Source organism: Alteromonas sp. ABH2_165 (assembly GCF_056159945.1).
In genome coordinates this window covers 922,584-980,254 of the sequence record NZ_JBSWWF010000001.1, presented here as the reverse complement: position 1 = coordinate 980,254, position 57,671 = coordinate 922,584, and the positions used below count along the sequence as shown (strand labels likewise).

53 protein-coding genes (2 of these 53 cut by a window edge) are annotated in these 57,671 nt (G+C 47.9%); 31 read left to right on the top strand and 22 right to left on the bottom strand.

Annotation, left to right across the window (positions count from 1 at the left end):
• Window positions 1-1,607, bottom strand: partial view of an HWE histidine kinase domain-containing protein gene (locus ACXAFQ_RS04350; protein WP_474818333.1) — the 5' portion only. The gene continues 967 nt to the left of window position 1, outside the view; the window shows 1,607 of its 2,574 coding nt (coding positions 1-1,607); it begins with the start codon at window positions 1,605-1,607; its stop codon lies off the left edge, out of view.
• Between the two features lie 83 nt (window positions 1,608-1,690).
• On the opposite strand from ACXAFQ_RS04350, the gene ACXAFQ_RS04345 reads away from it, so the two are divergent.
• Genes ACXAFQ_RS04345 through ACXAFQ_RS04335 form a run of 3 tightly spaced genes read left to right on the top strand, consistent with a single transcriptional unit; the run spans window position 1,691 to window position 3,815 of the window.
• Window positions 1,691-2,287 carry a heme oxygenase-like domain-containing protein gene (locus ACXAFQ_RS04345; protein WP_474818332.1) on the top strand — a complete coding sequence of 199 codons (597 nt, stop codon included), beginning with the start codon at window positions 1,691-1,693 and terminating at the stop codon, window positions 2,285-2,287.
• Window positions 2,288-2,347: 60 nt separating this feature from the next.
• Entirely contained in the window at window positions 2,348-3,157 is an 810-nt protein-coding gene (gene xthA / locus ACXAFQ_RS04340) for an exodeoxyribonuclease III (RefSeq protein WP_474818331.1), read from the top strand.
• Window positions 3,158-3,170: 13 nt separating this feature from the next.
• Window positions 3,171-3,815, top strand: a complete 645-nt coding sequence (locus ACXAFQ_RS04335; protein WP_474818330.1) for an energy-coupling factor ABC transporter permease — start codon at window positions 3,171-3,173, stop codon at window positions 3,813-3,815.
• A gap of 145 nt (window positions 3,816-3,960) precedes the next feature.
• On the opposite strand, the gene ACXAFQ_RS04330 is transcribed toward ACXAFQ_RS04335, so the two are convergent.
• Together ACXAFQ_RS04330 and ACXAFQ_RS04325 are read right to left on the bottom strand one after the other, a co-directional pair.
• Window positions 3,961-4,533 carry a phosphoribosyltransferase gene (locus ACXAFQ_RS04330; RefSeq protein ID WP_474818329.1) on the bottom strand — a complete coding sequence of 191 codons (573 nt, stop codon included), beginning with the start codon at window positions 4,531-4,533 and terminating at the stop codon, window positions 3,961-3,963.
• Window positions 4,534-4,636: 103 nt separating this feature from the next.
• Window positions 4,637-5,830 carry a lipoprotein-releasing ABC transporter permease subunit gene (locus ACXAFQ_RS04325; RefSeq protein WP_474818328.1) on the bottom strand — a complete coding sequence of 398 codons (1,194 nt, stop codon included), beginning with the start codon at window positions 5,828-5,830 and terminating at the stop codon, window positions 4,637-4,639.
• Window positions 5,831-5,942: 112 nt separating this feature from the next.
• Here ACXAFQ_RS04325 and ACXAFQ_RS04320 point away from each other — a divergent pair, with 112 nt between their 5' ends.
• The 3 genes from ACXAFQ_RS04320 to ACXAFQ_RS04310 are packed head-to-tail and all read left to right on the top strand — an operon-like array spanning window position 5,943 to window position 11,590.
• Window positions 5,943-6,533 (top strand): PilZ domain-containing protein, encoded by a 591-nt coding sequence (locus tag ACXAFQ_RS04320; RefSeq protein ID WP_474818327.1) that lies wholly within the window; start codon window positions 5,943-5,945, stop codon window positions 6,531-6,533.
• A gap of 51 nt (window positions 6,534-6,584) precedes the next feature.
• The gene (gene mfd, locus ACXAFQ_RS04315; protein ID WP_474818326.1) at window positions 6,585-10,076 is read left to right on the top strand and encodes a transcription-repair coupling factor; all 3,492 of its coding nucleotides are present in this window, start codon (window positions 6,585-6,587) and stop codon (window positions 10,074-10,076) included.
• On the top strand, window positions 10,076-11,590 hold the full coding sequence (locus ACXAFQ_RS04310) for a CsiV family protein (protein WP_474818324.1): 1,515 nt from the start codon (window positions 10,076-10,078) through the stop codon (window positions 11,588-11,590). Before mfd ends, ACXAFQ_RS04310 begins: the two co-directional genes overlap by 1 nt.
• A gap of 18 nt (window positions 11,591-11,608) precedes the next feature.
• Here ACXAFQ_RS04310 and ACXAFQ_RS04305 read toward each other — a convergent pair whose 3' ends face one another.
• Window positions 11,609-12,979 (bottom strand): SLC13 family permease, encoded by a 1,371-nt coding sequence (locus ACXAFQ_RS04305; RefSeq protein ID WP_474818323.1) that lies wholly within the window; start codon window positions 12,977-12,979, stop codon window positions 11,609-11,611.
• Window positions 12,980-13,136: 157 nt separating this feature from the next.
• Here ACXAFQ_RS04305 and ybaK point away from each other — a divergent pair, with 157 nt between their 5' ends.
• Window positions 13,137-13,622 carry a Cys-tRNA(Pro) deacylase gene (gene ybaK / locus ACXAFQ_RS04300; protein ID WP_474818422.1) on the top strand — a complete coding sequence of 162 codons (486 nt, stop codon included), beginning with the start codon at window positions 13,137-13,139 and terminating at the stop codon, window positions 13,620-13,622.
• Between the two features lie 29 nt (window positions 13,623-13,651).
• Here ybaK and ACXAFQ_RS04295 read toward each other — a convergent pair whose 3' ends face one another.
• From ACXAFQ_RS04295 to thrS, 8 genes are all read right to left on the bottom strand, one after another.
• On the bottom strand, window positions 13,652-14,203 hold the full coding sequence (locus tag ACXAFQ_RS04295; RefSeq protein WP_474818322.1) for a hypothetical protein: 552 nt from the start codon (window positions 14,201-14,203) through the stop codon (window positions 13,652-13,654).
• 110 nt (window positions 14,204-14,313) lie between these two features.
• Window positions 14,314-14,613 (bottom strand): integration host factor subunit alpha, encoded by a 300-nt coding sequence (gene ihfA, locus ACXAFQ_RS04290; protein WP_070123303.1) that lies wholly within the window; start codon window positions 14,611-14,613, stop codon window positions 14,314-14,316.
• Window positions 14,614-14,616: 3 nt separating this feature from the next.
• A complete protein-coding gene (gene pheT / locus ACXAFQ_RS04285) occupies window positions 14,617-17,004 on the bottom strand; it encodes a phenylalanine--tRNA ligase subunit beta (RefSeq protein WP_474818321.1) in 2,388 nt (795 codons plus the stop codon).
• A gap of 12 nt (window positions 17,005-17,016) precedes the next feature.
• Window positions 17,017-17,997: a phenylalanine--tRNA ligase subunit alpha gene (gene pheS, locus ACXAFQ_RS04280; protein ID WP_070123305.1), complete on the bottom strand. Its 981-nt coding sequence runs from the start codon at window positions 17,995-17,997 to the stop codon at window positions 17,017-17,019.
• 263 nt (window positions 17,998-18,260) lie between these two features.
• On the bottom strand, window positions 18,261-18,617 hold the full coding sequence (rplT, locus tag ACXAFQ_RS04275) for a 50S ribosomal protein L20 (RefSeq protein ID WP_070123306.1): 357 nt from the start codon (window positions 18,615-18,617) through the stop codon (window positions 18,261-18,263).
• An 18-nt stretch (window positions 18,618-18,635) separates the two neighbouring features.
• Complete coding sequence (rpmI, locus tag ACXAFQ_RS04270) at window positions 18,636-18,833, bottom strand: 50S ribosomal protein L35 (RefSeq protein ID WP_012518091.1); 198 nt, start codon at window positions 18,831-18,833, stop codon at window positions 18,636-18,638.
• A gap of 116 nt (window positions 18,834-18,949) precedes the next feature.
• Window positions 18,950-19,489: a translation initiation factor IF-3 gene (gene infC, locus ACXAFQ_RS04265; RefSeq protein ID WP_474818420.1), complete on the bottom strand. Its 540-nt coding sequence runs from the start codon at window positions 19,487-19,489 to the stop codon at window positions 18,950-18,952.
• Window positions 19,490-19,566: 77 nt separating this feature from the next.
• A complete protein-coding gene (gene thrS, locus ACXAFQ_RS04260; protein WP_474818320.1) occupies window positions 19,567-21,483 on the bottom strand; it encodes a threonine--tRNA ligase in 1,917 nt (638 codons plus the stop codon).
• 266 nt (window positions 21,484-21,749) lie between these two features.
• On the opposite strand from thrS, the gene ACXAFQ_RS04255 reads away from it, so the two are divergent.
• Both ACXAFQ_RS04255 and ACXAFQ_RS04250 read left to right on the top strand, forming a co-directional pair.
• On the top strand, window positions 21,750-22,634 hold the full coding sequence (locus ACXAFQ_RS04255) for a fructosamine kinase family protein (RefSeq protein WP_474818319.1): 885 nt from the start codon (window positions 21,750-21,752) through the stop codon (window positions 22,632-22,634).
• A 3-nt stretch (window positions 22,635-22,637) separates the two neighbouring features.
• Complete coding sequence (locus ACXAFQ_RS04250) at window positions 22,638-23,672, top strand: DUF3080 family protein (RefSeq protein ID WP_474818318.1); 1,035 nt, start codon at window positions 22,638-22,640, stop codon at window positions 23,670-23,672.
• A 42-nt stretch (window positions 23,673-23,714) separates the two neighbouring features.
• Here ACXAFQ_RS04250 and ACXAFQ_RS04245 read toward each other — a convergent pair whose 3' ends face one another.
• On the bottom strand, window positions 23,715-24,182 hold the full coding sequence (locus ACXAFQ_RS04245) for a nuclear transport factor 2 family protein (RefSeq protein ID WP_474818317.1): 468 nt from the start codon (window positions 24,180-24,182) through the stop codon (window positions 23,715-23,717).
• 203 nt (window positions 24,183-24,385) lie between these two features.
• Between ACXAFQ_RS04245 and ACXAFQ_RS04240 the strand changes: the two genes are divergently transcribed.
• The 3 genes from ACXAFQ_RS04240 to ACXAFQ_RS04230 are packed head-to-tail and all read left to right on the top strand — an operon-like array spanning window position 24,386 to window position 26,003.
• Complete coding sequence (locus ACXAFQ_RS04240) at window positions 24,386-24,946, top strand: helix-turn-helix domain-containing protein (protein ID WP_474818316.1); 561 nt, start codon at window positions 24,386-24,388, stop codon at window positions 24,944-24,946.
• Window positions 24,943-25,668 carry an AzlC family ABC transporter permease gene (locus ACXAFQ_RS04235; RefSeq protein WP_474818315.1) on the top strand — a complete coding sequence of 242 codons (726 nt, stop codon included), beginning with the start codon at window positions 24,943-24,945 and terminating at the stop codon, window positions 25,666-25,668. The genes ACXAFQ_RS04240 and ACXAFQ_RS04235 overlap by 4 nt, the downstream gene beginning before the upstream one ends.
• On the top strand, window positions 25,665-26,003 hold the full coding sequence (locus tag ACXAFQ_RS04230) for an AzlD domain-containing protein (RefSeq protein WP_474818313.1): 339 nt from the start codon (window positions 25,665-25,667) through the stop codon (window positions 26,001-26,003). The genes ACXAFQ_RS04235 and ACXAFQ_RS04230 overlap by 4 nt, the downstream gene beginning before the upstream one ends.
• A gap of 375 nt (window positions 26,004-26,378) precedes the next feature.
• Here ACXAFQ_RS04230 and ACXAFQ_RS04225 read toward each other — a convergent pair whose 3' ends face one another.
• The 4 genes from ACXAFQ_RS04225 to leuA form a co-directional block, all read right to left on the bottom strand.
• Complete coding sequence (locus ACXAFQ_RS04225; RefSeq protein ID WP_474818310.1) at window positions 26,379-26,747, bottom strand: hypothetical protein; 369 nt, start codon at window positions 26,745-26,747, stop codon at window positions 26,379-26,381.
• Between the two features lie 18 nt (window positions 26,748-26,765).
• Window positions 26,766-27,680 carry an RHS repeat-associated core domain-containing protein gene (locus ACXAFQ_RS04220; RefSeq protein WP_474818309.1) on the bottom strand — a complete coding sequence of 305 codons (915 nt, stop codon included), beginning with the start codon at window positions 27,678-27,680 and terminating at the stop codon, window positions 26,766-26,768.
• A gap of 16 nt (window positions 27,681-27,696) precedes the next feature.
• Window positions 27,697-28,515, bottom strand: coding sequence for a DUF3800 domain-containing protein (locus tag ACXAFQ_RS04215; protein WP_474818308.1), 819 nt, complete (start codon window positions 28,513-28,515; stop codon window positions 27,697-27,699).
• A 166-nt stretch (window positions 28,516-28,681) separates the two neighbouring features.
• Entirely contained in the window at window positions 28,682-30,337 is a 1,656-nt protein-coding gene (gene leuA, locus ACXAFQ_RS04210; protein ID WP_474818307.1) for a 2-isopropylmalate synthase, read from the bottom strand.
• 154 nt (window positions 30,338-30,491) lie between these two features.
• Here leuA and ACXAFQ_RS04205 point away from each other — a divergent pair, with 154 nt between their 5' ends.
• Complete coding sequence (locus ACXAFQ_RS04205) at window positions 30,492-30,953, top strand: Lrp/AsnC family transcriptional regulator (protein ID WP_474818305.1); 462 nt, start codon at window positions 30,492-30,494, stop codon at window positions 30,951-30,953.
• Window positions 30,954-30,995: 42 nt separating this feature from the next.
• Here the strand turns inward: ACXAFQ_RS04205 and ACXAFQ_RS04200 are convergent, their stop codons facing one another.
• A complete protein-coding gene (locus ACXAFQ_RS04200) occupies window positions 30,996-31,622 on the bottom strand; it encodes a CPBP family intramembrane glutamic endopeptidase (protein WP_474818304.1) in 627 nt (208 codons plus the stop codon).
• A 260-nt stretch (window positions 31,623-31,882) separates the two neighbouring features.
• Between ACXAFQ_RS04200 and ACXAFQ_RS04195 the strand changes: the two genes are divergently transcribed.
• Both ACXAFQ_RS04195 and ACXAFQ_RS04190 read left to right on the top strand, forming a co-directional pair.
• Window positions 31,883-32,701, top strand: coding sequence for a MurR/RpiR family transcriptional regulator (locus ACXAFQ_RS04195; protein ID WP_070123620.1), 819 nt, complete (start codon window positions 31,883-31,885; stop codon window positions 32,699-32,701).
• A gap of 192 nt (window positions 32,702-32,893) precedes the next feature.
• Window positions 32,894-33,457, top strand: coding sequence for a DUF924 family protein (locus ACXAFQ_RS04190; RefSeq protein WP_474818302.1), 564 nt, complete (start codon window positions 32,894-32,896; stop codon window positions 33,455-33,457).
• Window positions 33,458-33,509: 52 nt separating this feature from the next.
• Here the strand turns inward: ACXAFQ_RS04190 and ACXAFQ_RS04185 are convergent, their stop codons facing one another.
• Entirely contained in the window at window positions 33,510-33,905 is a 396-nt protein-coding gene (locus ACXAFQ_RS04185; protein WP_474818301.1) for a rhodanese-like domain-containing protein, read from the bottom strand.
• Window positions 33,906-34,163: 258 nt separating this feature from the next.
• Between ACXAFQ_RS04185 and ACXAFQ_RS04180 the strand changes: the two genes are divergently transcribed.
• The 10 genes from ACXAFQ_RS04180 (at window position 34,164) to ACXAFQ_RS04135 (ending at window position 47,578) form a co-directional block, all read left to right on the top strand.
• The gene (locus ACXAFQ_RS04180) at window positions 34,164-35,360 is read left to right on the top strand and encodes an amidase (protein ID WP_474818300.1); all 1,197 of its coding nucleotides are present in this window, start codon (window positions 34,164-34,166) and stop codon (window positions 35,358-35,360) included.
• Entirely contained in the window at window positions 35,350-36,945 is a 1,596-nt protein-coding gene (locus ACXAFQ_RS04175; protein ID WP_474818299.1) for a gamma-glutamyltransferase family protein, read from the top strand. The genes ACXAFQ_RS04180 and ACXAFQ_RS04175 overlap by 11 nt, the downstream gene beginning before the upstream one ends.
• 43 nt (window positions 36,946-36,988) lie before the next feature.
• On the top strand, window positions 36,989-37,768 hold the full coding sequence (locus ACXAFQ_RS04170) for a sulfite exporter TauE/SafE family protein (protein ID WP_474818419.1): 780 nt from the start codon (window positions 36,989-36,991) through the stop codon (window positions 37,766-37,768).
• 8 nt (window positions 37,769-37,776) lie between these two features.
• Window positions 37,777-39,000 (top strand): pyridoxal-phosphate-dependent aminotransferase family protein, encoded by a 1,224-nt coding sequence (locus ACXAFQ_RS04165; protein WP_474818298.1) that lies wholly within the window; start codon window positions 37,777-37,779, stop codon window positions 38,998-39,000.
• Window positions 38,997-40,226, top strand: a complete 1,230-nt coding sequence (locus tag ACXAFQ_RS04160; protein ID WP_474818297.1) for an allantoate amidohydrolase — start codon at window positions 38,997-38,999, stop codon at window positions 40,224-40,226. The genes ACXAFQ_RS04165 and ACXAFQ_RS04160 overlap by 4 nt, the downstream gene beginning before the upstream one ends.
• Before the next feature lie 14 nt (window positions 40,227-40,240).
• Complete coding sequence (locus tag ACXAFQ_RS04155; protein WP_474818296.1) at window positions 40,241-40,606, top strand: AraC family ligand binding domain-containing protein; 366 nt, start codon at window positions 40,241-40,243, stop codon at window positions 40,604-40,606.
• A gap of 368 nt (window positions 40,607-40,974) precedes the next feature.
• Window positions 40,975-42,345, top strand: coding sequence for an adenosine deaminase family protein (locus tag ACXAFQ_RS04150; RefSeq protein ID WP_474818294.1), 1,371 nt, complete (start codon window positions 40,975-40,977; stop codon window positions 42,343-42,345).
• Complete coding sequence (locus tag ACXAFQ_RS04145) at window positions 42,342-43,775, top strand: uracil-xanthine permease family protein (RefSeq protein ID WP_474818293.1); 1,434 nt, start codon at window positions 42,342-42,344, stop codon at window positions 43,773-43,775. The genes ACXAFQ_RS04150 and ACXAFQ_RS04145 overlap by 4 nt, the downstream gene beginning before the upstream one ends.
• A 198-nt stretch (window positions 43,776-43,973) precedes the next feature.
• The gene (locus ACXAFQ_RS04140; protein WP_474818292.1) at window positions 43,974-46,457 is read left to right on the top strand and encodes a TonB-dependent siderophore receptor; all 2,484 of its coding nucleotides are present in this window, start codon (window positions 43,974-43,976) and stop codon (window positions 46,455-46,457) included.
• Window positions 46,458-46,519: 62 nt separating this feature from the next.
• Window positions 46,520-47,578, top strand: a complete 1,059-nt coding sequence (locus ACXAFQ_RS04135) for a purine nucleoside permease (protein ID WP_474818291.1) — start codon at window positions 46,520-46,522, stop codon at window positions 47,576-47,578.
• A 127-nt stretch (window positions 47,579-47,705) separates the two neighbouring features.
• Here the strand turns inward: ACXAFQ_RS04135 and ACXAFQ_RS04130 are convergent, their stop codons facing one another.
• The gene (locus ACXAFQ_RS04130) at window positions 47,706-48,719 is read right to left on the bottom strand and encodes an adenosine deaminase (RefSeq protein ID WP_474818290.1); all 1,014 of its coding nucleotides are present in this window, start codon (window positions 48,717-48,719) and stop codon (window positions 47,706-47,708) included.
• A gap of 376 nt (window positions 48,720-49,095) precedes the next feature.
• On the opposite strand from ACXAFQ_RS04130, the gene ACXAFQ_RS04125 reads away from it, so the two are divergent.
• Window positions 49,096-50,427, top strand: a complete 1,332-nt coding sequence (locus ACXAFQ_RS04125; RefSeq protein ID WP_474818289.1) for an NCS2 family permease — start codon at window positions 49,096-49,098, stop codon at window positions 50,425-50,427.
• A gap of 98 nt (window positions 50,428-50,525) precedes the next feature.
• Here ACXAFQ_RS04125 and puuE read toward each other — a convergent pair whose 3' ends face one another.
• Together puuE and ACXAFQ_RS04115 are read right to left on the bottom strand one after the other, a co-directional pair.
• Window positions 50,526-51,437, bottom strand: coding sequence for an allantoinase PuuE (puuE, locus tag ACXAFQ_RS04120; protein ID WP_474818288.1), 912 nt, complete (start codon window positions 51,435-51,437; stop codon window positions 50,526-50,528).
• The gene (locus tag ACXAFQ_RS04115; RefSeq protein ID WP_474818286.1) at window positions 51,434-52,087 is read right to left on the bottom strand and encodes a TetR family transcriptional regulator C-terminal domain-containing protein; all 654 of its coding nucleotides are present in this window, start codon (window positions 52,085-52,087) and stop codon (window positions 51,434-51,436) included. Before ACXAFQ_RS04115 ends, puuE begins: the two co-directional genes overlap by 4 nt.
• A 375-nt stretch (window positions 52,088-52,462) precedes the next feature.
• On the opposite strand from ACXAFQ_RS04115, the gene xdhA reads away from it, so the two are divergent.
• The 5 genes in view from xdhA to uraH are tightly spaced (at most 2 nt apart) and all read left to right on the top strand, a layout consistent with a single transcriptional unit that may run on beyond the window.
• Window positions 52,463-53,905, top strand: a complete 1,443-nt coding sequence (gene xdhA / locus ACXAFQ_RS04110) for a xanthine dehydrogenase small subunit (protein WP_474818285.1) — start codon at window positions 52,463-52,465, stop codon at window positions 53,903-53,905.
• Window positions 53,898-56,255, top strand: coding sequence for a xanthine dehydrogenase molybdopterin binding subunit (gene xdhB, locus ACXAFQ_RS04105; protein ID WP_474818284.1), 2,358 nt, complete (start codon window positions 53,898-53,900; stop codon window positions 56,253-56,255). Before xdhA ends, xdhB begins: the two co-directional genes overlap by 8 nt.
• The gene (xdhC, locus tag ACXAFQ_RS04100; RefSeq protein WP_474818283.1) at window positions 56,255-57,076 is read left to right on the top strand and encodes a xanthine dehydrogenase accessory protein XdhC; all 822 of its coding nucleotides are present in this window, start codon (window positions 56,255-56,257) and stop codon (window positions 57,074-57,076) included. The genes xdhB and xdhC overlap by 1 nt, the downstream gene beginning before the upstream one ends.
• The gene (gene uraD, locus ACXAFQ_RS04095; protein WP_474818282.1) at window positions 57,073-57,585 is read left to right on the top strand and encodes a 2-oxo-4-hydroxy-4-carboxy-5-ureidoimidazoline decarboxylase; all 513 of its coding nucleotides are present in this window, start codon (window positions 57,073-57,075) and stop codon (window positions 57,583-57,585) included. The genes xdhC and uraD overlap by 4 nt, the downstream gene beginning before the upstream one ends.
• Window positions 57,586-57,587: 2 nt before the next feature.
• Window positions 57,588-57,671, top strand: partial view of a hydroxyisourate hydrolase gene (gene uraH, locus ACXAFQ_RS04090; RefSeq protein ID WP_474818281.1) — the start only. The gene runs 240 nt beyond the window's last position; the window shows 84 of its 324 coding nt (coding positions 1-84); it begins with the start codon at window positions 57,588-57,590; its stop codon lies off the right edge, out of view.

Sequence of the window (57,671 nt, the reverse complement as noted above, 5' to 3'; positions counted from 1 at the left end):
AGATTTAGAATATTACGAACCCGGTGATTCAATTCTGAAATAAGGATTTCGTGTTTTCGTGATGCCTGCTGACGGATGGCTTCGCGCTCCTGTACATGGCGAATCATGACTTCCAGCAATGTCACCCTAAGCGACTCTGCATCGGTAATCACTTGCTCCTGCCATTGTGCGCAGCTATCGGTATGGGTTTGCTGCCAAATTTCAAAGCTGGTACGAGGTAGTAATCGGCTTCCATTTGGCCCCAAAGAAACCGGCTTTTCTGGATTACCGGCCCAGTTTACGGTTCGTGTTTGCGGTTCGCGGAAGAACAATAAGTAGTCCCTGGGGCTTTTCGAAACCGGCACAGCAAGCACGCCAGCTACGTGATGATCTTCGGTGACATAACCGGGTAAAAAATCCGCAAGGGTATCGATGGCTGCAACTTCGCTCGGCGCCAAAGCATTAAGACTGCGAGATAATTTTTTCAGCATATCAGCGTTAAGGCAAAGCCCTTCACTACGCACTTCACCGTCTACAATTACTGCAATACCGTGGCAGTTGACCAGGTCTCTAATAACACTGAACTGCGCGGCGACACTGTCTACCAGCGACTCCGACGTGGACATGGTAGACATAATACGATTATGGACATGGCGAACACGATCGCGCTCAAGTTCATTCTCAGCCATTAACCGTGATGAAAGTTCTAGCGCAAACACCTCGGCGAATAATTCCAATTCAGTTCGCTGAAAATAGCTGGGCACTTTGGGTTTGTAATGGTGACACGCAAATAAGCCCCACAATTTTCCTTTCACAATAATCGAAACTGACATGGATGCCTGAACGCCCATGTTTTTTAAATACTCAATGTGAATTGGCGACACAGCGCGTAAGGTAGAAAATGACAAGTCAATTTGACTATCTAATGACGGCACCTTTGGCAATATGGGTACGACTTCGTCATCCACATCGGCAATAACACGCAAAAGGTTTTTCACGTAAAGCGCCCTAGCCTGCTTAGGTATATCTGAAGCTGGATAACGCAAGCCAACAAAGGGTTCCAACTGAAAGTTCTTATTCTCAGCCACAACTTCACCAGAACCATCAGGTAGGAAACGATACATCATCACCCGGTCGTACCCGGTAATTAACTGTAGTTGCTGGGTAACCTGTTCAATTAAATCATTGCTGTCTTTTGCTCTGTAGAATTGGGTAAGCAGTGATCGCACGAACTGTTCATCTTTCGCCCGTTCTGCTTTTATTTCTTCAAATTCAACAATTATGTACTGACCGTTGTGGTGAACGGAAATATCTACAGGCATGCCAGTCGCGAGCACTTTTTCATCGAACAGACGCTCGTTTCTTCCAGTGATCATGGCAGATTGTAATGCTGAGCGAATATGATGTACGGTGGTACGGTCGAACCAGGTTTTCAGTGGCTCACCGATAACCTCGTCCACACTTTTTCCCAGGTACGCGTCGACGTTTTCTGAACAAAATGCCACCAGCCAGTCGGCTCGCATAGCAATAAAGCAACCGAAAGATTGAATATTACCGAGGAGATGGATAGGCTCTCTGTCACAGTTTGTCAGATCGGCATCTTCATTTAGGTAGGTAGAGTTGTTCATGTCTGCTCGTTTGCCGAACTTTTTGTCTGACTTACACGTTAAATATCATTACAAGTTAATCAGAACTTTAGATCAAGTCATTGATGAATATAGACAATCTTTTTCAAACACTCCGGCAGCAAACCGGACAGGCGCATCGAAATCTGGAAGCAACTTATCCGTTCAACCAGCACATGCGCTCAGCGAGCTTCAATGCGCAAGCCTATGCCCGGTCACTGCATGTACTGAAAGCGTTTCACCTTGCTGCGGTTCAACCTATTGCTCTGTTACCGGTGCCGATCACGCAACTTATCGATGACAAACGTGTTCTCAGTGCTATAAACACTGACATAGCCAGTTTGCCTTCGCAAAGCGATGCGCTCCCGGTTTTTAGTATAGACAACAAAAATGCCCCTGCAGAGACAGCCATAGCGTTTAGTTATGTGTGGATGGGATCGTCGATGGGTGGCAGCATTATCAGTAAATGGTTGCAGAAACATCATCCGGAATTACCCGTGAATTATTATCTAAGTATGGCCGGAGCAGGTTCGCAGTGGGAAGCCTATAAAGCCTCAGCGCTAGAGTATGCCCGAGAAAGTAATATTGATGTAGCGGTTTGCGCTGCACAAGCAGTAAAGGTATTTGAAGGCATTATTCAGGCTGCGTCATGCTATCAAGCCGAAAATTCCTCTTCCAATTGATCTGAAATGGCATTTTTGCCAGTCAGAATGAATTAAAATAAATTAACAAGTAGAGTTTCAATGAAAGTAGTATCGTTCAATATTAACGGGATCCGTGCTCGCCTGCATCAGCTTGCAGCACTTATCGAAAAGCATCAGCCAGATGTCATTGGTTTGCAAGAAATTAAGGTGCATAACGAGCAGTTTCCAGTAGCCGATGTAGAAGCCTTGGGTTATCACGTTTTTTTCCATGGGCAGAAAAGTCACTACGGCGTGGCAATGCTGACAAAAAACGCGCCCACAGATGTGCAGTACGGTTTTCCAACTGATGACGAAGATGCCCAGCGTCGCATGATCATGGTAACGGTAACAGGGAAAGACGGTAAGCCTGTGCGTGTTCTGAATGGATACTTCCCCCAGGGGGAGAACGAGAAACACGAAACCAAATATCCGGCAAAACGTAAGTTTTATGCCGATTTAATGGGTTATCTGGATGCTGATGTTACCGCAGACGATAACGTTATTATCATGGGTGATTTAAACATTTCACCTGCCGACATCGACATCGGTATTGGTGAGGACAACAGAAAACGCTGGCTGAGAACCGGTAAGTGTTCGTTCTTACCGGAAGAACGTGAGTGGATCCAAAAACTTTACGATTGGGGCCTTACTGACAGTTTCCGCGCTCAGCATCCGGATACTGACGACCAGTTTAGCTGGTTTGATTATCGCTCGAAGGGCTTTAACGATAACCGTGGATTGCGCATAGACCACATCCTTGGCACCGCAACGGTACACAATACGTTAACCGAAACCGGCATTGACTACGAACTGCGTGGCATCGAAAAGCCATCTGACCACGCGCCGATATGGGCGGTATACGACATTTAACATGAGGTAATGAGTGACAACCCTACAGACGCTTGCGACATTAACATTACTTGTTATCAGTGGTTATATCGTTGTCAGCGTGTCCTGGTCTGGGTTGCTTGCGAACAAACGGCAGCAACATTTGCTGTTTGGTTTTACTGCACTGTTGTTTTTTATGTGGATATTCAGGGCTGGCATTTTCGAAGGCCTGAATGTCCACTTCTTATGGCTCACCGCCCTCACTCTCACTCTTGGTTTTCGCTGGGCCGTTTTAGCCGGTCTTATTGCGCTAATCGGCGTGACATTCAGTGGAAACGAGAGCTGGCACATGCTGGGTGTGAATGGCCTAATTGGCGTGTTGATGCCGGTTAGTGTCAGTTACCTCATTTTCATGCTGGCATTTCATAAAATTCCGAGAAACCTGTTTATTTATGTTTTCGCCTGCGCTTTTTTCCCCGGGGCATTGGTGATTGCGCTTAAAATGGCGATGATGGGTGGATATTATCTGTGGGAAGGGTTTTATGACTGGCCTACCGTACGAGATAACTACTTACTTATCATTCCGCTTTTGCTATTCCCTGAAGGATTATTAAACGGCATGACCATGACGTTACTCACAGTGTATAAACCCAACCTCGTTTATACCTTCCATGACAAATTCTACATAGACGGGAAATAGCATTTTATCCCCTTGCAAAGGGGCAGATGTCACTGAGAGTTTTAAATAACAGGAAAAGCTTACGGGCCAGAAAGGCCCGTAATAATGGCTGCTGACAATCAGACCTGGAGATGGATTTATTTGTCAGCCAGCAGGTGAAAGGCGATTACTTGTCGCCTTTTCCGTATAAGATGTCCATAACGCCAGACAATTCTTTTTTGCCTTCGCGCACTTCTTCTTCACTCAGGCCCGCGATTTCATGCGGGAATACCAGCCACTCTTCACTCTGATTTACAAAGTAGTCAGGTACGATCTCGGTTTTGTTGTTTTGCGGCTTGTACCACGGGCATGCAATACGAATGTCCTTCGGTAAATTAAGACGCATGAGTTTGCGTACTTGTTTAATCAGCGCATCAACAGAACGACCTGAGTCAAATACGTCATCAACAATCAACAATTTGTCGTCTGCATTGGCGTTTTCCACCAGATAATGCAAACCATGAACACGAATTTCTTTAGACTGTTTATTAATGCCGTAATAAGACGACGTACGCACAGCGATGTGATCGGTGGGGGCATTTTTGAATTCAAAGAATTCCTGAACGGCGATACCGATTGGCGCGCCACCTCGCCAGATCCCAATGATAAAGTCAGGGCGAAAGCCGTCTTCATAAACCATGGAGGCCAGACGGAATGAATCTTCGAGCAGTGATTGGGACGTAATAAAATTTTTGTTCATATTGGTAATCCGGCCTGTTTTTCAGAGGGCGGGCAGTATAGTGAAATTCCGCATTGTTTGCACGTAAAATTAACCATTTGGTCAAGCTAACAAATAACTTACATCACTCATTCTGCAACGCATTGGCAGGTTGTACTTTCATCGCGCGTACTGCGGGATAAACGCTGGCGAGCAAACACAAAGCCATCGAGAACAACGTCACCCAAACCACCTGATGCCAACGAAGATCGACGGGTATTCCCTGCCCGTCGGCAGAAAGCGCCAATTGAATATTCAGCAACGCCAGAATGTTATTAAGTTGGTAAGTTACCAGTATACCCAGAATCAGGCCGATTATCGCGCCCTTCACGCCATTAAACAGGCCGTTCAGTAGAAATACACTGCGTATCTGGCCAGGCTCCATACCCTGAGTTTGTAAAATGGCGATATCACCTTGCTTCTCAGTGACTACCATTACTAAAGCAGAAACAATGTTAAAAGCGGCTACCGCAATGATCAGTAGCAGCATCATGAACATCATGTTCTTTTCCATTTTCACCGCATCAAATAATGGCCCCTGACGTTCACGCCAATTATCTGAATTCAATTCCAGCGCATTCAATTCATCTAATACAACCTGGTACTGGAAGGCATCGTTAAGAAAAAGACGGGTATCGGTGTCGGCGATTTCAGGCTTTCTCAACAAACGCATTAAATCGCGCAATGACATAAAAATAATCTTATCGTCCATTTGCGAACCTACGCCATAAATACCAGCCACTTCCACAATGCGTTGGCTAGGCATGCGACCTAATGGCGTATATACACTTGCCCCGGCTACCATTAAACGCATTTTGTCACCGGGGCGAATATCTAATTGCACCGCCAACGCGCGACCAATAATTACTCTGAATGCGCCGCTCTCAAGGGCATTCATACTGCCTGAGAGCATGTTCTGAGCTACTATAGACTCGGCCATTTGCTTCGGCACAACCCCCTGGATCTGTACACCGCGTAATCCGTTGCGCGCTTGTATCACACCTTCGGTCTCGGTAAACGGCATTGTCTGTTTCACGGCATTCGACAATGCAGGCATGTTTTGAGGAGCCTCGTGCACCACCACATGTGGCACCAAACCTAATATCCGCTGCTTTAATTGTTGCTCAAACCCATTCATGACCGACAGCACAATGATCAGTGCCATCAGACCCAGTGCAATACCGGCAACGGAAAAAAAGTTAATGAATGAAACAAAACTATTTTGCTTATTCGCAGTAGAATATCGAAGAGCCAGAAAGGCGGAGACGGGTTGAAACATGTAAACTCGGCGATTCGGTGAAAAAAATCCCTGACGGGGCATGTCACATTAGTAAAGTGGCTAGTCTACGTGTAAGCTTTAGCACGTACAAGATTGATGTAATGGGAAATAAATGAGCAACGACACCCTGGCAGAGAAGAAAGCACAATTCGACGAATACTTCATGATTGCCCATGACATTCCGGTGAATGTGCAGCCAGTGGCTGATAATGCTGTGCCTGCAACTGCAGATTTAGATTCCTGTATGCCTTATGCCTTTCGCATTGCCGGTGAAATGGCCGCTATCGAAGCACAAGCGCTACGCCCGTTACGTAATCTTGGTGACCATGCTGCCGCGCTGACCGAATACCTTAATCATCAGGCGCGAAAAATAGATTTAATGATGTCTTACATTCTTCAGCAACAAGATGATGAAAAGTGTCGCTACACAACCACTCGCTTCGGTGGGGGTGGCATTGTGGTGCAATCGTCTGAACCCTTTACGCCCGGCACTCACGCAGAGCTAAAAGTGTTCCTTAATCAGGAAGCCGCCGCCATCTATTGTTTTGGCGAAGTTATCGCTTGCGAGGCGCAGGAAGATGGTTACCATATCTCCTTTATTTTTAGCAGTATTCGCGAGCAAGACCAGGAATTACTGGTTCGGGCCAGCCTGCATTTGCAAACCCAGCAATTACGCAAACGCGCGCAGGACAAAAAGGACTAATTTTTTTTGCCACAGGCAAAGCAATAATCACTAAACAGTTTTATAGGTAACATGACAGCCTCAATTTTTTCTCTTCCGCTGCCAAAAAGCAAAAAATCAGACGCTCCCGGTGATCATCAGCAATGGGGACAGTTAAAAGGTAGTAGCCGCGCACTGGCGATCAGTCAGGCCTATAAACAACACAATGGCCCGGTTGTTGTGATCACGGCTGATACGCCTTCAGCCATGAAGTTGCAGCGTGAATTACGCTATTTTCTCGACAATGATCGCTCGGTAACCACCTTATTCCCAGATTGGGAAACCCTGCCCTACGACATGTTTTCACCGCATCAAGACATTGTGTCTCAGCGTATGGAAACCTTGTACCGCATGGCCAACGAGCCCAAAGGCATTTTCATCGTTCCGGTAAACACCCTGATGCAGCGTTTAGCACCAGTCGATTACCTGAACAAATACCTGCTGATGTTACACAAAGGCGAAACGCTGGACCGCGACCAGTTTCGCCGCAATTTAGAGCAAGCGGGATATCTGCATGTGAATCAGGTGATGAGCCACAGTGAATTCTCTATTCGCGGTTCCATTATCGATTTGTTCCCCATGGGCAGTAACCGTCCCTTCCGCATCGACTTGTTCGACGACGAAATTGATTCTATCCGCTATTTCGAAACCGACACCCAGCGCTCTTCCGATGAAGTTAAAGAAATAAGACTGCTACCGGCCCGGGAATTTCCCACCGACAAAGAAGCGATTACCCGTTTCAGGGCCCAGTATCTGGACACGTTTGATAATGTCAGCGCCCAGGAAACCATATTAAGTCAGGTGTCAAAAGGCACTATGCCAGGCGGTGTGGAATATTACCTGCCGCTCTTCTTCGAAAAAACCGCTACGCTATTCGATTATTTACATAACAACGCCATGCTCATCATGCATGGCAACATCATGGATGCCGGTGAATTTTTCTGGACGGACGTTAACGAGCGCTATGAACAGCGCCGCTATGATTTATCTCGCCCACTGTTATCACCCGACACCCTGTTCTTACCGGTCAACCAACTTTTCGAGCGGGTGAAAGTGTGGCCACGGGTGACGTTGCACACGGATGAAATTGAACAAAAGGCGGGGAAAGTCAACCTCGCCTGCGAGGCGATTAACGACATCGCTTTCAACCCGCAGAAAAAGCAACCAGCGCAAGCGCTGCTAGACAAAATGAAAACGGCGCGGAACGCGGGAAGCCGAGTGTTGTTTGTCGCTGAATCACAGGGGCGTCGGGAAAATCTACTTGGCTTGTTGGGTAAAGCTAAAATTAAACCCGAATCGGTGAATCAATTTTCCGACTTCATCAATAGCAGTACTGCCATCGGGATCTGTATTGGTTTAATTGAAAACAGTTTTGAATGGCAGCGGGCAGAAGGCAATCTGCTGCTAATCACCGAAACCGAACTACTTGGCTACAAGGTAAGCCAGCGTCGTCTTCGTGATAAACGCCAGGCCACCGATGAGAGCGCCATTATCCGTAACCTGGCCGAGCTCTCTTTGGGTCAGCCCGTGGTCCACTTCGATCACGGTGTGGGACGTTACATTGGCCTGCAAACACTGGATGCAGGTGGTGTTCTCACCGAATATGTCTGTATCGAGTACGCCAAGCAATCCAAACTCTATGTGCCAGTATCATCATTGCACCTGATTTCCCGCTACACCGGCGGTGACGTAGAGCATGCGCCATTACACGCCATGGGCTCCGACGCCTGGAGTAAGGCGAAACAAAAAGCGGCAGAGAAAGTCCGTGATGTAGCCGCAGAGCTCTTAAATGTTTACGCCAAGCGTGCTGCAAAGCCGGGCTACGCTTACGACATCAACTGGGAAGATTATCAGAGTTTTGGTGATAGCTTCCCTTTCGAAGAAACGCCGGATCAGATGCAAGCCATCAATTCAGTGATTCAAGACATGGGCTCACCACAAGCCATGGATCGCTTGGTTTGCGGGGATGTGGGCTTTGGTAAAACCGAAGTGGCCATGCGTGCAGCTTTCTTGGCGGCTAATCATGGGAAACAGGTTGCCATTCTGGTTCCAACTACCCTGCTCGCCCAACAGCATTTTGAAAACTTCAAAGACCGCTTTGCCAACTGGCCATTTAATATTCAAGTCATGAGCCGGTTTGTAAGCGGCAAAGAACAAAAGTCTGTCGTAGAAGGCATTAAAAACGGCAAAGTCGATATTGTAGTCGGAACCCACAAACTGCTCAGTAGCGACATTGAGTTTAACGATTTGGGCCTGGTTATTATTGACGAAGAACACCGGTTCGGCGTACGCCAGAAAGAGAAATTCAAAGCCTTGCGTGCCGATGTAGACATTCTCACCCTCACCGCAACCCCCATACCGCGTACGCTAAACATGGCGTTATCGGGTATGCGTGATTTGTCGATTATCGCCACACCGCCAGCCCGCCGTTTGTCGATAAAAACCTTTGTTCAGCAACGTGACAAAGCGGTAATTCGTGAAGCCATCATGCGGGAAATTCTACGGGGTGGTCAGGTTTACTTCCTGCACAACGAAGTGGATACCATAGAAAAAACGGCAAAAGAAATTGAAGAAATTGTGCCGGAAGCCCGTATTGCTATTGGTCACGGCCAGATGCGTGAGCGCGAACTGGAAACGGTAATGAGCGATTTCTATCACCAGCGTTACAATGTGTTGGTGTGTACCACAATCATTGAAACGGGTATCGACGTGCCGACAGCGAACACCATCATCATGGACCGTGCTGATCATCTTGGCCTCGCCCAGCTTCACCAGTTGCGTGGCCGTGTAGGACGTTCCCACCATCAGGCCTACGCGTATTTGCTCACGCCGCACCCGAAACGTATGACCAAAGATGCGGCTAAGCGCCTCGAAGCGATTTCCAGCCTGGAAGATTTGGGCGCTGGTTTTGCCCTTGCCACCCACGATCTCGAGATTCGTGGTGCCGGTGAATTGCTTGGTGATGGTCAGTCGGGGCAGATCGCCTCCATTGGTTTCACATTGTATATGGACATGCTGGATCAAGCCGTGGCTGCACTTAAAGAGGGCCGAGAACCTAGCCTCGAAGATACATCAGCAAATCAAACTGAAATTGAGCTGCGTATTCCTGCCCTGCTACCCGATGATTATATCGCCGATGTGAATCAGCGTTTGTCACTGTACAAGCAATTAGCCAGTTGCCAGTCGAAAGAAGCCATTGATGAATTCCAGGTTGAATGTATCGATCGGTTCGGTTTGCTGCCAGTACCGGCAAAGCAATTGATTAAGGTTGCAGAGCTCAAACTCATCGCAAAACAGCTGGGTATCACAAAAATTGACATGACCAGTGTTGGCGGTTCCATTGAATTCAGGGAAAATACCCCGGTAGATCCCGGATATATTATTCAGTTGGTACAGACACAGTCAGACACCTTCCGGTTTGAAGGCAGCCAGAAACTCAGGCTAGTGAAGAAAACCGAAACGGCCGAAGAACGTCTGCAGCTCATTGAAAAAGTACTTAATAACTTCGCCATGGAGACCAGGTAGTGAAGAAGCGGTTATCGACTCTTGCAGCGTGCCTAAGTGCAGCTTTGTTCGCATCGGCACCCGCAAGCGCGGCGGATGACTGGTGGTTTGATATTGAAGTCATCATCTTTGACCGTAACGTCAGTATCAGCGAATTAAATGAACAGTTCGCGCAAGATGACTTGCTGGAACCCGCCGTTGCCGACATGAACCTGATTGAAGGTTATCTGCGTCCTGATATCAATTACGTGAAACAAGCCCTGGGTACGTGTGGTGTCCCTACCAATCCATTGTGGATAGACAAACCTTCTGTGGAGCAAATTTTAGCAGACCATGAACAATGGAAAGCCACGCAGACTCCGCCGCAACGCGCACCGGATGATAGCGGCATTTCCGGCACAGGGGCTGACTATGCGAGCAATGACAACCTTAACACAGATGATTCGTTTGATGGCGTTAACCCATCCGCTGCACGGTTGATTGAGGAAACTACACGCGATACCCAGGAACTTGATTCACAAGAAACGGTTTACGAAAGTGAAAATCGTTTCTCCGATGGACTCAATGACCATTTTGCTTCGCAAGATAACAGCATGGCGACAGAAGATGCGCCCTTAGAGCCAGAAATCATACCAGTAACAGATACGGAGATAGCCAGTTACTGGATAGCCTTCTCCGGAATTAACGATGCAAAACCGGTTTCCGTACCCGCGTTTAGGTTTTGTGAACCTCAGCACGACTGGTTAAGTCTGGAAAACGGTAAATGGAAAACATGGCAACCGGATAACAGTCTACCCGCACCATCAGAAGTGCCTGAATTTCTTGATGGACGCGATTGGCAAGCCGCCGCATCGGCGCATTTACTGCCTTATGACAGCCTGGAACTCACCAAGCTCTCTCGCCAAATTCGTCAAACTCGCGGCATTAATCGTCTGCTTCACGTTGCCTGGCGTCAACCGGTGAAGTTTGGTGAAAAAAAAGCAGATGCGATGCGCATAATTGCAGGTAAAAACTATGCGGAAAGTTTCACCTTAGATGGCGAAGCTATTGAACCAGAAAGCGGCTTTTCATTTACAGATATTGCAGATAATGAGCAAGATGATCAGACACTCAGTCAGGATACGTTCTTTAACAAATTGAACGCCCGCCTGGATACGGCTAAGCCAGTGTCATTCAATGCATTGATGGCGGCAACTGCCACGCAGCAAACACCAACAGACAATCCGTCAACTTCGTTGGCGCTTGTGGGCCAGGGTGAAAACCCAGCCATCTGGCAACTCGATGGCTACCTGAAAGTGTATTTGAAATATATAAATCGTGTGCCGTACCTGCACATCGACAGTGAAATGGATTATCGCCAGCCAATTGCGAAAGAAGAGCCTGGAGAAACTGCAGACGTGGGGCAATCTTTGGAGTATGAGTTAAAAACCGTGCCGTTCCATCAGGTAAGACGGGTGATCAGCAAGCAAATTCACTACTTCGACCACCCCATGTTCGGCATGGTCGTTGAAATCCGCCGACATCAACGACCCTAAGTTCAAACGCCGTAGCGGTTACAGGCGAGTAACAATCACAACGCCTGTAACCACAAAAGCCACCAGAATATTCAGTATGGTCCCTTCCCTTATCATCGTCTTCATATCTATATGACCGCTACCATAAACAATGGTGTTGGTGGGCGTTGCTACTGGCATCATAAACGCACAGCTCGCACTAATCGCTGCAGGCATCATAAGTACAATCGGGTCGATATCCAAAGCAACAGCGGCACTGGCAAGAATTGGCATCAGTAGTGTAGCCGTGGCGGTATTCGACGTGACCTCTGTGACAAAGCTTACCGCCAGGCAGAGCACCAGAATAAGTAACATGATGGGTAAAACAGAGAGATCGGTAAGTGCATTACCTAACACCACACTTAAGCCCGAAACGGTAAATGCTTTCGCCAGACAAATTCCCCCTGCGTACACCATGAGTAACCCCCATGGAATTTGCGCAGCGGTATCCCAGTCGAGGATTTGACCCGGCTTTTCTTTGTCGCCATCGGGTATTAAACACATCATCACCACGCCAGCAATCGCAATGGTGCTATCGCTCACGAAAGGCATGTTTAACCACTCTGTCCAGAAAGGACGGAAAACCCAGGCCAGCGCAATAATCAAAAATGAAACCAGCACACGTTTTTCAGCGGGCTTCCACTCGCCACTTTGTGGCAAAACCACTTCCGGGATTTTACCAAGATTACGGGTGAGCCACAGTGCCATAACCGGTATAGCCAGCAATACAACCGGAATACCGGTTTTCATCCAGTCGAGGAAGCTAAGCTCGGTGCCGGTTGTTTGTTGATATACGCTCATGAAGATGATATTAGGCGGCGTGCCGATGGGCGTACCCACGCCACCGATACTGGCCGCGTAAGCGATACCCAGTAAAATTGCGGATGCCAATGTAGGGTTACTCACTGAGCTAATAATGGCCAGGGCAATGGGCAGCAACATTAAACAGGTCGCGGTGTTCGATATCCACATACTCAGCACCGCAGAGGTTAACATGAACCCCAACACCAGTCGTTTAGCGTTTGAAGCACCAGTAAGTTTAAGCATGTAAACCGCAAGGCGACGGTGCACGCCCGACTTTTCCAATGACTTGGAAAGCATGAACCCGCCCATCAAAAGAAGAATAACATGGCTACCCAGTGATGAAGACGCATCCTGATAGGTCATCACCCCTGCCATGGGAAAAGCAAAAAACGGAATTAACGAGGTTACTGGAATTGGCATGGCCTCTGTCATCCATAACATGGCAATGAGAACGGTGAGCCCGGCTGTCATACTCATCTTCTGATCAAAGCCATTGGCAAACATAATAAAAAACACAATCAGGCTTGCCACTGCCGACAGGCCGAGAAACTTGTACTTTACGTGCATAAATAAAAATCCGGACGCGAGAAGCGCCTACTACATAAGAAAAATTCTGAAAGGCGTGATTATTTAGTTAAATCGTTGACAGTGATAACATAAAAGCAGACGCTTATGCAAAATGAAACCGATGACTTACGGCGTATATCAGCCTAATAAGAGACAAATGACACCCGCCATAAACTTGCTCAAAAAAAATAAAACGCCTCATTCTGTATTGAAATACCAACACGATCCTGCAGCGCCATCTTATGGCCTGGAAGCCACAGAAAAGCTAGGCTTAAACCCCGCAACGGTATTTAAAACGCTAGTGGTAGAACTCGACAAGCAACAATGGGCCGTGTGCATTCTACCGGTTGCTGAAAAACTCAGTATGAAGGCCGCGGCAAAAGCGGCAGGGGCAAAGAAGGCCGGTATGGCAAAACCACAAGATGTTGAACGAATGACGGGATATATTCTTGGCGGCGTGAGTCCGCTTGGTCAGAAAAAACGACTGCCCACATTCATTCATGACAGCGCGACGGTGTTGGAAACGATGCATGTCAGTGCGGGCAGGCGTGGCCTGGAAGTGGCCTTAACGCCTGCAGACTTAAGCCGTGCTACCAACGGACACTTTGCACCCTTAATTGTTACCGACGGTGGCGAGTATTAGTGGCTAGCATGCCCAGCTCTTCTTAACTGTTACGATGGATTTTCGACTTGCTGGCGGTAACGTTGTTGCCACATGGTGCGGGCTTCATCTAACTCCGCTTCAGTCGGCGATTGCCCTGGTGAAAACGTATCGGCAATCTGTAAGATGATTTGGTCACGTTTTTCTATCAGTGCGTCCACTTTAGGAAATAGGTCTTTCGCTTCCGGATAAGCCTTTTTCAACGAATCGATTTCCTCAAGGGCATAATATCGCTTCTCAAACTCATCGTTAAATAAGCTGCGTTTGGCATTGAATTTCACATAATCAATGGCGCGTTGCGAATTCAGATAGGCCATATCGTTTGCCGCTAAACCCGCTTGCTCACCCACGTGTGCCGCTTTTTCCATCCAGGTAGCCAAGGCTTCGTTATCACTATCGATAACGGCTTGTTTTATGCCTGCTTGTAAATCCGTTGCATGGAGAATATCCATCACGGTAATTACTGGCACAGTTTCAGATTCAGAAGAAGTATCAGAAAGGTAGATGAAGTATCCGATAACGCAAACTGCAACCAGGCCAATAAGTAAACCTGCTTTTTTCATTATCACTCCAGGCGTTTTATAAACAAGGAAAAAGGCAAAGCGCTACACGCCTTGCCTTCTACAAAGAAAAGTAAAACAGCGTAATCAAGGCGCTAGCCGCGCCCTAATTGTTACTCTGTTGGAGGCTTTGAGTTTTCAACCCGGCTTTTCAGCTTCTGTCCGGGACGGAATGTAACAACTCGACGGGCCTTGATCGGAATATCTTCCCCGGTTTTCGGGTTCCGGCCTGGACGCTCGTTTTTGTCACGCAGGTCAAAATTACCAAAACCTGACAGTTTCACTTGTTCACCGGATTCTAACGCTTCTTTGATTTCTTCAAAGAAGGCTTCCACCAAATCCTTAGCGTCTTTCTTGTTAATACCCAGTTTTTCGAATAAGTGTTCAGCCATTTCGGCTTTGGTCAATGCCATAATCTACTCTCTTAACGCTGCCCCAAACTCGGTTTCAAGCCCTTTAACCACGGTTTCCACTGCTTGTTGAATTTCAGCTTCTTCCAGGGTTTTATCGGGATCCTGTAGTACCAGAGACAATGCCAGGCTCTTGAAGCCAGGCTCTACACCTTTGCCTTTGTATACGTCGAACAAGTTTAGGCCAACTAGTTGATTTACGCCAATTTTTTCTACAAAAGAAAGAATGGCTCCAACGGTAACCTCATCTTTGACCGTAATTGCGATGTCCCGACGGTTCGCTGGGAAGCGGGAAATCGCACTAGCCTGTGGCAAGTTACGCACAGAAATCGCTTTAAGATCAAGCTCAAAGACAAATACACGACCGCTAACACCCAGTAACTTACTGAATTGCGGATGCACCGCACCCACGTAACCGATTGATTTTCCGTCAAGGAAAACTTCAGCAGTCATGCCAGGGTGTAACGCTGAATGCGACGCTGCAACAAACTCAACGGACTGTGTATTAGCCGTTAATGCTAGTATAGCCTCAACATCACCTTTAATATCAAAAAAATCTACGCTGTTATCGTCACTTAGCCAGCTTTCTTCGCTACGACGGCCAGCGATAACACCGGCAATAACAGGTTCCTGACGCACCCCGTTAGGAGCAGATTCGTCTGGCAGAAAACGCAGACCCGTTTCCATCAAACGAACGCGAGACTGTTGACGCTTCTGGTTATAGGCCGTTGCGCCTAATAATCCAGGCCAAAGACTGACACGCATCACCGACATATCAGATGAAATCGGATGTGGCAGTACCATACCCGGCTGTTCAGGGAAAAGTGCATTCTGAATTTTCGGATCAACAAACGAATACGTTATAGCTTCGACGTAACCACGGGCAGTAAGTTCAGTTTTAAAACGGGATGCTGGAATATCAGATTCCTTACTATCCAACATCTTAAGTGAACCTTTTGGTGCCTGATCAGGGATACTGTTGTAACCGTAGACACGGGCAACTTCCTCAATCAGATCTTCCTCAATGGCGATATCGAAGCGATAGCTTGGCGCTTTCGCTTCCCAGCCCGCTTCCGTCACGGTGACATCCAGCCCCAAACGGGTAAGAATGTCAGTCACTTTGTCATCGGCAATATCGATACCCAGCACACGGCTTAACCGGGCACGGCGCAATACAACATCAGAAGACACTGGTAAGGCGCTTTCTTCGACGGCCTCAACCACAGGACCCGGCTGACCACCACAGATTTCAAGGATAAGCGCAGTGGCGCGTTGCATCGCTTTATGCTGAAGTAATGGATCGACGCCACGCTCGTAGCGGTGAGACGCATCAGTATGTAAACCATACTGACGTGCGCGACCCGCAATAGCATCACGATTAAAGAACGCGCTTTCAAGCAGGATGTGTTTTGTTTCTTCGTTCACACCGGAGTGCAAACCACCAAAGATACCCGCCATTGCCAGTGCTTTGTGGTCGTCGGCGATAACCAGCGTGTTGTCTTTCAGTTCAACGGTGTTTTCATCGAGCAGAGTAAGCTGTTCACCGGCATGGGCCAAGCGCACATTTATATTGCCGTCGATGGCGTCTAAGTTGAACGCGTGCAGTGGCTGACCCAGTTCAAGGAGAACGTAGTTGGTCACATCAACGATAGGATCAATAGATCGCACGCCACAACGACGCAGCTTTTCTTTCAGCCACAGTGGGGATTCTGCTTTTACGTCTACGTTGCAAATAACACGTCCAAGATAACGGGGACACGCCTCTGGCGCACTTAAGGTAATCGCCAGTTTGTCATCGATAGACGCTTCTACGTCGTCGATAGTCGGCTCTGTCACATCAGTGCTGTTCAGTACACCCACTTCACGGGCCAGACCACGAATACCCAGACAGTCAGCACGGTTTGGTGTTAAATCCACTTCAATGATGTTGTCATCGAGGTTCAGATAATCGCGAATGTCCATGCCAAGCTCTGCGTCTGCAGGAAGCTCAATGATGCCGCTATGATCCTCTCCCATGCCAAGCTCAGAAAAGCTACAAAGCATACCGTGAGAAGGCTCGCCACGAAGTTTGGCCTTTTTAATTTTGAAATCACCGGGAAGAACTGCTCCGACTTTCGCTACTGCAACTTTCAATCCTTCGCGACAGTTAGGCGCACCGCATACGATGTCCAGTAATTCCTCTTCACCGACATTAATTTTTGTTACTCTGAGTTTGTCTGCATTCGGGTGCTGACCACACTCAACCACTTTACCGACGACCACACCGGAGAAATCCGCTGCCACCGGTTCAACGCCATCAACTTCCAGACCAGCCATGCTGAGCTGTTCAGATAAGGCATCGGTAGAAACCTGTGGGTTAACCCACTCTCTTAACCACTGTTCACTAAATTTCATGATTGCTTTGCCTTAATTGAACTGCTTCAGGAAACGAAGATCGTTTTCGAAAAATGCGCGCAGGTCGTTAACGCCATAGCGCAGCATGGTAAGGCGTTCAACGCCCATACCAAAAGCAAAGCCAGTGAATTCTTCAGGATCGATATTAACCGCTTTCAGTACATTCGGGTGCACCATGCCGCAGCCCAGTACTTCCAGCCATTTGCCACCTTTGCGACGCACGTCTACTTCCGCTGAAGGCTCTGTGAACGGGAAATAAGAAGGACGGAAGCGCACTTCGAGTGACTCTTCGAAGAAGTTTTCCAGGAATTCGTGAAGAATACCTTTCAGTTCCGCAAAGTTTACGTTGCGGTCAACCATCAAACCTTCTACTTGGTGGAACATTGGCGTGTGCGTTTGGTCGTAATCGTTACGATAAACGCGACCCGGTGAGATGATACGCAGTGGCGGCTTTTCCGTTTCCATCGTGCGAATTTGTACGCCAGAGGTTTGGGTACGTAACATCACGTCGGGATTAAAATAGAAGGTATCGTGGTCTGCACGTGCCGGGTGATTCGCAGGAATGTTCAGCGCATCGAAGTTATGGAAGCTGTCTTCCACTTCAGGACCGGTTTTTACCGCAAAACCCAATTCACCGAAGAACTGTTCAATACGGCTGATAGTGCGGGTAACGGGATGCAGGTTGCCCGGCAACTCGACACGACCCGGCGCAGATACGTCTACGGCCTCTTCGGCAAGCTTGGCATTCAGCTCAGCGCTACGAAGGGCTTCGCCTTTCACGCTGATCAGTTCCTGAATCTGTTGCTTAGCAACATTGATTTTTTGCCCTGCTGCAGGACGTTCTTCGTTAGACAGTTTACCTAAGCCTTTCAGCAGGTCGGTAAGCTTGCCTTTTTTACCCATAAACTCGACACGCACCTGATCGAGTGTTGCTGCATCTTCGGCAGCGTCAATCTGACTCCGGGCCTGACTGATTATCGCTTCAAGCTCCATGTTATCCTCAATTTGGCATGGTAGTGGTTGAACAAACAGCGTTTCTGTTCGCCCTTAATATAAACCCATAGTTTACACGACAGACGAAGATAACGGCTACCCTAACAGGCTGAATATTCCGAGATTTACAGGATTAATTTGTATTTTGGTGCGTTATTGCCAGAGGTGGCGGAAGAATGGAAAAATTTTTGTGCAGAAACGAAAAACGGCGAGCATCCTGCTCGCCGTTTCCCGAAAGAACTTAAACTTAATTTGTTAAAAAATTAAGCTAATGCGCCTTTAGCCGCTTCGACTAATGCGCTGAATGCTACCTTGTCATGTACCGCGATGTCGGCAAGGATCTTACGATCGATTTCAACAGACGCTTTCTTCAGACCGTTGATGAAACGGCTGTAAGAGATACCATTTTGACGAGCCGCAGCATTGATACGTGCAATCCACAGTTGACGGAATTGACGCTTACGCTGACGACGGTCACGATATGCATATTGACCAGCTTTAGTTACGGCCTGTACCGCTACGCGATAAACACGTGAACGTGCACCGTAATAACCTTTTGCCTGCTTGAGGACTTTTTTGTGACGAGCACGTGCAATAGTGCCGCGTTTTACTCTAGCCATTAATCAGTCTCCTAAGTCTTATACGTAAGGCAGCATGCGCTGAACTAATTTAGTATCAGAGTCATGAACCAGTTTTTTGCCACGCAGGTGACGTTTACGCTTAGAGCTCTTCTTAGTCAGAATGTGACGTAAGTGAGACTGTTTGCTTTTAAAGCGGCCAGAACCCGTTTTCTTGAAACGTTTGGCGGCACCGCTTACAGTTTTCATTTTAGGCATTGCTAAAACTCCGCATTGTTTAATAACGACATTCAGTGTGCAGTCACCGTTTGTCGATTGATGTTTGCAGCAGGGTGTTTCAAAGGTGCAGATTCTTTGAAAACTTTAGACCACTACTACCTCTTAATTGGGGCAAGCACCATGATCATCTGGCGGCCTTCCACACGACGTGGAAAGGATTCGCAAGTGGCAATGTCTTCCAAATCGGTTTTAACACGATTCAGTTGCTCAATGCCGATCTCTTGGTGGGCCATTTCACGTCCGCGGAAGCGAATCGTAACTTTAGCCTTATCCCCACTTTCCAGAAAGCGACGCAGGTTGCGCAGTTTTACCTGGTAATCGCCTTCATCAGTGCCAGGGCGAAATTTAATCTCCTTGACCTGAATTTGCTTCTGTTTTTTCTTCTGCTCTTTCTGAGCTTTACTTTTTTCAAAGAGGAATTTGCCATAGTCCATAACTTTACAGACTGGCGGCTCAGCATTTGGACTGATTTCCACTAGGTCCAGACTGGCAGCTTCTGCCGTCTGCATCGCTTCTGCGAGGGTAACTACACCTACCTGTTCGCCATCTTTACCGATTAAACGTACTTCGCGAGCACGGATTTCGTCGTTAATGCGGGCTTTATCGCCCTGAGCCTTATTGTTAGCGCCTTTAATGTGCTAATCCTCCAAAAATTAAAATCTAGTGCCCACCTGTTTCTCATGCAAGCGGGCTGAATCTTATACACTCACCATTACTTAATAGTTTTATCCGCTACTTCCTTTTGTGCCAGTTCGATGAAGGCATCAACAGACATTGAACCTAAATCTTCACCTTTACGGGAACGAACGGCGATGTGCCCTGCTTCGACTTCTTTGTCACCACAGACCAACATATAAGGAACGCGCTTTAAAGTGTGCTCGCGGATTTTAAAGCCAATCTTCTCATTTCTCAAGTCAGACTTTACTCTAAATCCAGCATTCTGCAGTTTTTGTACAGTTTTTTGCACATATTCTGCCTGATTGTCGGTAATATTCATCACTACCAGCTGCTGAGGAGCTAACCAGAGTGGGAAGAATCCGGCAAATTCTTCAGTAAGAATACCAATGAAACGTTCAAGAGAACCTAAAACCGCACGGTGAATCATCACCGGAACACGACGCTCACCGTCTTCAGCAACATAGGTTGAACCTAAGCGGCCTGGCATAGAGAAGTCGAGCTGCACGGTACCACACTGCCAAGCGCGATCCAGACAATCATACAAGGTAAATTCAATTTTAGGGCCGTAGAAAGCACCTTCCCCCGGCAACCAGCTGAATTCAATGCCTTTACTGTCCAGCGCTTCCGCCAGAGCCTTTTCTGCTTTATCCCAGATTTCATCACTACCTACACGCTTTTCAGGGCGGGTAGACAGCTTAACTTCAATCTTTTCGAAGCCAAACGCTTTATAGGCGTCGTAAATCATGTCGATACACAGACCTACTTCACTGAGGATTTGTTCCTCAGTACAGAAGATGTGGGCATCGTCCTGGGTAAATCCACGAACACGCATCAGACCATGTAATGCACCAGAAGGTTCATTCCGGTGACAGCAACCGAACTCTGCCATACGCAATGGCAGGTCGCGGTAGGATTTCAGACCCTGATTAAAGATTTGTACGTGACCCGGGCAGTTCATTGGCTTAATGGCATATTCACGCTTTTCTGATTCTGTGGTGAACATGTTTTCGGCGTACTTGTCCCAGTGACCGGATTTTTCCCACAGTACGCGGTCCATCATCAGCGGACCTTTTACTTCGTCGTAGGAGTAGCTACGCAGCATCTTACGAACAAACTGCTCAAGCTCGGTGTAAATAGACCAGCCATCGTTGTGCCAGAATACCATGCCCGGCGCTTCTTCCTGCCAGTGGAACAGATCCAGTGTTTTACCGATTTTACGGTGATCGCGCTTTTCTGCTTCTTCCAGACGCTGCAGGTACGCCTTCAGTTGCTTTTTGTCAGCCCATGCTGTGCCGTAAATACGCTGCAGCATTTTATTGTCACTGTTACCGCGCCAGTACGCACCGGCCACTTTCATCAGTTTAAAATGCTGACAGAACTTCATGTTAGGCACGTGCGGACCACGACACATATCAATGTATTCTTCGTGGTGATACAAACCCGGGAAAGAATCCTTTGGAATGTTCTCATCGAGAATTTCCATTTTGTACGTTTCGCCGCGAGCTTCGAAGGTATCCCGCGCTTCCTGCCAGCTCACATTTTTCTTAACTACGTCGTAGTTAGTTTTCGCCAGCTCAAGCATGCGCTTTTCGAGCTTCTGTAAGTCTTCTTGCGTGAGGCTGTGCTCCATATCGACATCATAGTAAAAACCGTTGTCGATAGTAGGACCGATAGCCATTTTGGCATCTGGCCATAGTTGTTTGATCGCATGACCAATTAAGTGAGCACAGCTGTGACGGATGATCTCAAGACCGTCTTCATCTTTTGCAGTGATGATCTGTAACGCAGCGTCTGATTCAATAAGGTCACGGGCGTCTACACGCTCGCCGTTAACACGACCGGCAATGGTGGCTTTCGCCAGGCCCGGGCCGATATCGGCGGCCACGTCCATTACAGAAACGGCAGAATCGAAAGCGCGCTGGCTTCCATCGGGAAGAGTAATTACAGGCATGAAAGTTCCTTTACAGTGGTGACGCCTACTCTGCGCCACTTGCATTAAAAATGGGTGTACAGCTAAGGTCGACAGACCATTAAAAGACTGCAATGATAAAACACAGATGCCTACCCGCATCTGATAAAGAGACCGAATTATAACGGCTTAACCGTGAGGTGCAATGGCCCATTTCGGTAAATCATCAAGCGGGGTTTTAAAACTGTTGTTCAGAATTAGCAATCGCGGTGATGTTTGCCATAATTTGCGGAGGTAATGAAGAGCGAATGAATATGTGGCATTTCATTTGTGAACACATCAGTGATGTAACACAAACATTTTTCAGCATTGCAAAGCGCAATGCGGTTAGTGGCGGAGATACCCATTCTGCGTTTGTGATTAACGACGAGTCGCACCGTTATTTTGTCAAAATTAATCCACTGGTTAACGGTCAACGACTGCGCTATGAAATGGATGGTCTGCAGGCACTGTCTGCATCTGGTACCATGCACATTCCTCAGCTTATTTGCTACGGGCTTGCCGATGAGGGCGCAAAGCAATTTGAATACATGGTGTTAGAACATCTACGCTTTCAAAATCCGCAACCGGAAGCCTGGTACGAACTGGGCGCCCAGCTAGCGACGCTGCACCAAACAACGACAACTAAGCAGAGCGGCTGGCATGAAAATAACTTCATAGGTCAAACTGCACAACGTAATACATTCAGCAATGACTGGGCCCGCTTTTTCGCTGAGCACCGTATTGGCAATATGCTGGAACATTGTGCCCGACGGGACTTGCGTGTTGCCAACATCGATGTGCTGGTTACTCAGGTCCATCGTTTGTTGCAGTCGCACAAACCTCAGGCTTCGTTGGTACACGGTGATTTATGGCAAGGCAATGTTGGCTTCTGCCGGTATGGCCCAACAATTTTTGACCCAGCAATTTACTACGGCGATCGCGAGACCGACATCGCCATGACAGAGTTATTCGGAGCCTTCCCCAGCCCGTTTTATCAGGGTTATAATAATGTATGGCCGTTGGCCGCAGAATATGAACCGCGAAAGCACATTTATAACCTGTACCATTTACTGAACCATGCGCTAATGTTCGGCGGTCACTATATTGATTCGTGTAAGTCACAAATAGCGCAAATAAGGAACGTTCACTAAACGATGTTAGGTACTTTGCGTCGCGTGCTGATGCGCGGACTCGTTGTTATTACAATTCTCTCTGCATTCATTGGTTGTAGCTTCGAATCCGGTGTATCCAGCGATTTACAAGACTATGCTGAACGATTATCAAGGGTTGTGGATACTGACCTCATTTATCATTCCCCTGTAGCTACCCTGAATTATCCCGCTGAGAACCAACTTGTCTGGCCCCTGCAAATCTTCGAAATTTCGCTTACTGAATTCTATTCGTTGCAATCTTGCCAAATCGGCAGCTTGGTGGCTGAGCGGAACACGACGCTTGGCAAGCAACAAGATCAGGCTGCGGCATTTGCTTATGAAGTTTCCCTTGTTAACACGCTCAACGACTGCATTCTTTCTCTTGGCGATGAACACAGTCAACTCGCGGAAAAATTACAAGATTGGCAACGTGTAAAGCGTCAGCAATTACCGAAAGTATGGGCGAATATGATTCAGTCCGTCCGGGAAAACAAACTCGCATTTTCTAAAAGCACTGAATTGCTGTCAGTGGAAAGAGAAGACGATGACAGTGCAGGCGTAACCGCCCTCGCCTACCTTGTGAGATTGTCTGCGATAACCGACGTAAGTCTGGATGAGTTAAACCGCCAACTAAAAATTCTCGATGCCTCGCGCTTACCTGCAAAGCTATGGCGAACGCAGAATCTGCTTGCGGCCAGGCTGAATGATTTAACCACCGCACTCAAAGTGACGCTACCAGATGTATCTTGTGAAAACGGGCGTGCGTCCGAACAGGCTGAGATCCTGCGAAATGTGTTCTACCTCTTTTTCATAGAAAAAATTCAACCCGTAGGCAGCCGCCTTAACCACTTCCACTACCAGCTTACGCCAGTGCTTGAACAACTACAGGCATCACCGACTATTCAGCCTGCTTTCAAACAGTATATCGAAGCCCGGAACAGCGAGTTTCGCGCCTATCAGGCAGCCATGAGTGAACACGTGAAACTGTGGCAGACCTTTCTGGACAGATGTCATTTATCGCCACAGAAGCCTGGTTAAATTGCACATAAACCAGCATCTGAACAGCATTTCTGATAACAGCTATTCATGATATTTACGAATTACCGCGACTCTTCCGTCTTCCAGTTCTAATACTTCCATCATTTTCTGAGAGTACTCAACAGGCTGATTATTTTCAGGATGAACACCTTTAGCATAGTTATGATATCTGATTGCGATTGCAGACTGATTAAAGGTGAATACATCTAACAGTTCTGCTTTGTAATCTGTATGTGCTCCCAGATAGAAGGTCATACCTTTTCGCATATCTGCTTTCCCTGAAGGTAAACGGGAGTCATCAGTTTGCCAGGGAAGATGTGAGTGACCAACATCGTCAGTCAGCAGCGCCAGATATTCTTCAAGTTCCTTTTCTGTGGCATCCGGGCTTTGCGTGGCAATCATTTTTTCAAAATACAAATTCGCAAATGCGTTGAGATCTGTTTTGGATTCCTCTGCAAATAAAAAGCTGGAAAACAGCATGGAAAGTGAAAGTAGCAGTATGTTTCTCATAAAAATCCTTTTCAAATGCCACAACACACTTGATGTGGCTATAGTCAGCAGTGATCGGTTTATTTTTCTGCAAAAATATCGGTAAGTCCCTTTCTGATTATGTACATACAGCACCTTACACTCAAATAAATAGTGTGAATGATTCCACATTTTTAATTGACACAAACTTGTTCGTTATATAGAACGTTCCATATAACGAACAAATGACTAATTTGATGGATAAACCTGATTTCGCTGTGCTGGGCCAGAACCTCCAGTTACTGCGCAAAAACCGTAAGCTGTCTTTGTCTCAACTCGCCAGCAATGCCGGTATCGCAAAATCTAACTTGTCGCGTATTGAGCAAGGTGAAGGGAATCCGACCATTGAAACAATCTGGCGACTTGCTTTACAGCTGGATGTGCCCTTCGGGGATCTTGTCGCCAGGGCTGATAGCGCCTGGGGAGAAAACGGGGTTCAGGTTCGGCTTATTGACCAGGGCAATGATAATCCCAGAGTCGATGTGTACTGGATGTCGTTAGCTCCGCATAGTCTGAAAGAATCTGAACCACATTTCGACGGCAGTGTGGAAGCGGTCACTGTAATTAGCGGTTTAATACAAGCTGGCAATACCGACAATCCACAGCACCTGCGCGCAGGGAATTACTGCAGCTTTGACGCAGCTAAACCACACTTTTATCAGACCACGGATAGCGCAGCCAATATGATTGTCACTATTACATATCCTTCAGAACATTCGGATAACAGGGGAAACGTACGCCCATGACGACGGTCACTTCTCAGGATATTTTGTCGCCATGGAAACAGGGAGTGAAAGATGCCCTGCCGCTGTTCGGTGGCTATATTCCGGTAGCCATCTCATTCGGATTAATATCGGTTCAATCCGGTTTCGGCGTGCTGGAAACAATTTTAATTTCATTATTTATCTACGCCGGCGCATCCCAATTTTTATTTGTTGCTATGGTGGCGTCGGGCGCGCCAATGTCCCTGGTGGTAATAATGACCTTATTGATAAATGCCCGTCATATTGTTTATGCCCCGAATATAGCTCCCTATTTGGGTAAAGATAAGCGTTGGCTATTTCTGATGCATGGCCTGACAGATCAGCTCTTTGCGTTGTCGTTATCCCGGTTGCCACAAATAGCAAAAGCTGATCGGATTGCATGGTATACATGCACAGCAATGCTTGCCTGGTTTAGCTGGGTAGCCGGTACGGCAATCGGCGCTATTGCGGGTGATGAAATTACCCAGCGCTGGCCAGTCATCAATGATGTTCTGCCCTTTGCACTACCCGCACTGTTTCTGGTACTGGTAGCGCCGCGTTGTAATAACCGTTTATGGACACTCACACTTGGCGCCTCAGCGGTTTTAGCCTTGTCTCTCAGGCTTCTGGGGTATCCAAACCTGGCTATTCCTGTTGCAGCCCTGTCCGGCGCAGTGGTTTTTTATGCACTTCAATCAGGTAAATCACGAGGTAAAACGGTATGAATCAGGACTTATGGGTCGTTCTATTCATTATCGCCGCAGGCACCTATTTTCTTCGCGTGATACCGCTTATCTGGATGCAGCGGAAACTAATACAGCATGAAAAGAAAGGCAGCGTAAAACCGCCGCCCGACTGGCTCACCGTGCTCGGACCAACGATGATTTCGGCGATGTTTGGCGCATCGCTTGTACCTACACACCCCACATTCGCAGCCTGGGTAGCGACAGCCCTTGGCATGCTGGCAACCCTGGCAGTGTGGTTCCGAACCCGATCGATGGGCCTGCCCACGTTAACAGGTGTTTTTGTGTTTGGCGTGATAATCGTTCTGTTTGGCTGAAGCGTGATGGTAAGCAGATGGCACTGCTTCGATGACCGGACGTCCGACAGACTTGCCTGCATTGCAAATGGATTTCATTTGTTATGAAGTTAGATATTCACCTTCACGAACATCTTTATATTTGTGGGTATTGTCAATTTTTGGTATTTGAGGCGGGTGTTTTGTAGGTTTATAAGTTACTGATATTACTCATTTGGCTATCCTAACTTTCGAGCTTATAGGAAAAACAGGGAAAGATTTATACGGTAAGGAAGATTGCTAGTAATATTGAAGTAGGTGTGGAACTGTAATGATGAAGAATTGAAACGGGTGAAAACGATCAAAATACCAGCAAAGCTGGTATTTTGATCGTTTTTGAATTATCGACAAGCTAAATTAATGATTGATTATGTATATATCAAGCTTAGTTGCAAGGATGACATCTTGGTCATTATCTGACTCACCTTGCACAGCTTCATCAGGGTCTAGCGATAGATAAAACCCGCCACCACTTGCTTTTAAAAACTTAACACGTTCTACGTTATAAAAAATATAATCATCAGAGTAGTAAAAACTGACCATCTTAACACCTGAGAACACAAAGCGGACAGACGAAATCTCTGATGACTTTCTTAATTCAAAGTCTACTTCTAGCTCCATTGCATTATCTACTTTCTTCATCTCTAACCTAGAAACTGAAGAATCTATCAAGCTATTGTTTTTTTTGAAGAAGGCTAAGCCTTCCATTCCTGTTAACGAAATCATTATTAATACCACTCATTATTAAAATCCAAAGTCATCCAAATCTTGTTGGGTTGGAGGGCGACCGGGTTGCCTTTTAGGCTTACCTTTTGGATGATAAGGGTTGGGTATATGGTCGTGAATGTGGTCTTCGACCTCCTCGTCAGGATAGCCGGGGCCATGACCTTGATTCCATTCCTTCTCGACCCACCCATCTTGCCCATACTTTTTCTTAGTTGTACCGGGGCCGTTGCTTGCTACAGTTCCGGGGTCGCCTCTATCTGGGATTCTGTTCTTTCTTCTCTTCCCTTTAGGGGGCTGCCTGATAGTTTCTGTCTCTTCTGTGGCATCACTGTCAGAACCTTCAGCATTCTCATTTAGCCACGCATCAGGAAGCTCACCATTTCCCATCATTGTTGGTGTGAGCCCTGTGACAATAGCCCCGAGAGGAGACACAATAAGAATTCTTTTTAACTCAGCAGCTTGCTTACCTATCCATATGCCAGCCTTGACCAAACCTCCAGCATCAACAGTAGGATTTGTTCCTGCGGTGGCGTTATTGGCCTGATTGGTACCAGAATTTTTTCCAACATCGCCTTTGTCAGAATTACTGCTGCCTTTAGCGTTGTTCTCTTGTCCGCTTACTACAAGTAGTGCACCTGTCTCTCTATCAGTACACGACCTACGCGACCCCAACATACCATTACAGTTATCGTACCTTTTGCGTGTGGGTTCAGTCGTTTCTTTTGCGTTCGCATCTTCACTGGTCAACCCTGTAGGATCAGTACCCGCGAGAGGATTATTCATAATATAACTGTAAGGATTTACTGATTGACTATCAGTTGGACTTTGAATGAATGGGTCAACACTCATAAACCGCCCAAGGTTATAATCGTACACCCGTCCGTTCATATGAATTAATGCGGTGTAGAAAAAACTAAACTTTTTAAAGAACAAAACAATTAGGCTGAAATTACCGCTTATTCTTTGGTGTTGATTTAACGATCACGCCATCAGGAGTCGGCACTGGAAACGGGTATTTTTGAACATCTGCGCTTGGGTTCTTTTTAATTGCACTACGCTTTTCGTCTGAAACCAATTCAATTAAACCCTGTGTATCACCTTGAAAGCCATGAATAAAAGGTTTTATCAGGTCAAATCCTCGTGAGTCGTGGGACTGATAATAACGGTAGATCCAATAGGCAACCATATCAGATAATTGAATAAGTTGAGATGCTTTTGAATCCAAAAACAACGGCACTTCTGCAAAGTTTCTAAGTTTGCCACGTTCATGCCCGTCATGTTTAAAGGTATGCGAAAGTAGCTGAACATTCTGCTCAACAATGGATTTATCAAATATTACGATACCGCGCTGAGGGTTTTTGCCTTTAGATTTTCGGTAACAAGCCGCAAGATAATCATCAAAGCACGTTGCTAGCTTTTCAAAAGCTAAGGGGATAATGTCTGAGGGGGAATAAAGCGATTTTTGAAGCACACACGCAAACACTTTGAGTCGAGATTGTGTATTGGCGAGCAGTTGAAGAGAATCGACGACAGCTTGAACTCTGTCTTCAGCATTAAAACGTTCCCAGCCGTCTCTGCCTGTCCGAATCGGTCCCGCATGTAATTCTATTTCATTTGGGGCATTTGGTGAAAACCGAGCAGCTATTTCAGTAAGCTTTCCATCTACCCAATGGGTTTGGCGCTCAAAAATACATACACCTGCAAGTACAAAAGTGTCTGAGTTTGGATCATCAATTGAGCCTGACTCATCAGCATAGAGCAGATACACGACTTCCTCCTTAAACGAAAACAGGCCGCTTCCTTGCGGCCTGTATATATTCGGTAAGCTGAGTGAGGCAATCGCTCAACGCTCTGCAATATTGGTCAGCGCTCTCAGCTCAATATTCATAATAATTCAGCGTCATATAGCGTGTCAATGGGGACTCGAACCAGTCTCACATCAGTCGGTTAACTCCCGACAACAGTGCCTTGATAGCGGCGGTAATTATGTTGCTGTCGCTGGCGCAACCAAAGGTAGATTCAGCACCTTGTAGTTTTACCTCTATGTAGCACACCGCTTTTACGCCCGCGCCTTCACCAATGGCGTGTTCATGATAGTCTGCCACTTCTACCTTCTTATTCAGGAACGTACTCAGCGCATTGGCCGCCGCTTCAACCGGCCCATTACCGGTGCCTTCAATAGAATATACTTCGTTATTTAACGCAAAATGAATATTCACCTGTTGCTCTGTGTTTCCTACCGACGTGATTGTGCTGCTGGAATATGCAAAAGGTACGGTGGCATCGAAGTATTCTTGTTCAAAAACTTCTTTCATGCGCGCTGCTGACATTTCCTTACCGGTACTGTCGTTTTCTCGCTGCACAGTACGGCTAAATTCAATTTGCAATTTTCTGGGCAACTCTAAATTCGCTTCCTGTTCCAATAAGAAGGCCACGCCACCTTTACCAGACTGGCTGTTTACGCGAACTACCGCTTCAAATCCGCGCCCCACATCAGCCGGATCGATAGGTAAATAAGGTACACGCCAGCGGCCGTCTTTGCTTTGTACCGCCATGCCTTTTTTAATAGCGTCCTGGTGCGAGCCGGAGAACGCGGTGTATACCAGTTCCCCTGCATAAGGATGTCGGGAGTGAACCGGTAATTGATTGCACTCTTCCACTAACTTGCGAACCTGATCGATATCGGAAAAATCAAGTTGCGGTGATACGCCCTGAGAATACATGTTCATTGCCAGAGTAACGATATCCACATTACCCGTACGCTCACCATTGCCGAACAAGCACCCTTCGATACGATCAGCCCCTGCCATTAGCGCTAATTCAGCCGCAGCCACGGCGGTACCGCGGTCATTATGCGGATGCACACTCAATACAATGCATTCCCTTTGGTTCAGGTTGCGATGCATCCACTCAATTTGGTCGGCATAGGTATTCGGCGTATTCATTTCTACCGTTGCCGGTAAATTGATGATGATCTTGTTGTATGTGGTTGGCTGCCAAATATCCACCACTTCGTCCACCACCTCTTTCACAAAGTCAATTTCAGTGCTGGAAAACACTTCCGGAGAGTACTGATATGTCCAGTTCACTTCTGGTGCATTGGCTGTGAGTTCTTTCACCCAGCGGGTGCCAGTTAATGCAATGTTTTTCACGCCAGCTTTGTCGGTGTTGTAAACAATCTCCCGGAAATCTGGCGCTAGCGGATTATACATGTGCAAAATCGCATTCTTGGCACCACGCAGGCTTTCCACTGTGCGCTCAATCAGCTCATAACGAGCCTGAGTCAGCACTTCAATAGTAACATCGTCAGGAATATGGTTGCCTTCAATGAGCAGCCGCACAAATTGAAAGTCGATATCTGATGCGGATGGAAAGCCAACTTCAATTTGTTTAAAACCGATATCAACCAGCTTTTTAAAGAATCGAAGTTTGGTCTCGATAGACATGGGGTTGATAAGCGCCTGATTGCCATCGCGAAGATCGGTACTCATCCACACTGGCGCTTGAGTAATTGCATTGTCTGGCCACTGGCGGTCAGGTAACGATACGCCAATGAATCGCTGATATTTTGTTTGAGGATGAGTAAGCATGAAACGAAGGCTCCGGGAAAATAACGGTTCACCTAGTGTACGACATTTCGATTAGCAGAGAATTGCAAACACTTGCCAACTTCACCCCACCAAGGCAATAATATAGCGCAATATATAAAGGTTATAAACTTTTATGCCTCACGGAGAAAAAATTGTGGAATTAGACAAGATTGACAGACAGATCCTTGAAACGCTACAAAAGCGCGGCAGGATCTCAAATCAGGAGTTGGCTGAAGCCGTCAACCTTTCACCTTCCCCCTGTCTAAGACGGGTAAAACAATTAGAAGACAGTGGCTACATAGATGGATATATCGCCTTGGTCAACGCGCGGAAAATGGGTCTCACACTGCTGTCTTTCATTCAGATAGTCATGGACAAGCATACGCCAGAGCGGTTCGAAAAATTTGATAACGCCATTGCCGCTTTTCCCGAAGTTTTGGAAAGCCATTTAATTACGGGCCAATCAGCAGATTATTTACTAAAGGTTATTGTAAAAGACATGGATGATTTTCAGCAGTTTTTGCTGAACAAGCTCACCCGGGTTGAAGGGGTAAGCGGTGTTCACTCTTCATTCGTATTAAAATCGCCCCGAAAGAGTACAGCGATACCGGTTTGAATAGATAAGTAAGGCAGCATGTGAAATCTTTTGTACTAGTATCTAAGGCGGTGAAATAACCAGGTACGACCCTAATCCGACGGTGAAAATAAAACTGCCCCAGATAGCGTGTTCCACCACCACGACGGGCGTTGAGCGGGTTTGCATGTAGCGGTAGCCAAACAACGCGCCGCCAATCCACGACAGCACCATAGCCACCCAATTGCCGTACACCAGATGAACAAGCCCGAACACAAAGGTACTCAGGCCCCAGCGTGCCGTTTTCGAGGGCAAAATTTGTTTATAACGATGGAAAAAGAAGGTGCGGAAAATTATTTCCTGGGGGATCACCGATACAATGGGATAAATCAGCAGGGTAAGCATCCATAATTCTGGTTCCTGCATTGGCCACTGCAAAAATAACTCCGGCTTGATCAGATATACCACCGCAGCAAGCAGACAGGCCCAGGGAATAAACATTTTCAGCGTGGTGCGAAGGTGGGCGAAGAAATCCTGCCAGTGCCAAAGACGAAAACGTTTAAACTGCTTATCAGCCAAAAGCACGGCTAAACAGGCAATACCTACCATGCCAAGTAACGGCATAAGATAATCAGCCACTTGATTTACCCAATAAGCAATTGCGACAGGTAAAGCAAAAAACAGCAATACCATTTCAATCCACAGTCGCATCCAACAGCCCTCTAACATACCAATATGACAATTCAGTGACAGTATAATGGGAAATACGACATTGTGCTTAAAAAATCACCCTTATCTCACGTAATTTAATGTCTGTGACCTCGTTGTTAATTGCCGGAGAACGGCTAAGCCAATGCGCCTGAAGCAAAAAATGGGCAAGTACATCACCGGGATTAAATGCCACTAATGGTTGGCTACTCGGCAAATTTGTTTTACCTTTGGCGCAGAACCTTTTTCTACAAGTGTGATTAATGGCCTCGCAAACCGATCTCCTGGGTTTAATTGAACAGCAGTACCCTTCTCTTTCACCTTCCGCACAGCAAATTGCAACGTTTATTCAGCAACATCCTATTGCGTTGGTGAGCAAAAGCACCGCCGAGATCGCACGTTTATCTGGTACGTCGAAGGCAACAGTCAGCCGGTTTTTTCGCCAGTTAGGTTTCGACTCTCACCAGCAAGTAAAAGATGCCATGCTGTCAATGCGGGAAAAAGGCTTGCCGCTGCCTACGGGAGAAGGAGAATCTGACCACTTTCAGCAAGAGATGCGTAACCTTGCGCTTACTTTCGAGGGGCTGAAACCTGAAACAATAGAACAAGTGGTGTCGCTACTGGCAGATTCACAGCGTATTACTTTGATTGGTTACCGCAACGCGTATCCTATTGCGCTGCATTTTCGTCAACAGTTAAAACAGGTTCGCAGTACAGTTAGACTGTTGCCCCAACCGGGCCAATCGCTAGGCGAAGATCTCATTGATATTCCGGCTAACGAAGTTGTTGTGTTACTTGGTTTTCGTCGCCGTACCCGTATATTTAAACGTATTGTAGACGCCTTAAGTGACCACACCACCATTCTCATTACCGACCCAACGGGACAAGTTTATAGCAATAAAGTTGATCACCTTTTGATTTGTCATCCAGGTCAAATTAGTGCATTTGATAGTTATGCTGCACCAATGAGTCTAATTTCCTTCCTCGCCAATAAAGTGTTCGAGCGTTTGGGCGACCAAGCCCTTCGGCGAGCAACCCAGATTGCCGCCATGTACGACCAACTTGATGAATTGGAACCTTAATCCCTTCCCTGCAGTCATATTAATCAATCTTTTTTTGTATAATCTCGTAAAAAAAAGACCACACTTATTGATTACTTTTTGACCTTTGTGACAATATTAGGGCAATGGACTACGAATCTATCGATGTTGAACAGGTTTCAACCTCACTTTGATTCCTCCCTGAACACAATGGATGTGATACACAGGAGTTTTATGCAAACATCAATTATCCCTCTGGAAGAAGCGTCGAGCGTTCTGGCTTTTTGGTTTGAAGAGTTAGACCCCGGGCAGTGGTTTCGTGCCGATGAGGGATTAGATAATCTTATCCGCTCACGATTTGGAAAAGTGCATGCGGCTGCGGCGCACTGCGAACTGTGGCCTTGGCGTGCAACGCCTTCAGGTAGACTGGCCGAAATTATCGTCCTCGACCAATTTTCTCGCAACATGTATCGCGGCTCAGCTAAAGCATTTGAATGCGATAAAATGGCACTGGCGTTGTCTCAGGAGGCGCTGAGGGTTGAGGCAGACAAAGCACTTACCGTAAAACAGAAAACTTTTCTGTTTATGCCCTTCATGCATTCTGAATCGTTAGCGATTCATGATATGGCAATGGAATTATTCAATATTGATGGTCTTGAACTGCAGTTTGAATACGAACAAGAGCACCGGGAGTTATTGTTGCAGTTTGGTCGCTATCCACAACGGAATGAGGCGCTGGGTCGGTCGTCAACCCGGGAAGAAAAAGCCTTTCTGAATAAAAACTATATTGAGGCGTAGGTCAGATTAAACAAAAAACGGAGCATCGAGCTCCGTTTTTAATTAATAGCGATTAGCGGGTGTAAGGTTCTACGGGTAGGCCTGCTTGTTTCCAAGCGTCAAAGCCGCCTTCGATATGCACAACGTCGTCAAAACCCATATTTTGCAATGTGCCAGTGGCTAGCGTAGAGCGCCAACCGGATTGACAATAAAGCACGAATTTCTTGCCACCGCCGAAAACGGGTTTGAAATACGGACTTTCAGGATCGACCCAGAACTCGAGCATCCCCCGGGGCGCGTGAATAGCGCCTGGGATTTGACCTTCCCGTTCAAGCTCGCGCACGTCTCTGATATCCACCAGCACTACATCGGCTCGGTACACCGTTTCGTTCGCTTCACTCGCACTCATTGTTTCTATTTGTGCTTCTGCTTCCCGTAAAAGCGTTTTAAAGCCTTTTTTCAGTGTCATCTTTATTACTCCAAAGTTAAAAACCGTTGTCTTACCCACAAAAGATGAGCGCTTTATCTGGAAAAAAGTGGCAGACTCATGGGTGAACCATACTGCAGTGCAGCATTATTTTACAAATTCATAACATATATAGTGGCTATCATCCTGAACGATGGGAAAAAATTGTTGCCAATGGCAACCGTTTCCCTTGACAGAATCATGAAACGATTGTTTCATAGAGCTCTACCCCATGGTTTCTCTCACAGGCAAATTCACGTCATGCAAACGACGAATAATCCGTTTATGGCTTTTCAACAAAAGCTACAGGCGCCCTTGCTGGATGCGCCGAAAAACAGTGCCGTGCCGCTTGGCAGTTATCGCTTGGCGGTAAAAGATCTGTTTCACATTGCGGGTATTCCCACGGCTGCGGGCAACCCTGATTGGTTAGCGTCTCATGATATCCCATCAGAAACTGCGTCAGTGGTAACGACGCTATTGGAAAATGGCGCGCGCTATGTAGGAAAAACTATTACTGATGAGCTGGCATATAGTTTAAACGGGCAAAATAAACACTATGGCATGCCTCTTAACCCTGTTACGCCTGACCGTATACCCGGTGGTTCAAGTTCTGGCTCGGCTGTGGCAGTCTCTATGCAATTGGCGGATATCGGATTGGGTACCGATACCGGTGGCTCAATTCGTGTGCCAGCCAGTTATCAGGCTTTATTCGGTCTACGCCCGACTCACGGGGCTATCGCTATGGACAACATGGTAGCGCTGGCACCCAGCTTTGATACCGTTGGTGTGCTCACTAAAGATTTAACGACGCTGTCTCACACCATTGACGTGTTAATTCCCGCACAATCTGACTCTGCCACACTGCCTGTTGTAAAAGTCGATAACTTAATTGCAATGGCAGCCCACGGTGAGCTTATTCAGACATGGTGGTCGCAAAACCAGTCACAGCATTCTGATCTTTTATCTGGGACCTGCTCTCCCGCATTCGGTAACTGGCCTACCGGCGACATGTTCAGAATTTTACAGGGCAGCGAAATTTGGCAGCAGCACGGCAACTGGCTGAGCACGACAAAACCGAATATTGCAGATGATATTCAACTGCGTCTTAACAGCTGCGAAGCGTTGACTGACGACGAAATCGCCACCGCACAGGAACAACGTACGGCGTTCACCGAATGGTTCAAAAACCTGGTTGAAAATCAAATTCTGCTGATCCCTACTACCCCCGGCCTGGCACCATTGATAGACGCCAATGCAGAAGAACTGGCAGACTATCGCAACAAGCTGCTGGCTTTGACCTCCTTAGCAGGACTCAGCGGTTGTCCGCAATTACACATTCCAGCACTCACACTTGACGGTGCGCCTTGCGGCTTTTCGCTGCTAGGGCCAAGGGGCAGCGATAAGACCCTGATCCGTCTGGCAAAGACCCTATATGGAAATAATGATAATGAACAATAAACCGGTTATCGGCTTTACTGCGCCCCACTACGCTGCCGCGCAGGTAGGTAATAATATTCTCGAGAAAGGCGGCACAGCAATTGAAGCAATGGTCGCGGCTGCGGCCTCTATTGCGGTGGAGTATCCGCATATGAATGGCTTAGGCGGTGACGGCTTCTGGCTGATCAGCGAACCAGGTAAAAAACCTGTTGGTATTAATGCCGCTGGTGTTGCTGCAAAAGGCGCAACAGCAGAGTTTTACCAAGGTGAGGATGCCATTCCCAGCCGAGGCGGCAAAGCAGCACTGACCATGGCGGGGGCAGTCGCAGGCTGGCAGAAGGCACTGGAAATCAGTGCAGGCTGGCAGACCCCATTGCCACTGGCCACCTTGCTCGATACGGCAATTAATCAGGCAACCTGGGGTATCGAAGTCACCCAGAGTATGTCAGACGCAAGCTTTAAAACCTTTGACGATTTGGGTCACGATCCAGCCTTTGGCCAGTTTCTAATCAAAGAAAAGCCATTAAAGAAAGGCAAAATTGTAAAATTGCCTCTCCTCGCGGCCACACTAAAGCAGCTCGCAGAGCGCGGCCTGGATGATTTCTATCAGGGTGATATTGCTGAACGCCTTGCTGCCGACCTGGCCGCCGCGGGCTCGCCGATCACATTGGCAGACTTTCAGCAATATGAGGCGAAAATCGTTGAGCCATTGTCTGTCACTACTTCAAAAGGCACCTTGTACAACCTGCCTGCGCCCACACAGGGTATTGCCTCTTTGCTGACCCTCGCACTTTATGATCAAGTGTGGCGCTTGGGCACTGACGATGCCGACATGGTGCACTTACTTATCGAGTGTACTAAGCAGGCATTCATTAAACGCAACCAGTATGTTACCGATCCGGCTCGCCTGGATATCGATTTACAAACCCTACTGAGCCCGGCATCACTTGCTGCGATGAGAGCGAATATCGATATCGATAACGCATTGCCATGGCCACATGTGGCGAAACCAGGCGATACCATCTGGATGGGCGCCTGCGACAGCGAAGGCAGAATGGTGAGCTACATTCAGTCGCTTTACTGGGAGTTTGGTAGTGGCGTGGTAAGCCCTTCTACAGGGATTGTCTGGAACAATCGCGGTACCTCATTTTTGTTAGACGAAAACAGTAACCAGTATCTTCAGCCGGGCATGACCCCGTTTCACACCCTTAATCCCGCATTTGCAGAGCTAAATGACGGACGCAGGATCAGTTATGGCACCATGGGCGGTGAAGGACAACCGCAAACCCAGGCCGCTGTGTTTGCCCGCCATGTGTATCACGACAAACCGTTAGACCGTTCCATTGCACTTGGTCGTTGGTTGTTGGGTCGTACCTGGGGAGATGTGAGTCATAACTTGAAAGTTGAACGTGACGTAAATGATTACGTCGGCGAAGCGCTACTAGCAAAAGGGCACGACATGGTGGTGGTCGATGCTTGCAACGAATTGATGGGACATGCCGGCGCGGTAGTGCGCCATGCCGATGGCTCAACGGAAGCCGCTACCGACCCACGAAGCGACGGCAAGGCTTTTGCTGTTGCCATGCCATCCGACGAAGAGGAATAAAAACTTGGAATTTATCAGTGAAAATCTGAACATCATTCTGGCCATGATGGGGACCGGCGTTTTTGCCGGGCTGCTGGCTGGCCTGCTCGGTGTTGGCGGCGGCATTGTTATCGTGCCGGTGCTGTTCTTTCTATTCCAGGCGCTGGGGATCAGTGCCGACACTGCTATGGTAGTCGCCACCGCCACATCACTCGCGACCATTGTGCCCACGTCTGTCAGTTCAATCATGGCGCACAAGAAAAAAGGCAACGTAGACGGCGAGCTATTGAAGTTCTGGGCCGTGTTTATCCTCATCGGCGTATTGGCCGGTAGCACGGTGGTAACTCGCATCGATGGTCAGTGGCTCACCTTATTGTTCGGTACCATCGCCACGTTGTCTGCGCTAAATATGCTCATCGGCAAGAAAACCGCTATCCGCGATGGTTTACCGGGTAAAACAGGTCAGGGAATCATGGCCACCTGTATCGGTTTTTTCAGCAGTATGGTTGGCATTGGCGGCGGTACCCTTACCGTGCCCACTCTGACATTTTGCAATTATCCCGCTCACCGTGCAGTAGGCACTGCCGCAGCCGTTGGGCTTATCATCTCTTTGCCTGCCGCCCTGACCATGTTAATCGTTGGTGAGCGACCGGCAGATGCCCCGTTTGCCACCTACGGATTAGTCAACCTACTTGGCTTTGCCTGCATCGTACCGTTAACGGTTTTGTTTGCCCCCGTGGGCGCCGCCATTGCTAACAAGCTCAATGCCGCCGTACTCAAAAAAGTCTTTGCAGTGGTTCTTATCATCACGGGTGTGCGCATGCTTGCCCAATCTTTACTCTAGGAATATCAATGAAACCCCTATCTCTCCCCCCGCGTTTGCTCATGGGTCCCGGCCCTATCAACTGCTATCCCCGTGTATTGCAGGCTATGTCGACGCAACTTGTGGGTCAGTACGACCCGGTAATGACGGGCTATATGAATGAAGTCATGGCGCTGTACCGCCAGGTGTTCAACACCAACAATAAGCAAACTTTACTGGTTGATGGCACGTCTCGCGCCGGTATTGAAGCGGTGTTGGTGTCGTGTATTGAGCCAGGCGATAAAGTACTGGTACCGGTTTTTGGGCGTTTCGGTCATCTTTTGGCTGAAATTGCAGAACGTGCTGGTGCAGAAGTACACACCATCGAAACCGCCTGGGGTGAAGTATTCACGCCGGAGCAAATCGAAGCCGCTATTCGTGAGATCCGTCCAAAAGTGTTGGCCGTGGTTCAGGGCGACACCTCTACCACCATGTTGCAACCACTTGAGCATTTAGGTGAAATCTGTCAGCGCTACGATGTACTTTTTTACAGTGACGCCACAGCCTCTATTGGTGGAAATCCGTTTGAAACCGATAAATGGGGGTTAGATGCAGTATCGGTAGGTTTGCAGAAATGCCTTGGCGGCCCCAGTGGCAGCGCCCCCGTCACGTTAAGTGAAAAATACGTCGAGTGCGTGCGCAAGCGTCATCACGTTGAAGCTGGCATACGGGATGCGCATCACCAATCAGCCTCGGGTATCCGTATTCGTTCAAACTATTTTGACTTGCCGATGATCATGGATTATTGGGGCGAAGAACGTTTGAATCACCACACGGAAGCTGCATCGATGCTGTTTTGCGCCCGTGAATGTGCAGTAAACCTGCTTGAAGAAGGCCAGGGAGCCGTGCTGAACCGCCACAAAACCGCGGGCGACGCGATGCTAGCAGGGATTCAAGCTATGTCGCTGCAGCCATTTGGCGATCTGTCTAACAAAATGACCAACGTGGTCGGCGTGAACATTCCTGAAGAAGTTGACGGTGAAGCAATTCGCAGCACCCTACTGAATACCTTCAACATTGAAATAGGCACCAGTTTCGGTCCGCTTAAAGGCAAAATCTGGCGGATCGGCACCATGGGCTACAACGCGCGGGAAGATGCAGTGTATCACACCTTGCAGTCTCTCGAAACGGTACTTCGCCGCAGCGGTATGTCACTGCCGCTGGGTGAAGCGGTTGATGCTGCTATGGCGGTTTATGCGGGCCGCGCTGAATGATTGATTTTAAGAACCTCGCCGGACTGGTGATGGCCCGATTAGAAGAATTGGGACAAATTAGTCAATCCCCCGCTTATCTTGACCGCCGTTATCTTTCCGAACAGCACCGACAAGCTAACCGACTGGTGGCGAACTGGATGAACGACGCAGGTATGACGACCTGGCAAGACGCCGCCGGTAACCTTTGGGGGCGTTATGAATGTGATAATCCCAACGCGCCCCGGTTTATTCTTGGCAGCCACTTAGATACGGTGCCAAACGGCGGCAAATATGATGGTATGTTAGGGGTTATTGCGCCTATCACGTTGATTCAGATATTACAGGGTTTGCGAAAAAAATTGCCTTTCCATCTCGATATCGTGGGTTTCGGCGATGAAGAAGGCACGCGATTTGGGTCAACCCTTTTAGGGAGTCGCGCACTCACCGGGCAGTGGCCAGAAAGCTGGGCGAAGCTTAAAGACGAAAACGGCATCAGTTTACCTGAAGCCATGAGCCAGTTTGGGTTGAACTTCGACGACGTTCACCGTGCCGACATCACTTCATCCCGTGTTCTTGGCTACCTGGAATTGCATATTGAACAAGGCCCTGTTCTTGAAGATGCAAACCTGCCAGTGGGTATTGTGACGGCCATTGCTGGCGCGCGGCGTTTCAATATTGATATCAAAGGTATGGCCGGTCATGCTGGTACCGTGCCGATGACCATGCGACAGGACGCACTGGCAGCCAGCAGTGAAATGATATTGTGTGTGGAAAAACTGGCGGCTATGCACAAGGTGGTCGCCACCGTAGGCAAAATTGAAAATCGTCCAAATGGAGTGAATGTCATTTCCGGGAATACCCGCTTTACGCTGGATATCCGCAGTGAAAACGATCAGCAACGTGATGCGGTGCTCGATCAAATTTTGCAGCAGTGCCAAACCATCGCTGCCCGTCGTAATGTAAAAATGACGATTGAACAAACCCATAGCGCTGAAGCAGTGCATTGCGACTCGAGGTTGCAGGCTATTTTGCATACAGCGATTTCTGAGTGTGGCATCCCGCCGTTCTCGCTGCCTTCAGGGGCCGGGCACGACGCTATGGCAATGGCGGTTATTTGTCCGGTAGCGATGATGTTTCTGCGCTGCGATAAAGGCATTAGCCATCACCCGGCTGAAGCTATTATCAAAGACGATGTCGCTGTGGCACTGGCCGCACTATATGCAACCATAAATCACCTCGCAAATTAACACAGGGAGTTACTATGCTTATTTCGCGTATTTACAATGACGATGAAGGAAAAAGTCACTTTGGCGAAGTGGATATTCCCTTGCAAGATGGCGGTCCGATTGGTCTATTATCAGAACGTTTTGACGCAGGCACCGTGATTTTTAGGGAAACACCGGCAGACTACGACTTTAAATGGCATCCCGCCCCCGCAAGGCAACTTTTGTTTATCATTAAAGGCCGCGCTGAATTTAAAGTTTCTAATGGCGAACGGCGAGTCTTCGGCGCAGGTGATGTTTTGCTTTTAGAAGATACCGAGGGTGAAGGCCACTGCAGTCGTGCCATGTATAACGAAGTTCGCCACTCCATTATTGTTACTCTGCCAGAGCACGTCTCGTTCTAAGATTAAGCAATAAACAAGGTTAACGTTTCAACGTTTCGTAAAGTCTATATAGCGGCAAACTCGCCCAATTGGTGAAGCCTTTCACCATTTGGGTGCAATCGAGTTAACTGCCATTTAATCTAATCCATACTCTCTCACCATCAACGGCAAAAACTCGTTGCATATCAGTGCAATAAAAATGTCACAGCACACATGACCAAGTGGTCAACAATTTGCAGAATAATTTGCAATAATGACCCGCAGATCCCTGTTCCATTTTACTAAGAGTATTTGCACACGTGTTTTTCCGTTCTGTTTTAATTTCTACCACTTTATTATTTTCTTCTGTTACAGCTGTTTTTGCTTCTGAACCTAGCGTCGATTCTTCTATGTCGACCTGGTTCCGCGACTTCAAACAACAAGCCACCGAACAGGAGTTATATCAGTTCGTTCATGCCCTGCCGAAAGGGGGCGATTTGCATCACCATCTTTCTGGTTCTGCGTACAGTGAATGGTGGTGGGATTTGGCCACATCGCCTGCGTTGAATGGCGGTTATGAATACTATACCCGCACTGCCCTCACGCTATGCGATGGCTACGATGCTGATCCGTTCGCACTATCCGCGCCCTATTTGCTTTTTAAAAATCTACAGAAAACGTCTTACGATGCGCTGTCATCTTGCGAAAAGAAAGGCTACAAGAAGCTGACGTCGCTAACGGAAGAAGAGAAACAGGCCTGGCTTGACAGCATTCGCCTTGACCGACCAAGCGAAGGTCGTGACGCATTTTTTCAAACACACTGGCAACGGCTAAACGAACTGTTTCGCAATCCCACCATTCTCGGCGAGTTGCTGATTAAAAACATGCAGGCTTACGCCGCCGAGAACGTACAGTATTTTGAAACCCAAACTGGGGTTCATGGCATGCTGAACCCAGACGGTACCGTGATGGTCCCAGAAGAAGCGCTGGCAATTTTAGATGCCGCCATTCACAGTGAACGCGGCGAAGAAAGCGGCGTAACAGTGAAATTTCAATATGCTTTAGTGCGCTTCCTGCCTAATGTAGAAGAACTACTGAAAGACCGCTATGCCTTTGTAGATGCGCACCGCGAGCACTATGTGGGCATTAACCTTGTTGGTCGTGAAGATAACGACAAAGGTTACCCTCGTCGCTTCTTGCCTGTTTTTCGCGAGTTGCGCCGAAACCTGCCTGGCGTTCCTCTGTCTATTCATGCTGGTGAAGTAGACGAACCGAATCAGCATGTACGCGATACCCTGTTGATGGGGGCAGACCGTATTGGCCATGGCCTTAATACCATCACCGATCCGGATACTTTATTGCTCATGCGCCACGGCCCTTATCTGATTGAGATTAATCTTATTTCGAATCTGTTACTGGAATACGTGGACGACTATGCCAACCACCCTTTCGGTGAATATCTACGATTAGGGATCCCAGTAGCCCTGTCTACCGATGATCGGGGGATGTGGGATTCCACCCTAAGTGATGAGTTTTTTGTTGCCGTGTCTGAATTCAATCTGTCATGGAATGAGTTGCGCACAGTGATCACCAATTCAATTTCTCACAGTTTTTTACCTGGAGCAGAAAAAGCCGATGAGCTTTCAAAACTCAATGCCGCACTGGATCGTTTTGCTGAAGCAAGGCTGAAGAAGCAAGCACTACCAGATTACCAGGCACCTCATCAATTTATCTGTCGCTTTAAGCCGGCAGTCTGCAACACCACAAGGAAGACGGAATGAGTGACAACCATGAATTGCTTTACGGCCTTGAAGACAGGCCCGCCGCTATCAAAACGGTAACGGCGGCTTTTCAACATGTCCTTGCCAGTTTTGTGGGTGTCATCACGCCCACCCTCATTATCGCAGCCGCGTTAGATTTACACGCACATATTCCTTTCCTCGTCAGTATGGCGCTGTTTGTTTCAGGCATTGGCACCATCATTCAGACAAAATCTTTCGGCCGTATTGGTAGCGGCCTGGTTGCGGTTCAGGGCACCAGTTTTGCATTTGTTAGCGCACTCATTCTGGCCGGTATTACCGTGCGTCAACGTGGCGGTTCCGACGACGACGTGATGGCGTTATTACTTGGCATCACCATGGCAGGGGCCATGGTTGAAGTGGTACTTAGCTTTTTCATCCACAAACTCACACGACTGCTTAACCCGGTTATCACCGGTATTGTTATTACCTCCATTGGATTGTCGCTGATAAAAGTAGGTATGACCGATCTTAACGGCGGCTTTGGAAGCGTAGACTTTGGCCAGTTGAATCATGTGGGTTTGGGTTTATCTGTCCTCTTTGTGATTATTTTTCTGAACGCTTCGAATAATCTATGGGTTCGACTGAGCGCAATTTTTATCGGTATGGCGCTGGGTACTCTTTGCGCGTGGAGTTTCGGTAACGTGTCGTTTGCGCACTTGTCATCCCTACCGGTTCTGGCCATTCCTACACCGTTTAAATACGGTATCGACTTCGATTTTGCATTGTTCCTGCCATTGGCGTTAATTTACCTGTTCAGTGCCCTGGAAACCGCAGGCGACCTTACTGCCAATAGCGTGTTCTGCAATCAGCCCATTACCGGGCCAGTTTATCTAAAGCGCATTAAAGGCGGTATTCTGGGCGACGGTATTAATTCTGTTTTAGCCGCTTGCTTCAACACGTTTCCCAATACTACCTTTGGACAGAACAACGGTGTGATTCAGCTAACCGGTATTGCAAGTCGACGAGTGGGTATTGCGATTGGTGGCTTTTACGTACTTTTTGGCATCTTCCCTATAATCGGTGGCATTCTTCAGGCTATCCCTAAAGCCGTACTTGGCGGTGCAACCCTTGTTATGTTTGCTATGGTGGCAGTGGGTGGTCTAAAAATTCTTATGCAACAGAACTTCGATCGCCGTACTAGCTTAATCACTGCCTCAGCACTGGGATTAGGCATGGGCGTGATGATGGTACCGGAGATGACCCTGGGTTTTCCGCAGTGGCTGGGTAACATCATCGCTTCTCCGGTCACACTGTCTGGCCTGACAGCGGTATTTCTCGATATGACGTTGCCTAAGCAGGTGCATTTACCAGATCTCAACACGCAGAACAATTCCCCAAAAGAACAAAAGAAATCCCCTCCTGATTTAGTGCAGAATACGCGCCTTTCGCACCACGAGAGTGCAAGTTAGTCCATTTTAACAGCAAAGTTTCGCACGTTAGTTCTCTTAATTTTTTCTGTAAACAAATTTAAATATTGTAAATCATAGATTTACAGAAGATTTTAATCCTGACCAATTGGACAACATTTTGGCATCTAACGTGCTACGTCATGTTCGGCATTTGTAAGCCGCCCGTCAGAGGCAGTTAACTTAAAACAGAGGAAAATCATGAAACACACCCAATTTGCGGTATCGCCGTTAACCAGAGCCATTGTATTTGGTCTGGCACTGGCACCAGCTTCTGCCTTCGCACAGGAAGCTACCCCTCCTAGCGACGAAGACGTCGAAAAAATCGAAGTTACGGGGTCACTAGGCAGCTTACCGGGTCAGGATGTTGAAGCCGTATTTGGTTTTGGTAAATCTATCCTGGAAACACCACGTTCTGCATCCACTATCTCCGATGAGCAAATGGAACGTTTTAACGTATCTGATATTGACGAGCTGGTGGCATTTGCGCCTGGTACATTCACTCAGTCTTTCTTTGGCGTAGCCGGTTCTTTGGATATTCGTGGTAATCCTGGTGAAGCTTACTTCCGTGGCGTTAAGCGCCTTGATAACCCAGGTAACTACCCAACACCAATCGGTGCTTCAAGCCGCATCGATATTGTTCGTGGTCCGGCATCGCCGATTTATGGCCCGGCAAAAATTGGTGGTTATCTGAACTTCAATCCTAAGTCGGCTGCGGTTGGTCGCGGTAAATACATTGACGAACCAACAGGTGCAATGTCTTACACCATGGGTAGCTGGGATAAAAGCGTACTGACCGCTGAAGTTGGCGGACCTGCAACCCTGGCAGGTAAAGACATGGGTTACTACCTGTACGGTGAAATCGAGAACTCCGATAGCTACTACGATAACACCCAAACTGACCAAACCATTGTCCAGGCTGCATTCGATGTAGACGTAAGCGATAACATCAATGTTCAGTTTGGTGGTATGTACCACGACTATGCAGGTAACCAGGTTGCTGGCTGGAACCGACTGACACAAGATCTCATCGACAATGGCACTTATATCACCGGTACCGCGAAAAACATCGATACCGATGGCGATGGCTCTATTTCTCACCAGGAATATGATGCGGTTGAAGGGTTAATTAACCCATTCATCTTCCCGAGCCCTGCAGGCATGACGGCGGCTGACTTCGATGATTTGATGCAACTGGATAACCCTGGTACTGCGCAGCTTTCTGGAAATCAGGTTCTGGTTGCTGCTGATGACCGCCTGGAAAACGAAGTAACCACGCTTTATTTCGACGTGATCTATTACTCAGATGCTAACTGGGAAGTTAAAAACCAGTTGTTCTATGAAGCGTATGAGAACATCAACGAAAACGCCTATGGTTTTTCACAGTTCCACGATAGCTGGGTTGTAGAAGACAAACTGGTATTCAGTGCAGATTACGAGTTCGATTCATTGTACGCTCAGGTACAGGTTTCGCCTTCCCTGCGTTACACCGACTTTGAACACGGCGACGATTTCCACCATGAATTCTTCGACCGTCGCGATCTGACCATGCCATCAACGGCGCTGGACAGACGTTTACTGTCTACCCGCACCGATTCCGACTATACCGATTACTACATCGGTAACTACCTCGATTTAGGTTTCGCGGTAATGACCGATTTAACCTGGGATTGGGGTCTTAATGTTGTCCTTGGTGCACGTTACGACAGTGTCGACCTGGAAAGCCGTATTCCTGTAGACAAATTGCTGTTCGGTAACGGTTCTAACTCGTTTATCAGCTTGTCTGAAGACGGCCAGTCGATTCTTGGATTTGGTGGCGAAGGCGACGTGACTGCGCCGGTTCAGGCATCAAACACACTGGATGGCACATCATGGAATGCGAGTATTTCCTATAACACGCCATTTGGTTTGATTCCTTACGTGACCGTTGCCGACCAGACAACCCTGGTTGCCGGTCAAGGCGCTGAGATCTGGACATCGAACATCGAGTCTGGTGCGGCCATGGATACCTCTGAATTGGTTGAATATGGTGTGAAAGGTTCATTCCTTGAAGATACCCTGTACTTCGCGCTGTCTATTTACGAGCAGGAACGTACCGACCTCAACTCTCAGATGGTGATCACAAACAACACCACTAAAACAGAAGGTACTGAGTTTGAGCTGCGTTGGGTAGTAAACGAAAGCCTGGTTGTCACCGCCGGTTACTCTAATACCGAAGTGACCAACATCACGGCATTGGATAACGGCTTCCAATTTGGTTTCCTCGGTGCTGAAGACTTCCCTGATCTGGAAGATCCTTCTGCTATCTACGGTGGTTTACCAATTGGTAACTTCGCTGTAGGCGCTGGCAGCAGCAACCCTGGCGCAATCAAGGCGGGCGTGCCTGAGAACATTTACTCTTTGACAGCCACCTATGATTTCCAGAACGGTTTCGCCAGCAGCGTTAGCGTAATTGATGCTGACTCCACCAAATCTGGTTTCTCTGGTGCGGTAACGCTTCCAGCGTACACGCTGGTTAACGCCGGTATTTCATATCAGTCAGAAAATTTCGATGTTAACTTAACAGTGAAAAACCTGACAGATGAGCGCTATTTCCGTGCAAACTTCCCTGACCTCTTCGGTGGCCAGATAGTACTGCCTGAACTGCCTCGTCACTTCAACATCAAGTTTGGCTATAAGTTCTAAGGCCCTTGTTGTTATTCTATACGGCATGCAATCGCATGCCGTTTTTATTTCAGGAGAGTATTTTGAAGCAATTGTTATTGGGTTTGGCGGGTCTTTTCCTGTTGCAGGCATCGCCTTTCAGTCATGCAGCAAACGCCCCATTAAAAGTGAAAGCCGTTGTTGTTACGATGTTTGAAATTGGCGAAGATGAAGGCGATAAAGCCGGTGAATTTCAAATGTGGAAGGAACGCTACGGCCTTGATACACACTATCCGTTTCCGCAATCTTTTCATGACATCTACGCTAACGAAGATAAAGGCGTGCTTGCCATTGTTACAGGCATGGGCACGGCACGGGCATCCTCTGCCATCATGGCGCTGGGACTCGATCCTCGCTTCGATTTAACGCAAGCCTACTGGCTGGTAGCCGGTATTGCGGGCATGGATCCCCAAGACGGCACCATTGGTTCCGCCGTTTGGACCCGTCACCTGGTCGACGGCGACCTTGCACACGAAATTGATGCGCGGGAAATACCAGAAAGCTGGCCTACCGGCTACTTCCCACTGTTCGCTAATGGTCCGCAAACCGATGCAGGCCGCCCTGCTGTTAACGGCGAAATGTACAAACTGAATACTGACTTAAGTGAGTGGGCGTACAACCTCACCAAATCGCTGAAGTTGATGAATACCGACGCCATGGATGAACTGCGCGCTCGCTACAAAAATTATCCTAATGCGCAAAGCATGCCCAAAGTCATGATTGGCGATCACCTTGCGGCTTCCACGTTCTGGCACGGCAAGCTGCTGAACGACTGGGCCAATGACTGGGTATCGCTGTGGACCAAAGGTGAAGGTAACTTTATGACTTCTGGCATGGAAGACACTGGCAGCTATCAATCGATGATTTATCTCGATCGTGCAGGAAAAGCAGACAAAAATCGCTTTATGGTGCTTCGAACGGCAAGTAACTTTACTATGCAGCCAGAAGGCCTTACCGCTGCTGAAAATCTGGCGATGGAGCGTGAAAACGGTGGATACGCTGCCATGGTACCGTCGTTAGAAGCGGCTTATCTTGTTGGTAGTACGGTAGTAAACGAGTTGATTAAAAATTGGGATAAATACCAGACCCAGACACCGGAGTAACCGGGTCGCTACTGACCACAGATACCATACTAAAACGCCGCTGAAAGACAGCACTTTCAGCGGCGTTTTTTAACGTTGTGGCAGAGATATTATCAACATCGACTTACGCAGCGGGCGGATTCAGCCCTCAGACGTGTTTACACGCGACAGCATCCACCTTTTCAATCCACTTTTGTTTTTCTTCATCAGACAGGAAACTCGCGGTAAAACTGTTTTTCGCCAGTTGTCGACACTGTGATTCCGTCATTCCTAAAGCAACATCCAGCGCTTCAAAATTTTCATTCAAAAATCCGCCGAAATACGTTGGATCGTCAGAATTCACCGTAACCAACAAACCTGCATCCAGCAGCTTGAGGATATTGTGCTGGGTCATATCGTCTATCACGCACAGCTTTAAGTTGCTCAGCGGGCACACAGTAAGCGGGATTTGACGATGCTTAATTAATTCCATGAGCTCTTCATCTTCCTGACACCGAACACCATGGTCGATTCGATCTACACTTAACAGATTAATAGCCTGCCAAATGTAATCGGGCGGCCCTTCTTCACCTGCATGAGCAACCACCTTAAACCCTAAGTTTCTGGCTTCCGCAAATACACGCTCGAATTTTTCTGGTGGGTGTCCCAATTCAGAACTGTCTAACCCGACGGCATCAATAACATCGTACCAGGGCTCGGCGTCCTGTAGGGTTTGTAGGGCCTGCGCTTCACTTAAATGGCGTAGGAATGACATGATAAGTTTCACACTTATTCCGTACTCACTCTCAGCAACCTGAATCGCTTTTAAAAACCCTTTCATAAACGTAGAAAACGGTACGCCTCGATCTGTATGGGTTTGCGGATCGAACATGATTTCTGTGTGAACCACATTTTCCTGATGGCACCGCTGTAAATAAGCCATCATCAATTGATAAAAATCGTCTTCGTCGCGAAGGACGTCCGCGCCGGCATAATACAAATCTAAAAAACTCTGTAAGTCAGAAAAGTTGTAGGCCTTTTCAATTTCCTCAACGGAATGATACGGCAGCGAAATACGATGTTTTTGCGCCAGCTCCCACATGAGCTGTGGCGACAATGAGCCTTCGATATGAAGATGTAGTTCGGCTTTTGGTAAAGCACTTATCAGATGTTTTAGCGACATAACACTGTTTCCTCGTCGCGGACCCAACCTGACATGGATTAATTCCGCATAGCCTCGTAATGAAGGCGTGTTTGTTATCTATTTCTCTTGCACCAAAATAACACAAAGCGCATCACATTGTGCTTCTTAATGGTGAGACTGGGGACTTTACATGCCTTTTTTGCCCCGAAATTTGTTACAATCTCGCGCAACAAGTTGATGAAATTTATCAAGGTTTTCTTGTGAACACTTAATATTATTCAGTGAAATCAACAGGCCGAACTTCATCAGCTGATACAGAGCTGAAAAGAAAGCATAATTTAAACCATTTTTGACTAAATGGTCAGGAATTTGCACAACCAGCCGCAGTAATAACGATAAAAATCAGAGAAATCTCATGACAAGCACATTTCTGGACAGGCTGTTCAAATTACAGTCCCATGGAACTACCGTTAAAACGGAAGTGATTGCCGGCTTAACCACCTTTGCCGCCATGTCTTATATTCTGGTAGTCAACCCTGGCATCCTCGGACTCAGCGGCATGCCCGTTGCCGGACTCATCACCGTCACCGCCCTTGCCGCTTGCTTAGGCAGTTTATTGATGGCTGCGATGACGAATTACCCCATCGCACTCGCGCCCGGTATGGGCCTCAACGCATTTTTTACTTTCAGTATTTGTATGGGTCGGGAAGTCCCCTGGGAGGCTGCGCTGGGTATTGTATTCTGGAACGGCATCTTGTTTTTGTTGCTTACGCTTACCGGTGTGCGAACCAAGGTCGCTGAAGCCGTTCCTCCTTCACTGAAGGTGGGTGTGCAATGCGGCATCGGTTTGTTCATTGCCTTTATCGGCTTAAAAAATGCGGGCCTGGTCGTCGATAACCCCGCAACGTTTGTGAGCCTGGGCGATTTATCCGATCCCGCAGTCATGCTAGCGTTCGCCGGTATTTTGCTCACCATTGTAGTGGTAATGCGAAACATTACTGGCGGCATCTTACTGTCGATTGTCATTTTGTCGATTATTGGTGCATTTATTCCAACGGAGAATGGTTATCTTACCACCCATCCTGATGCTATTTTTGGTATGCCCGATCCTATCGATGACACTTTTTTTGCAATGGATATCTGGTATCCCATCGAACAATTTAATGAGACCTGGGATCTGATTTTTGCGCTGATGTTCGTAAACATGTTCGACACCATTGGTACATTAATAGGCGTTTCGCGTCGTGCCAACCTGCTCGACAAAGAAGACAAGCTTCCGAAAATTGGGCCCGCAATGACCGCTGACGCGTCTGCCAGTGTCGTTGGTGCAGCGCTCGGCACCTCACCGGTAACCAGTTACGTTGAGTCTGCTGCTGGGGTATCCGCAGGCGGTCGCACGGGTTTGACAGCGGTAGTTACCGCGCTGTGTTTTGTACTGGCCTTGTTTCTTACACCATTAATGAAAGTGATTCCGTTAATGGCCACAACACCAGCGCTGATCATGGTGGGTATTTTGATGATGGATTCTATTCGCCAGCTGGATTTTGACGATTTAGGCGCGTTGGCAACAGCATCGGTGGCCTTGTTAGCCATGCCTTTAACGTTCAGTATTTCTGAAGGTATCGCCCTTGGTTTTATCACTTATGTAGTCACCATGGCTGGCAGTGGCCGGGCTAAGCAAGTGAGTAAAATTACTTGGGCATTGGCGTTGGTTTTCCTGCTGCGTTACATCTTCGACCTCAAGTAGCCGCCAACCATACGAACCTAATAAAAAGGCCTCAATGTGAGGCCTTTGGTTTATCTGTTACATAAACGACGCATGTCATGCATTCCACTTACGCTATTTTAAAGCGGAAAATGCGCTTTCCAATGTAAAGCAATTTCCTCTCGGGTAGCCAACCAAACTTTGTCATGGCTTTGCACATATTCAATAAAACGTTTCAGTGCGGCCAGTCGAGCTGGACGGCCTATAATTCGGCAGTGCAAGCCAATCGACAGCATCTTAGGGGCCGTCGCGCCTTCCTCATAAAGCACATCAAACGCGTCTTTCAAATACTGAAAGAACTGTTCCCCGCTATTGAAGCCCTGAGGGGTAGCAAACCGCATGTCATTGGTATCCAGCGTGTAGGGCACCATGAGTAACGGCTGCCCATTCTGGGTGTCGTAATACGGCAAATCATCTGCGTAGGAATCGGCGCAGTAAAGAATATCATCCCGTTCAGCAATGAGCTTCAGTGTATTCGGGCTGGTGCGGCCGGTATACCAACCTGCAGGTTTTTTTCCGGTGAGCTTTTGATGCAATTTAACAGCGTCTTCGATTTGTTGCCGCTCGGTGTCGATATCCATATCCTGAAAATGAATCCAGCGCATGGCATGGCTGGCAATTTCCCAGTCGGCCTCTATCATGGCTTTTAGCGCTTCAGGGTGGCGTTCCATCGCCATGGTCACGCCAAACACCGTGACCGGTATATTTTTCTCGGTAAGTAAGCGATGCAATCGCCAAAAGCCCGCACGACTGCCATATTCGTACAACGATTCCATGCTGAGATGGCGATCAGGATAAGGTTGTGCGCCAACAATTTCAGAAAGAAAAATCTCTGAATGGGTATCGCCGTGCAACACGCAATTTTCGCCACCTTCTTCGTAGTTCACTACAAATTGCAGGGCAATACGTGCATTTCCCGGCCATTTCGGATTGGGCGGGTTTGCGCCATAACCAATTAAATCCCGGGGGTAACGGGTCGCCTCTTCACTCATCGTGTTTCAATCCTGTATTTTTCGGGTACGTCCAAGCCGCAGCCATTTAATGTCAGCGTAACCAGGTGTTTTGTTGCTTCTGCGAAATCTGCTTTTTTCATCTTTGCGCCGCGAAGTCGCGTAATTTGAATAGAAAAATCCGCATAATGCTGCGTACTTGCCCAAATATTGAAAAGCAGGTAATGCGGATCGATAGGCTGCATTTTTCCTGACGAGATCCAGCTATTGATAATAGAAACTCGACCTTTCATCCACTCGCTGTGCTCTTCATCGAAGTAGTTATTCAGGTTCGGCGCACCATTAATGATTTCCATAGCAAAAATTTTAGAGGCTAAGGGATTGGTTCGAGATAACTCCATTTTTTCAGCGATGTAGTCGGCTAACATCTCGGCCGGATCATCATTTACCGTGGCGCGGTCGAAACTGGAGTTCCACAGCGTCATGGTTTCCTTTAATACTGCGAGATAGAGTTCTTGCTTTGTTTTGAAGTAATACAGCACATTGGTTTTGGGCAAACCGGCCTGATCTGCGACTTGTTGTACAGATGTGCCTTTGAAGCCTTGTGCTGCAAATGCTTTTTCGGCGGCAGTGAGGATAATTGCACGATTTCGGGCTCCTACACTGGCATCCACTTTAGTTGCTTGACTCATGACAACTTACGATTCCTGTTAATTCGGTCAAACCTGACTATTCAGTCATAGTGCCACAGTTACCAGATTTGATGGGATTTTTTTACGCCTGATCGGGCCACAGGCCGCAAACCCCGCTGTGCACAAATCTTGCAGTACTCTAGACCAAATGGTCAGACTAGCTATTAGGTCCAGTTCTAACGTCGGCAAATCCAAAAAATTGCGTGTCGGCGCATCATTAAAGTGCACTTTATGGTGCAATTGCACCGTAATGAAACGTAATGCTAGATATGACCTTTTTTTACCATAAATATTTGACCAAATGGTCTACTTTTAATTATAAAATGCAGATATAGTAATGCGTTCAAGCGATTTTAAAAATACATGGAGTTCGGTATGGTCCGTTTTCTGTTGAACAATGAACCTGTCGAACTACAGGTCAACGACCCAAATATGACTGTGTTGCGTTTCTTAAGGGAACGTCAGCGTAAAACCGGTACTAAAGAAGGGTGCGCTGCTGGTGATTGCGGTGCCTGCACAGTGGTTGTTGCAGCACCAAACGATGAAGGGAACTCACTGTCCTACACTACGATAAATAGCTGTATTGCTCTGCTCTCGTCTTTGCAGGGTAAACAACTTATCACTGTTGAGGATCTTGCCGACAAACAAGCACTGCACCCGGTTCAGGCCTCAATGGTCGAGCATCATGGTTCCCAGTGCGGCTTCTGTACGCCGGGTTTCGTTATGTCAGCATTCGCCCTTTATCACAATGCGAGTAACCCTCATCGGGAAGAGGTCGTTGATGCCCTTTCGGGTAACCTTTGCCGGTGTACGGGCTATCGGCCCATTATTGATGCTGCGCTATCGGCGTGTGCAGATAAAACCGACGACAAATTTGATGCCCAACAATCGCAAACATTGGAAAAGCTGGCTGCGTTAGCGCAGCAAAGCACTCCGGCGGTTAACGCAAAATTACTCATGCCTGCTACCCGCGTAGCCCTAAAAGCCGCCATTGCTGCAAACCCTGATGCACCTCTCGTGGCCGGCAGCACCGATCTGGCATTAGAAATTACGCAGAAGAATATCCATTTCGAATGCCTGATTAGTCTTTCGCAAATGGCAGCGCTTAAAACCATTGCTTCCGATGACCAGGGCATTCATATCGGTGCCGCGGTGCCGCTAAGCCAGGCAATGGAAACTCTCATTCAGTTTTATCCATCACTGAAGGAATTGTTCACCCGGTTTGCATCGCTGCCAGTGCGTAATCAAGCGACCTTGGGCGGCAACGTGGCTAACGCCTCGCCTATCGGGGATACGCCACCGCTGTTGCTAGCATTAAACGCGCAAATCATTGTCGATGATGGCAACGCCGAGCGCATGATTGCTGCGAAGGATTTTTTCCTCGGTTACCGGAAAACTGCGCTCAAAGCAGGCGAATGGATTAACCGAGTCACTTTCCCATTGCCCGTAGCCAACCAGCATTTAGCCGCCTATAAAATTTCTAAGCGCATGGAAGATGATATTTCTGCGGTACTGGCGGTTTTTAACGTTGTAATTGAAGATGGTGTGGTATCGAAGGTAAGCACAGGCTTTGGTGGAGTGGCAGCCACCCCTGTACATTGTGCGCCGTTAGAACAGGCGTTAACCAACCAAAACTGGCAGGACGCTGCATGCAAGACAACCGGTAAGCAAATTCTCACCGACGCGTTCAGCCCCATCGATGATGTTCGCGCAACCGCCGCCTACCGAAAACAGGTTTTAGGGAATTTGTGGCATCGATTCTGGCTAGAAAACCAAGCTAACAACGCTATTGAAACACGGGTGGTGACCCATGCGTAAACTTGTCCAAACCTTACCCGGTATCGACCATCCAACCCGTCAGCAAAATAGTCCCCTTGGGAAAGATAAGTCACACGAAAGTGCGGTTCGTCAGGTTAGCGGGCAAGCGCGTTATGTCGACGATATGCCAGAACCCGCCAATATTGGCTATGTCGCGCTTGGCACGAGCGAATGTGCTGCCGGTAGGATTGTATCTATCAATCTTGACGCTGTGCGCGACAGTGACGGGGTTATTGACGTTATCACCATCCGCGACATTCCCGGTCATACCGATATCGCGCCCGTTTTTGATGGCGACCCGATACTGGCTGATGAAGAGATTTTGTTTTATAGCCAGCCTGTTTATGCGGTATTGGCAAGCACCACGGAACAAGCACGCTCAGCAGCTGCAAAAGGTGTTATTACGGTTAGCGATGGCTCTCCTACCCTCACTGTCGGTGACGCATTGGCGAAGCAGTCCTTTGTGCGTCCTACCCATGTTATTGGCAATGAAAGTGCCATTAAAACGGTTAGCGGGGCAGCTCATCAGCTATCAGGTTCTTTATTTGTTGGCGGTCAGGAACACATGTATCTCGAAGGTCAGGTGTCCATGGCGATTCCTGAAGAAGAAGATCGCATGATGATTTACACCTCAAGCCAGCACCCCAGCGAAGTACAGAAACTGGTGGCAGAGGTATTAGGTACAAAGCTACACCGCGTTACCGTTGACATGCGACGCATGGGAGGCGGCTTTGGCGGTAAAGAAAGCCAGGCAGCGCAATGGGCCTGTATTGCCGCCGTTTTGGCGCAACGTAATGGTTTGGCAGTGAAGTGTCGTTTGCCCCGCTCTTTAGATATGTCGGTCACCGGCAAGCGTCACCCATTTGAAAATAACTGGCGAATTGGGTTTGATGAAAACGGCATAATTCAGGGCGCAGACATCACCGTAAACGGAAACTGTGGCTACAGTGCAGATTTATCTGACGCCATTGTCGATCGCGCCATGTTTCATGTGGATAACGGTTATTTTCTTGGCGACAGCCATGTTGTCGGCCACCGTCTAAAAACGTCCTATGTTTCTCACACAGCTTACCGCGGATTCGGTGGCCCTCAGGGCATGATCGTCGCGGAAGCCATGATGGACGGCATCGCCCGTAAGCTAGGCGAAGATCCACTGACCATCCGTAAGCGCAATTTATACGGAGAAACCACCGGCAATACTACCCCTTATGGCATGGATGTGGGTTTTAATCTGCTACCCGACATGATCAGTAAATTAGAGGCCAGCGCGGATTACTGGCAGCGCCGTGAAGCGATAACCGCCTTCAATAAATCCAGCCCTGTCATCAAAAAAGGCTTAGCGATGACACCGGTTAAATTTGGCATTTCGTTTACTGCCAAACACCTTAACCAGGCCGGTGCATTAGTTCATATTTATACCGACGGCAGTATTCAGGTGAATCACGGTGGCACAGAAATGGGTCAGGGTTTGCATACGAAAATCGCCCAAATTGCCGCCCATGAATTCGGTGTCGATACTGCTGACATCGAAGTTACCTCTACCCGCACAGACAAGGTGCCTAATACCTCGCCCACAGCCGCATCTTCGGGCACCGACTTGAACGGTAAAGCCGTACAAAATGCCTGTATTACGTTGAAAGAACGTTTAATTGACTTCTGGGCGGCGGAGTGTGGCGTGTCGCCAGAAGGCGCGAAGTTCGAAAATTATCAGCTGACCATTGGCGAACACACTATCGACTTCCCAGCGCTGATCCAAGCGGCGTATCTGGGACGCATTTCACTGTCGAGCACTGGTTACTATCGAACGCCGAAAATCTACTACGACCGTGAAACCGGCACCGGCCGCCCCTTCTTTTACTTCGCTTATGGCGTTGCGGCCTCAGAGGTGTCAATAGATACCCTCACAGGGGAATACAAAGTAGAAAAGGTGGATATTCTGCACGATGTAGGAGCCAGTCTTAATCCGGCTATTGATGTTGGCCAGATTGAGGGCGGCTTTATACAGGGCATGGGTTGGCTCACCAGTGAAGAACTGAAGTGGGACGGCCACGGCCGTCTTACCTCCAACAACATGGCTACCTATAAAATTCCTGCTATTGGCGATACCCCTGCAGAGATGAACGTGAACCTGTATCGTCGCCCCAACGATGAAGACAGCATTTACCACTCTAAAGCGGTGGGTGAACCCCCATTCATGCTGGCGATATCGGTATGGTGTGCACTTAAAGATGCGATTGCCAGCCTCGATGACTACCAAACCGATCCTTATCTGCCTACCCCTGCCACGCCTGAGAAAGTGCTGGATGCAGTCATGGCGATGCAGGCAAAGAGCGGGAGTGATGCAGCGTGATGCGCCCTCGTACGTGGTTTGATGCCATTGGTTATTGCCATCAACATAGCGAAGCCTATGTATTAGTTACCGTGCTTAGCGCGGCGGGCTCCGTCCCTCGGGAACAAGGCGCTAAAATGGTGATCACCGGTGACAGTCAATACGACACTATCGGCGGCGGTCATCTGGAGTTTGATGTGGTGAACAAAGCTCGCGCTTTCCTTGCAGAAGGCAATACGTCTCAGCATATCGAATCATATCCGCTTTCCAGCAAGCTGGGGCAGTGTTGCGGCGGCGCAGTAAAGGTGCTGTTTGAAATTAAAACCAGTCACTGCCAAACGCTGGCAATTTTTGGTGCTGGCCATGTGGCGCAAGCACTGGTACCCATTCTTGCGCAATTGCCACTAAGCATTCGATGGATTGATAGCCGTGATGCGGTTTTCAGTGCGATAAATATTCCGCAGGGTGTGTCCACGATTGTCGATGAACAGCCGCAAGGAGAACTGGCCTTGTTGCCAGCAAACAGCTGGGTGCTTATTCTCACCCACGACCACCAACTTGATTTTACATTGGCAGAAACCGCTCTAAAAGCGGGACGGTTTCCTTACGTCGGCATGATTGGTTCAGATACAAAAGCCAAGCGCTTTCGTACCCGTCTTGCCCATCGCGGCTTCGATGATGCCGCTCAGCAGCCGCTGGTGACGCCGGTGGGCAATCTGTCTATTCCCGGCAAGAAGCCTATAGAAGTGGCTGTTTCGATCAGCGCTCAAATTATTGCGCGTTTAAACACCCCGGACGAAGCAATTAACCGAACCATTACCAAGGACACCGCGATAGTATGAACGTGAAAGCACTCAACGCCCTGCCCTGGCAAGATGCAAAAAGCTGGTTTACCCAAACCTGTGCCGCTCAGCGCTGGGCCACCATGATGACCGACGACCGGCCCTATAAAAATGAGGAAAAGATACTCAGCCACGCTAACCGTGTTTGGTCAAGAATGGATAAAAACGACTACCTGGAAGCTTTCACCGCCCACCCGATGATTGGCGATTTGGACAGCTTGCGGAGCAAATTTGCCAATACGCGCACATTGGCCGCGGGTGAACAGTCTGGCACCGCTGAAGCCAGTGAAGCCACGCTCCTTGCCTTACGTGAGAAAAATCTGGCTTACCGTGAAAAACATGGTTTTATTTTTATTATCTGCGCTACCGGATTATCAGCAGAAACCATGCTGAAAGCACTGGAGACGCGTTTAAGTAATACCACCGCGCAAGAAATGGAAAACGCTGCAGCAGAGCAAATAAAAATCACCTGTTTACGTATTTCCAAAGCAATGAATTCGGAAGGATAACTATGATTTCTTTATCCAGTCATGTACTCGACACCACATCCGGTAAACCGGCCAGTGCATTACCGCTCACACTTACCTTCCCAGAT

Bases quoted from the DNA above. Each gene is read 5' to 3' on its own strand.
- ACXAFQ_RS04345 (WP_474818332.1), top strand. From the start codon at position 1,691: ATGAATATAGACAATCTTTTTCAAACACTCCGGCAGCAAACCGGACAG.
- xthA (WP_474818331.1), top strand. From the start codon at position 2,348: ATGAAAGTAGTATCGTTCAATATTAACGGGATCCGTGCTCGCCTGCAT.
- ACXAFQ_RS04330 (WP_474818329.1), bottom strand. From the start codon at position 4,533: ATGAACAAAAATTTTATTACGTCCCAATCACTGCTCGAAGATTCATTC.
- ACXAFQ_RS04325 (WP_474818328.1), bottom strand. From the start codon at position 5,830: ATGTTTCAACCCGTCTCCGCCTTTCTGGCTCTTCGATATTCTACTGCG.
- ACXAFQ_RS04320 (WP_474818327.1), top strand. From the start codon at position 5,943: ATGAGCAACGACACCCTGGCAGAGAAGAAAGCACAATTCGACGAATAC.
- mfd (WP_474818326.1), top strand. From the start codon at position 6,585: ATGACAGCCTCAATTTTTTCTCTTCCGCTGCCAAAAAGCAAAAAATCA.
- ACXAFQ_RS04305 (WP_474818323.1), bottom strand. From the start codon at position 12,979: ATGCACGTAAAGTACAAGTTTCTCGGCCTGTCGGCAGTGGCAAGCCTG.
- ybaK (WP_474818422.1), top strand. From the start codon at position 13,137: ATGACACCCGCCATAAACTTGCTCAAAAAAAATAAAACGCCTCATTCT.
- ACXAFQ_RS04295 (WP_474818322.1), bottom strand. From the start codon at position 14,203: ATGAAAAAAGCAGGTTTACTTATTGGCCTGGTTGCAGTTTGCGTTATC.
- ihfA (WP_070123303.1), bottom strand. From the start codon at position 14,613: ATGGCATTGACCAAAGCCGAAATGGCTGAACACTTATTCGAAAAACTG.
- pheT (WP_474818321.1), bottom strand. From the start codon at position 17,004: ATGAAATTTAGTGAACAGTGGTTAAGAGAGTGGGTTAACCCACAGGTT.
- pheS (WP_070123305.1), bottom strand. From the start codon at position 17,997: ATGGAGCTTGAAGCGATAATCAGTCAGGCCCGGAGTCAGATTGACGCT.
- rplT (WP_070123306.1), bottom strand. From the start codon at position 18,617: ATGGCTAGAGTAAAACGCGGCACTATTGCACGTGCTCGTCACAAAAAA.
- rpmI (WP_012518091.1), bottom strand. From the start codon at position 18,833: ATGCCTAAAATGAAAACTGTAAGCGGTGCCGCCAAACGTTTCAAGAAA.
- thrS (WP_474818320.1), bottom strand. From the start codon at position 21,483: ATGCCTGTAATTACTCTTCCCGATGGAAGCCAGCGCGCTTTCGATTCT.
- ACXAFQ_RS04255 (WP_474818319.1), top strand. From the start codon at position 21,750: ATGAATATGTGGCATTTCATTTGTGAACACATCAGTGATGTAACACAA.
- ACXAFQ_RS04250 (WP_474818318.1), top strand. From the start codon at position 22,638: ATGTTAGGTACTTTGCGTCGCGTGCTGATGCGCGGACTCGTTGTTATT.
- ACXAFQ_RS04245 (WP_474818317.1), bottom strand. From the start codon at position 24,182: ATGAGAAACATACTGCTACTTTCACTTTCCATGCTGTTTTCCAGCTTT.
- ACXAFQ_RS04240 (WP_474818316.1), top strand. From the start codon at position 24,386: ATGACTAATTTGATGGATAAACCTGATTTCGCTGTGCTGGGCCAGAAC.
- ACXAFQ_RS04235 (WP_474818315.1), top strand. From the start codon at position 24,943: ATGACGACGGTCACTTCTCAGGATATTTTGTCGCCATGGAAACAGGGA.
- ACXAFQ_RS04230 (WP_474818313.1), top strand. From the start codon at position 25,665: ATGAATCAGGACTTATGGGTCGTTCTATTCATTATCGCCGCAGGCACC.
- ACXAFQ_RS04225 (WP_474818310.1), bottom strand. From the start codon at position 26,747: ATGATTTCGTTAACAGGAATGGAAGGCTTAGCCTTCTTCAAAAAAAAC.
- leuA (WP_474818307.1), bottom strand. From the start codon at position 30,337: ATGCTTACTCATCCTCAAACAAAATATCAGCGATTCATTGGCGTATCG.
- ACXAFQ_RS04200 (WP_474818304.1), bottom strand. From the start codon at position 31,622: ATGCGACTGTGGATTGAAATGGTATTGCTGTTTTTTGCTTTACCTGTC.
- ACXAFQ_RS04195 (WP_070123620.1), top strand. From the start codon at position 31,883: ATGGCCTCGCAAACCGATCTCCTGGGTTTAATTGAACAGCAGTACCCT.
- ACXAFQ_RS04190 (WP_474818302.1), top strand. From the start codon at position 32,894: ATGCAAACATCAATTATCCCTCTGGAAGAAGCGTCGAGCGTTCTGGCT.
- ACXAFQ_RS04185 (WP_474818301.1), bottom strand. From the start codon at position 33,905: ATGACACTGAAAAAAGGCTTTAAAACGCTTTTACGGGAAGCAGAAGCA.
- ACXAFQ_RS04180 (WP_474818300.1), top strand. From the start codon at position 34,164: ATGCAAACGACGAATAATCCGTTTATGGCTTTTCAACAAAAGCTACAG.
- ACXAFQ_RS04175 (WP_474818299.1), top strand. From the start codon at position 35,350: ATGAACAATAAACCGGTTATCGGCTTTACTGCGCCCCACTACGCTGCC.
- ACXAFQ_RS04170 (WP_474818419.1), top strand. From the start codon at position 36,989: ATGATGGGGACCGGCGTTTTTGCCGGGCTGCTGGCTGGCCTGCTCGGT.
- ACXAFQ_RS04165 (WP_474818298.1), top strand. From the start codon at position 37,777: ATGAAACCCCTATCTCTCCCCCCGCGTTTGCTCATGGGTCCCGGCCCT.
- ACXAFQ_RS04160 (WP_474818297.1), top strand. From the start codon at position 38,997: ATGATTGATTTTAAGAACCTCGCCGGACTGGTGATGGCCCGATTAGAA.
- ACXAFQ_RS04155 (WP_474818296.1), top strand. From the start codon at position 40,241: ATGCTTATTTCGCGTATTTACAATGACGATGAAGGAAAAAGTCACTTT.
- ACXAFQ_RS04150 (WP_474818294.1), top strand. From the start codon at position 40,975: ATGTCGACCTGGTTCCGCGACTTCAAACAACAAGCCACCGAACAGGAG.
- ACXAFQ_RS04145 (WP_474818293.1), top strand. From the start codon at position 42,342: ATGAGTGACAACCATGAATTGCTTTACGGCCTTGAAGACAGGCCCGCC.
- ACXAFQ_RS04140 (WP_474818292.1), top strand. From the start codon at position 43,974: ATGAAACACACCCAATTTGCGGTATCGCCGTTAACCAGAGCCATTGTA.
- ACXAFQ_RS04130 (WP_474818290.1), bottom strand. From the start codon at position 48,719: ATGTCGCTAAAACATCTGATAAGTGCTTTACCAAAAGCCGAACTACAT.
- ACXAFQ_RS04125 (WP_474818289.1), top strand. From the start codon at position 49,096: ATGACAAGCACATTTCTGGACAGGCTGTTCAAATTACAGTCCCATGGA.
- puuE (WP_474818288.1), bottom strand. From the start codon at position 51,437: ATGAGTGAAGAGGCGACCCGTTACCCCCGGGATTTAATTGGTTATGGC.
- ACXAFQ_RS04115 (WP_474818286.1), bottom strand. From the start codon at position 52,087: ATGAGTCAAGCAACTAAAGTGGATGCCAGTGTAGGAGCCCGAAATCGT.
- xdhA (WP_474818285.1), top strand. From the start codon at position 52,463: ATGGTCCGTTTTCTGTTGAACAATGAACCTGTCGAACTACAGGTCAAC.
- xdhB (WP_474818284.1), top strand. From the start codon at position 53,898: ATGCGTAAACTTGTCCAAACCTTACCCGGTATCGACCATCCAACCCGT.
- xdhC (WP_474818283.1), top strand. From the start codon at position 56,255: ATGCGCCCTCGTACGTGGTTTGATGCCATTGGTTATTGCCATCAACAT.
- uraD (WP_474818282.1), top strand. From the start codon at position 57,073: ATGAACGTGAAAGCACTCAACGCCCTGCCCTGGCAAGATGCAAAAAGC.